Here is a 57671-nt window from a genome sequence, read left to right on the forward strand (position 1 = left end):
TGTGACCGAAGTCACGATTGACGAAGCTTGCGCTTCATTCGTTTTTGTATTCCGTAGAATACGATTTTTGCCTCATCGTTCAGTTTTCAAAGTTCGTCTGCCGCCTTAGCGACTTTAATAGATTAACAGGTTGTTTTGTTTATGTCAACCATGCTTTTAAAAAAACTTTTCAGCCCCAACGAACCGTTTATAAAAGGCGTCTCGCTGGAACATTTATTAATATAACAACAAAATTCGACAAACACAAGCATTATTTTAAAAAAACTTTGCAAAGAGTTTAAATCCTCTTCGCAAAGTCTTTACCTTCTTAACATGGCGCCTACTGTAAACGCGATATTCGCTGGGCGTTCTGCTAGCCGTCTCATCAAATACGTATACCAGTCCAAACCATGCGGAACGTAGATGACGACACGATAACCTTGTCGAACTAACTCTTGTTGTCGTTTTGGTCGCATGCCTTGAAGCATTTGAAATTCAAACCGTGATGGATCAATTTGTTTCATTTGAGTAAAGTCAATGATTTGCTGAATAACTTGTTCATCATGTGTCGCGATTTGCGTGTAGTTGCCTTCTAACAAATTAATCTTCACTAATTGAAGGTACGTCTCATCGACGGTCTTTTTAGGTTGAATATAGGTTTCATCGTCTCCATCGTATGCGCCTTTGACGACACGTACTGTTGCCTGAAGACGTTCTAGATCAAAACGACTGCGGTATACATTTGCCTGTAATGCAATTCCGACGTTCGGATATCGTTCATGCACGCGTTCAAATATTTGCACAATCGACTCAACCATCGTTGCTTCTTCCATGTTGACTGTCACACGCATATTTCTCTGATCAGCAACCTCTGCAATACGACTCAACTGTTGATAGGCGATATCTGGATCAATCCTTAATCCGATTGAAGTAAGTTTTAAAGATACTTGTGCATCTAGATCATATGCTTTGATTTGTCCGATGACTTTGATGCATTCATTCGCAATATCTACTGCGTCTTGTTCAGTCTCGATGAATTCGCCTAAACAATCTACTGTCGCCGCTCGTCCATCTTGATTGAACTGTTTGACTGTGTCGAGTGTCTCTTCCGCGCCCTGCCCTCCGACGAACAATGTTCCACCAAGTGGTAACCCGACTTTTCTGGCGAATTGAATAAGTAACTTATTCTCGGCCAAGTACTCGAATACAGGTCCAGTAATCTTCTGTAACATCTGAATCACCCTCTCTCTTCTCCCTTACCCTCTCCCTAACAAAAAAACGTCTTTCTTCTATATAGAAGAAAGACGCAGTTTGAATTAGTGCAACCAGATGAAGTAACCGAGGAATCCAAGTGATAATACGTACATGATTGGGTGTACGTCCTTTGCTCGTCCTTTTGCGATCATCGTGACCGGGTAGAAGAGGAAACCGAATGCAATCCCTGTTGCGATCGAATACGTTAATGGCATCATGATGACGGTCAAGAAAGCCGGAACCGCATACTCGAATTTTTTCCAATCGATTTGCAGCAATGAAGCTGCCATCAATACACCGACGATGATCAATGCGGGTGCTGTGACCGGCGCAGTGATGATCGCGAGTAACGGTGAGAAGAATAAAGCGAGACCGAAGAACAATGCTGTAACGATGGCTGTCATCCCTGAACGACCGCCTGCTGCGACTCCAGCACTGGATTCAACGTATGAAACCGTCGTCGATGTTCCGAGAATCGAACCGGCTACGGTTGCTGTTGAGTCAGCGATTAATGCGCGACCTGCGCGTGGTACTTTATTTTCTTTAATTAGACCCGCTTGGTTTGCTACCGCAACCAACGTGCCCGCTGTATCAAAGAAATCAACGAAGAAGAAAGTCAGGATGACAATCATCATTTGGACCGTGAAGATTTCATTAAAGTGAAGAAATGCCTGTCCGAAGGTCGGTGCAATACTTGGTGGTGCTGAAACGATTTCACCAAAACTAGTCGGAACTGGAATTAATCCGAAAATCATTCCGGCAATGGCTGTTATAATCATTCCGAAGAAAATCGCGCCTTTGACACCGCGTGTCATCAAGACAGCTGATACGACAAGACCGAATACTGCGAGAAGTGTTGTTCCCTTGCTTAGGTCACCGAGCGAAACAAGTGTTGCTTCGTTGGCAACAACTAAACCACCTGTTTTCAAGCCGATAAAGGCGATGAACAAACCGATACCTGCTGCGACTGCCATTTTCAACGGCTCTGGAATCGCATTGATGATCACTTCACGAATGCCTGAAGCCGTTAATACCATGAAGACGAGACCTGAGACGAGAACGCCCGAAAGTGCAGTTTGCCATGGAATACCCATGCCAATGACGACACTATATGCGAAGAAGGCGTTTAAACCCATACCCGGTGCAAGCGCAATTGGATAATTCGCAAATACTCCCATTGTGATGGAACCGATGATTGCGACGAGCGCTGTAGCACCGAATACCGCTCCCGCATCCATGCCTGCCTCTGCTAATGTGTTCGGGTTGACGAATAAGATGTACGCCATCGCGAAGAACGTCGTCATGCCGGCGATGAACTCTGTACGCATGTTCGTACCAAGCCCATTGAAATCAAAGAAACGCGCAATCGCATTTTCTTTTGCTTTCGGTTGGTGTGGCTGTTTCAATTGTGTGCTCATGATTGCCTTCCTTCCAAATAAGCCGTCTCCTTGAAAACGAAAAACGGCCCTTACCTAAGCGGTAAAAGCCGTTTCAATAAGCGCACGATGTTGCATGTGCGCCGTAGTAGGAACCTTTACGGTGTTCCTGTAGAGACTTCCGGGCCCTATCCCCAGAATTATACGGCATTATTTATGTTTTTTTAGTGGTATGAAAAATAAGAACAGACACATCGTAGCACGGTCAAATTCATGGGTCAACCATAAAAACGAAATTTAACCACTTATTTTATCCGAACGTTCGGTTTTGTAAGCGTTATTTTTGAGTTGTCTTTAATTTGCAGTAAAAAAGGAGATAGCTGATCGCCATCTCCCTCTTAGTTTGGTCCATTACAGTCGTTTATGATCGTCACGGTCTACGTCCGTTCTCGTATCCGTACCTTCATCAATATCTGCTTCCTCGCGTCGTACCGTTTCAGATACAGTTTCTGTATCTCGCACTTTACGTTTTCCAACAACAATTTCTTCAGAGACTACATCTTCTTTTGATACTACTACCTTTTCTTCTGAAAGCGGTACGTGAATGGAGTCGTTCTCATCTACAAAAGCATCTGTTCCCGACGCATTATGATCCACTTTACGTCGTTCCACATAAACTTCTTCCCTCTCTACCGGCACCTCGATCGATTGTTGATCTTCGACTACGTGTTTACTGACGTTTACCTCCCCTGTTTGCACTCTTTCTTTATCTACATTTAACCGTTCTTCATGCAGGCGAAGGCGTTCTTCTTCTGTATCACTGTTCGTTTCAGTAACGCCAGACCGATCGACCCCTGGAGTATCGTCATAGTCTTGGCTTCGGTCTGCACTTAAAGTGTTGTCGTAGCCTTGGTCTCGATCTGTGCGGGAAAGAGAGCCGTTATCAGAGAGATGGTCGTTGTGAGCCCGATTTGCTTCGACTCCCGTGCGATCATATTGATTATCGTTTACTCCAGAAGTTTGGTTGTAGCTTTGACTATGCTTTTCGTAAGAATCGCCATAGTCGCTGTCTACATATAAAACCAGCTTGCCGCTTTCTACCTGACGACGGTATTCTTCTGATTCATCATGCGATAAGCCCATTCCGCGGAATGCTTCCGTAGAAGAGTCGTCTGAAAAGGCAGCCATGAATTTCCCCATAAATCCTTGGTGCTCTTGTTCACCGGCAGTATCTACATTGACGTTTGTCTGATTCTCTACCATGGAGAAGGAATGTTTATCTTGAGCCACGACATACATATCTCTTTCGTCATATCCCTGCGCTTTCAATTCGTTTACTTTACTCAGTACTTCCGCTTGGGTATTAAATACTTGGATAAATGTATCTTCTTTTCTCGTCATGATCTCTTCCTCCTTTTTAATAAATGCCACAAAAAATAATAATTAGCTCTTGAAAATCAATCTTATATGCCAACAGTTTGAATTTCCCCTACTTTTTTTCTGATTAAACCTGATTTTTTTGTACATCTTTTTTAATTATTGAAGGCTTTTTGGAATGTATTGATCCTGTTTACTAGAGCATGTTCATTATTAAAATTTTTCCTGTTTAAAACGTTTTAGTCATGCTACGCAACAAGAAAAGACCCTTACCTAAGAAGTAAAAGCCGTTTCAATAAAGGTACGATGTTGTATGTGCGCCATAGTAGAAATCATTACGGTGTTCCTGTAAAGTCTTTCAAACCCTGTCCCCGGAATTATACGATAATATTTTTTATTGATATGAAAAACAAACACAGCCACATCATAGCATGGTCAAATTTATGACTAAACCATAATCTAGTCGATCGACTTCAGCTCATGCCCAATCTATTATGAGAGCGTGCATCCTATCCGTTTAATGATTTATTATATATTCCAGTAAAAACTAACAAAATATCTCGATACATCTTAATTGAATCTCTCGAATAAATTGATTTTGTCTAATGTCATCCAACAGTTCGATGCGATTGGTTACGAAAAAAGCTCACTTCCATTCACAAATAATGTGAACAAAAGAGAGCTTCATTTTGAAATCGAATTGTTGAAGGTGAAACAGACTTCATTTCACCTATCCCCTTTAACACATTGATAGGACAGGCTTCATGAGACGAATTTTCTCAGCAAGTCTAGTTCTTATTCCCACTCAATCGTTGAAGGTGGTTTCGACGTCACATCGTATAGGACGCGGTTGACGTTCTGGACTTCGTTGACGATTCGAACCGAGATCTTCTCAAGCACGTCCCATGGGATACGTGCCCAGTCTGAAGTCATCCCGTCAATTGACGTAACAGCGCGGATTCCGACAGCATAGTCGTATGTCCGCTCATCGCCCATGACACCAACCGAACGGATTGGAGGAAGGACTGTGAAGTACTGCCAGATTTCGCGCTCGAGTCCTGCTTTTTTAATCTCATCCCGAAGAATGAAATCAGATTCACGAACGATTTCGAGTTTTTCATCTGTGATTTCACCAAGGACACGAATTCCGAGACCTGGTCCTGGGAACGGCTGACGCCACACGATTTCATCAGAAAGACCGAGTTCTTTCCCGAGTTCACGGACTTCATCCTTGAACAACGTGTTGATCGGTTCGATCAATTTAAACTGCATGTCTTCTGGCAATCCACCGACGTTGTGGTGTGATTTGATTGTTTGTGCCGTATCCGTACCACTCTCGATGATATCCGTGTAGAGCGTACCTTGGGCAAGGAAGTCCATATCCGTTAGTTTTGAAGCTTCTTCATCAAAGACGTAGACGAATTCGTTGCCGATGATTTTACGTTTCTGCTCTGGATCTGAGATACCACGGAGTTTATCGAGGAAACGGTCCTGGGCATCAATCTTGATGACGTTCATGTGGAAGTGATCCGCGAATGTCTTCATGACGCTCTCCGCTTCACCTTTACGCAGTAAACCGTGATCGACGAACATACATGTCAATTGATCACCGATTGCTTTGTGAATCAAGGCTGCGACGACAGACGAGTCGACACCACCTGAAAGGGCACAAAGAACTTTTTTATCGCCGACTTGTTCTTGGATCTTCGCTACTTCGATTTCGATGAAGTTCTCCATTGACCAGTCGCCTGCACATTTACAGACTTCAAAGAGGAAGTTCTTGAGCAATTCTTTTCCGAAGACCGTATGGTTTACTTCTGGGTGATACTGCACACCATACATTTTCAACTCTTCGTTCTTGATCGAAGCGATTGGACATGACACGTTCGTCCCATCAACGACGAATCCGTTTGGCACAGATGTGACGAGGTCACTGTGACTCATCCAGACCGTTTGTTCTAGCGGTAAGTTCGCATACATCGGTGACGGGTCTTGTAACGTCAATGTGGCTTTTCCATATTCACGATGTCCCGCACGTTCCACTGTTCCGCCGAAATGTTGTGACATGAGCTGCATGCCGTAACAGATTCCGAAGATTGGAATACCGAGGTCGAAGATTTCCGGGTCACACCGGTACGCATCCTCTGCGTAGACGCTACGTGGACCACCTGAGAAGATGATACCAGCAGGTGCGATTTCTTTTACTTCAGCTGCAGTGATTTTATGCGAATGCAATTCACTGTAGACACCAAGGTCCCGAATACGACGTGTGATCAATTGATTGTACTGTCCTCCAAAATCGAGGACGAGAATCATTTCCTGGTCCAAATGTGCTTCCAAATCTGTTCCCGCCTTTCTGATTTCATGCGTACCCTATGAAAAAAGCCCGCTCTTCGCCCATGGATAAAATGGAAAAAGAGCAGGCCGCTTCACAAAAAAATGTATACGAAGGGTCTGCTCCTTCATAGTCAGGTCGTTTAAGGTGACCCGGTAGAGACTCTCGCGCCATATTCGCGAGTATATACAAAGGAGATTGCATGTGTGTGATTTACGTTGTTCCCATTGTACCTGTATCGTTTCGTAAATATCAACCCTCTACATGACGAATGATATTTTCGAAATATTCACGTTTTTTATCGGCCGATAATGATTCTCCACCATAAACCATCCGCTCGTAAGCATCCGTCAACGGTCGCATCGCGTACGTCTCGTAGTACCCATCAACTTCGTGAGCAAGTTCCGCAAGCGTCCGACCATCTTGATAATGGAATCCTTTTTTATCAAGACGCCGCAAGAGATACCGATACATCCGTCGGAATCCTTCCGGTCGTTCAATCTGTCTCCGGAAGAAGAGAATCGCAAGCGTCCGAATAATCGGTTTTCGGAATAAGTAGAGGAACAAGAGAGCAAGTGCCGTCAGGAAGATTGGCCAAAATGGAATTGACTTCTGCTCCGTCTGTCCGGCGCTAGTCGTCTGTTCTTCATCGAGAAGATTTTCTTGAGGACGATTTGGCGTCGTTGTCTCCGTATTATCTTCTGTCTCACGTTGCGGATTTGCTTGTTCCGTCTCGTTGTTCGTTTCCCGATCGATCGTGTATTGTCCTGCTCCATCGAAACTGACTGTCGGTTCAAGCGGTACCCAGCCCGGTCCTTCAATGTAAACTTCGACCCACGAATGGGCATTTTTATTGCGTACTGTATAACTCGTCACGGCAGCTCCGATGACGTCGGATTCGCCCCCCGTGAATCCTTTCACCCAACGTGCGGGTAACCCAGCTGCCCGAAGTAACACAGTGGCTGATGTCGAGAAGTTATCACAGTATCCGAGTTTCGTCTCGAACAGGAACTGATCGACGTAATCCTGATTTTCTTTCGGTACAGCAACATCTTCTGTATTGTATTCAAAGTTTTCTTCTTCGAAATAATTTTCAATCGCCCGTGCTTTGTCCCATGGTGTTTTTTTGTTTTCAACGATTTGATTCGCTAAATCACGGACACGTTGCGGTAAACCTTCCGGCAGTTGGAGATACCGTTCTGTTTCTCTATCCGATAAATTGACCGGTTCATCTGTCTGGAGCTGTTCTTCCGTAAAGAGTGGGTACGAATAGTCGATTCGATAGTTCCGTTGACGATCCGCCTCGTCGAGATACGAAATTTTTTGATTCTCGGGGTCAACCAACACATTTTGTCGTTGTTGATTCACTTCGACCCGTACATTGTCACCATTATATGGCACGAATGGTAATTCACGCGCCATTTCAAATGTTGCTGTCTCTTCGCGGGTCTTGACCTCTGTACCGAAGGTCGAGAAAAAACCACGTCCATCGATTTCAGGGTTTGACTCCGACAAGATCCAACCTTTTCCGGTATAAATATCTTTTGTTTCAACGCGCCAGTAGCGGTTTCCTTCACTTTCGACTTGGAAGACTTCTCGGTCGTCCATCTGGAATGGTCCTCCAAGTTGCTCATCGTTGTTACCGTACCCGACCTTTTGAATCGCATTTGTCGGCTCTCCTTCCCCTTCAAGACCCGACGTCAAATCGTACCAACTGTCTTGCCATGTCGCATTGATGACAGGACTTTGGACAGCAGCGACGATGACAGCTCCCATGATGAATAATGCGCTCAGTGGGCGTACGTAAGAAGCACGCGGTCGTTCATTGACCTCCGTCGCATACAGCAATACCAAAGACAAGATGATCGGATAAAGAATGAACGTCTCTCCCGAGTAATCCGTCCAGGTATCGCAATAGGCGATGAACCCGATGACTCCGAAGGCAAGTCCGAAGACGAACCCACGATTCGGGAACGTCCGGCGCGCGAGATAAGCGATCAAGAAACTGATCAAACCAATCGACAGCGCAAAGGCTGGTCGTCCCGGTAATTCACCATTGATGACACTTCGAATATCCGAGCTGATTTCCGTAAAAATTCCCCACGGTGCAGAACCCGGTGTCAAAATCAAGTAGAACGACAATAGTAGCCCCGCGAGACTGCCAAGTAAGAAGTAACGTCGCGCGAGATGCGATAACAGTAAAGGCAGGAACAGCATCGGTAAGAAGGACCAAAGATGCTCGAATGTCGTCAGTTCGAGAAGTGGTGGCATGAAACAAGTCAAAAGGGCTGCTGCGATGGCGTTCCAGATTAATCGTCGTATCATCGCACTCCCCTCCGTTCTGGTGTATAGACATGAACGGTGGCTTCTTGATTAATCTTCGAAATCCATAGTTCATTGTTTGATTCAAGATCCGGTGTGATGAAGAGGACATTCCCGCTCAATCGAAGCGCCTTAGACGAGTACTCCCATGACTCGATGAACGTTCGCGTCCGACTCGGTTGCGCCGTCATCAGGTAATGCGTCAGTTTCGCTCCTTCAAGTGGTAACGACAATGATTGAACGGCATGCCCGACGAGATGGATCCGATAGCTCAGTCGTCGTTTGTTCAACTGATCCGTCGTTTCTGCGAGCATCGAGATGACACGTTCGAAGGCTTCACCCGCCTCCGTTCCCTCATCAAAGACGATCGTTGTCTCCCGTTCTTGCTCTCGTTCGAACGTCTTCGTCATCAACCCTTGGCGTTTCGCTGTCGCTTTCCAGTCAATCTGATTCATCCGATCCCCACTGACGTATTCCCGGACCCCGACGACGGTAAAGGACGACTGGCGAAGATCAAGTGACACCGGTGAGATCCCCCCATCGCCACGGTCTTCCTCATGGGGAAGCTGAACGGCAAGGCGCGCTGGTTCAATCGCAAGATACGTCTCGACCGGAAACATCCGCTTCCGCTTGAATAACCCGAATGGATCCGTGATTTCGACGATACAGCCTGGAATCTGATACACTCCTCGACGAATCGATGGTATCGTGTAATCGATTTGCTCCGTCTTCCGGTAATGGGCTCGGAGTGGACGGCTGATATCGAGTTTTTCTTCACTGAGTTCGTTCGGAATCACCTCCGTCACTTCGACGGCTCCGACGAGAAACGGAAAACGTCGACGAACCCGTAAGGAAACCGGGATATCGGTTCCAGCAACGAGCATCTTGTTCGATACTTCGCGCGTCGCAAGTGCCTGCGTGACGGGCCAAACGAGAAAGAGCGTCCAGTAGACGGTCAGACCAGCCATGACGTAAAACAGCAAGGAAGCGACATTTCCGCCATCAACGCGCGCATATGCCCATAAGGCTGCCGTCGTCAAAAGTAATACAGCGTAACGCCAACCAATTTGCCACTTCGTCATAGGGACTCCACGTCTTGTTGGATCGGTACAGCAACCTCTTTTTTGATCTGTTCTAAAATCCGTTCCGACGATTGACCGTGATAACGCGCATCCGCTGTCAAAATCAGGCGGTGTGACAGGACTGGAATCAAGAGATGTTTAACATCATCCGGCAAAACGAAACTGCGTCCTTCCATGTACGCCCACGCTTGCGCGACCTTCATCAAGGCAATCGAAGAACGAGGACTCGCACCGAGGTAGAGTGATCCATTCGTCCGTGTCGCTTGGACGAGATGGACGATATATTTTTTGACGGGCTGTGAGACATGGACGTTCTTGACGTCTTCTTTCATCTGGAGCAATTGCTCGCGACCAATTACAGCTTCGAGTGTTTCGATTGGTTCATCCCGTTCAAAACGCGTGAGCAACTTCATTTCTTGCTGGAAATCAGGATAACCCATTTTGACTTTGACGAGAAAACGGTCGAGTTGTGCTTCTGGTAACGGATATGTTCCTTCATGTTCAATCGGGTTTTGTGTCGCCATGACGAAAAAGGGATTCGGAAGCGTATGAATCTCACCATCGACGGTGACGTTCGCTTCCGCCATTCCCTCGAGTAAGGCAGATTGAGTTTTTGGTGATGTTCGGTTGATCTCATCGGCTAAGACGATGTTTCCCATTAAAGGACCCGGTCTATATTCGAACTGGCTTGTTTTCTGATTATACATCGATACACCCGTCAAATCTGACGGAAGTAGGTCTGGCGTGAACTGAACACGTTTGAAGGTCAACCCGATCGATCGGCTGAACGCACGGACGAGCATCGTCTTCCCGACTCCCGGTACGTCTTCTAATAGAACGTGACCGCCCGCTAGTAATGCTGCCAATGATTGTGTGATGACATCTTCCTTACCGATGATGACTTTCTCTACGTTGTCGATAATCGCTTGAATCTCCTTAGTGTATGTTCGCATTGTCAGGCCCCTTGCTCTCATAGTAGTTGAATTTTCTGACTTTTTATATCATCTCATATTCCGCTATACTTTTAAAGAAATACGAGCAGTTTCAAGCACATGAAAAAGGGGGAACGCCGTAGCGTTTCCCCTTATTTGTTTCAGGAACGAACACATGCCGTGATCCGTTCTTGAACCGTGCAGTTGCACGTAAAACACGAATACATCCGTGTCAATGGACAACGTTCGTCAAGTCCGGTGATCCTCTTCTTTCAGAAGCGACATGCGATCGTTCCCTCTACATTGGTAATCATTCATGTGCATCACCATCCTTTCATATATTGAATATTACCGAATATGTTATAAACGAAACGTCGAATTTTAATTATTTTTTCCGATACCGCGCATAGGTCGTCGCGAGTGCGACCGCAAGGACCAGCCCTTTGATGATATTCAACGAATAGTATGGAACAGACAACATGACAAGACCATTTTCAAGAATCCCGACGAGACAAGCCCCGACGAGTGTGCCAAGTGCATTCGGTTTTCCTTGCCCTGCGAACGACGAGCCGATGAAGGCAGCTGCGACCGCTGGCATCAAGTAACCGGACCCGGCGTTGATTTGCGACGATCCGACTTGTGACGCAAGCAAAATCCCACCGATTGCAGCAAGTAAGCCAGCAATCAGATATGCGAGTGCCCGGTAGCGGTTGACACGAATTCCCGTCAGTCGTGCGGCTTCTGGATTCCCACCGATGATATAGAGAAAACGACCGTGTCGCGTATGACTTAAAAAGACATGTGTCATCGCGACAACGACGAGCATGATGACGATGATCCAAGGTGCCTGGCTGATTTTCGCGAACGCCTCCGGAATCGTGCCGACTGTTGGTGTACCGTCTAAGCGCGGCATTCCGGCACTGATTGAACCACCACCAGTATACGTCATCGCGGCACCTTCGACGATGAACATCGTCGCAAGCGTCGCAAACAAATCCGGAATCTTAAACCAGACGATAAGTAAGATGTTCAACAAGGCGACACTTAAAGACAGAAGGAGTGCTAGACCAATCGAGACACCGAGTGGCAGACTGTACCAGACGAAGAATGAGACGACGAAGGAGCTTGCAAGTGTTGCAGTTGATCCTACGGATAAGTCAAATCCATTGATCGTCAATGAAACCGTCAAACCAATCGCGATGATCGTCACGATGGAGATACTTCGTAAAATATTGATCAAATTCGTCCCTTGTAGGAATGTTGGAGCCGTCGTCGCAAAAAACAGGACGAGGGCAAGGATCGCGAGGACGATCCCCCAGTCGTTCAAGAATCCAAGGACCGGACGTAAACCTTTCCCCCGATTCGTTTGTTTTGATACTACCTCATTCATCGTTGCCCTCCTCCTGTCGCATACCACAACAAGGTTTCTTCTGATGTGTCCGCCGTCTTCGTTTCATGGACAATCCGTCCATCGAACATGACGTAGATTCGGTCCGTGACGGCCAAAAGTTCATCCCATTCACTCGTCGCGTAAAGGATCCCTTTTTGTTGTTGCGCGAGTCCGTCAATCAGACGATAAATATCTTGTTTAGCTCCGACATCGACACCTTTCGTCGGTTCGTCCAAGACGAGGACAGAGACATCGGTCAGTAACCATTTTCCGATGGCGACTTTTTGTTGATTCCCACCGGATAGTTGACCTACTTCCTGTTTCACGTCTGCCACTTTGATGCCCAGCTCCTTGACCCATTTCGATGCCTGTTCGACTTCTTTACGACGATCCATCAGTCCCCAGCGGTTGACGAAATCATGAGCTGCCGCTGCCGTCAGGTTTTCTGCGACAGAATCGGCAACAAGAATTCCTTCTTTTCGCCGTTCTTCCGGAACGAGACCAATTCCCGCTTGAATCGCAGCTTGTGGATTGCGAAGGCGATGGGCTTTTCCACCTATACGAACCTCCCCTTCCTGAAACGGGCGATCACCGAATAATGCTTTGCATAATTCCGTTTTACCGGCACCGACAAGACCTGCGATACCAACGACTTCCCCTGCTTGAACCGTCATGGAGATGTCGTGGACGTCCGCATTCGTGGCACTCTCGACCGTCAGTACGTTCGTCGCATTGATCCGTGACGTTTTCGCGACAGACGTAAGCTTACGCCCGAGCATCTGCTCAACGACAGCTTCCTTCGTGATGTCTGTCAAAAGATGTCGCGAGACGAGGTGACCGTCGCGCATGACCGAGATGGAGTCGCAAATGTCATACAATTCTTGTAGGCGGTGGGAAATGAAAATGATCCCAAGTCCCCGTTCCGCTAAACGACGCACGACTGAAAAGAGATGGCTTGTTTCCGCCTGACTGAGAGGTGCCGTCGGTTCATCCAAAATTAAAAAACGACGTTCCTGAACGAGGGCGCGTGCAATCAATACGAGTTGCTTTTCAGCAAGACGTAATTCTTCGACACGTGTCTTGACGGAAATATCCGCCTGTAATGTCGCTAACGCTTCTTTCGCACGCTGTATGTAACGGCGTTGGGATACCAAACCCGTCATTGTTCCGTCCGTCAACAGATCGAGACAGATATTCTCAGCAACCGTCAAATACGGGACAAGCGCCACATCAACCTCTTGTTGGACGAGATCGATCCCGATTCGTTTTGCATCACGCGGAGATTGAATTGACAGTTCTTTCCCGTCAAGACGGATGATTCCTTCATCCGCTGTTTCCGCTCCGGATAAGACTTTCATCAGCGTCGACTTACCGGCACCATTCGCACCGACAAGCGCATGAATTTCACCAGACTTCACCTCAAAGGAGACTTGCTTGAGTGCCTGGACTCCCGGAAACGCAAGTGAAATCCCGGTCATTTCCAGGTGATGATTGATAGACGTCATTGTTTTTTATGGACGTCACGCAACCGGTCCATCCACGGCTCATTGAATTTATCCGACGTACTCCAATCTTTGATGATCGTATCGAGATTATACATCGTTGTGTCCTGCTTCAATGCCTTCTGCTCAACGAGTTTCGCATCGAGATCAAAGCTATCTGGTGTCTTCTCTCCGGCGATTTTCTTAGCCAGTAGTCGCATGTCCGTTTGTCCAATCAGGAATGGATCCACCGCACTCGTCGAAACCCAGTTGCTGCCTTTCTCACGCATCAGGTTGATGTCCTGATTTGAGACATCGATCGAGATCAATGGGATTTCTTGACGTTTATTATCCTTGAGCGATTTGTAAGCGCCTTTTGCGACTTCGTCCCATGCTCCCCAAACGGCATCAACGCTTCCTTTCGGGTATTTCGCGAGAATGGCATTCATCTTTGTCGCGATATCCCCTTGGACATCTTGGAAGTTCGTCGGTCCAACCGTCTCAAGCGTTTTGATTTTGCCGTCTGCTTCGTACGTCTTATAGATTTCCTGACGACGATCGAGCGGGGCAAAACCTGGTCCGAACCAGAGTTTGATGACACGGACCGGCTTTTTGTCCGTCACCTTCGTCACTTCATCGAGTGATAGCTTCGCAAGTTGATGATCGTTTTGGAACGTTTCCGTCACGTCTTGTAGAGATGCCCCTTTTTTCTTCGTGACCGTATCGAACGTCACGACCTTCAGTCCTTTATCGACTGCTGGTTTGATCATGTCATAGGCATAGTCTTCCTTACCGTGCGAAATGATGAGCCCATCATAATCTTGCTGAATCGCCTGCGCGACCAGTTCCTTGAACTTGACATCGTTACCTTCCGAAATGAACGTGCTGACTTTAAAGCCGAGCGCTTCTCCTTCACTTCGTGCGCCATCAAGGAATTGCTTCGTATGGTCGTCCGATGCGAGGTTACGGATGACGGCGATCTTGACGTCCGATTGAACTCCTTTTGGTACATCCTTGACGACTTTCGTCGTCGCTTCTCCATTCGCACAAGCCGCTAGTAATAAGGCCGGTGCTAGGACGGCGTAAGCTAATTTTTTCATGAATTGTCTCCTTATCCGAGGGGTTGAAGCCCCATTAATTTTTCAATCGTTTCTTCATTCGGTTGCGTGATAATACCAAGTTCGGTGATGATGCCCGTGATCAATGTGTGTGGTGTGACATCAAAAGCTGGGTTGAAGACAGCAACTCCTTCTGGTGCTGTCGCAACACCTTGGACAGTCGTCACTTCCTGCGGATCACGTTCTTCAATTTCGATCGCGTCTCCGGAAACAAGTGAGAAATCAAACGTCGAGAGCGGTGCTGCGACGTAAAACGGGATACCGAAAGCTTGAGCGAGTAATGCTAGTTGGAACGTTCCGATCTTATTCGCCGTATCTCCGTTGCGTGTAATCCGGTCCGCCCCGACGATGATTGCATCGATCTGTTTTTCTTTCAGCGTATGGGCGACCATGTTATCTGTAATTAGCGTGACATCGATGCCGGCACGTTGTAGCTCCCATGTCGTCAGTCGTGCTCCCTGCAGTAATGGTCGCGTCTCACTCGCAAAAACAGATAATTCAATGCCGCGTTCTTTTGCGATATAGAATGGCGCAAGTGCTGTTCCATAAGCAGCGGTCGCAATCGATCCAGCATTACAGATCGTTAGGATCCGGTTACCTGACTGGAACAATTCAAGTGCATGAATCCCGATTTGACGTGACGTCTGCGCATCCTGATCGTATAAGGCAATCGTCCGCTGCTCTAGCCGTTCGCGGATCTCTTCTACCGACGTCCCGTCTTGAATGATTGGATTCAATTGATCAAGGACATTTCGTAAGTTAACAGCCGTCGGTCGTGTCGCGAGTAACGTCGCTGATGTCTCAAGCAAGGCTTGCTTATAGATCGACAGTTCTGCTTCAAACCGGTACGCCTCTTGAACGAGTACGAATCCGCCAAATAAACTGATCGCAGGCGCCCCTCGGACGCGCAGTTGTTTAATCGCTTCGACCGCTTGTGCAAGATCGGTAATGACTTCATAGTGTTCTTCCTGCGGTAGACGTGTCTGATCGAGAATCGTCAAGACACGATCTTCATAACGAATACTTTGAACGAATGTACTCATCGGCTAAGTTCCTCCGTTACGTCGAAGTTTCGTAAATCATCAAATGTCCGGCATTCGGTCCGACGTTTGATTAACGCCGATCCTAAACGTAAAGCATGTTGTTTTCGTTCTAGTCGTTCCGTCATAGAACTAATCGTTTCTAAATCAGCGACTGGTGCGAGTCCGATCGTCCGACGAATCAGTTCGCAACCGGCAAAGCCAAGGGCATCCTGCAAGATCGTGCTCAGTACATCGTCGACGAGTCCCGATGTCCGGAATGGTTCGACGGCTTCGCGTTCCCATAAGGCGCGGAACGTCGAAGCGAACGTCAGCCAGAACGTATCGATATCGCGAATCCGGGCATCACGAAGTGCTGAATAATCCGGGTATGCTGCAAAGAATAAGTGGGCGATGAACTGTCCGACATCAAATCCGAATGGACCATAAAAGGCGAATTCTGGATCGATGACTTTCGTTTCCGTTGCCGAAGCAAAGATGCTTCCTGTATGTAGATCGCCGTGTAGCAACGCATCTCCTTTCGTGATGAAAAGCGCTTCGAGTTTTGCGACTTCGCGTTTCAACTCATCGTCCGCCCATAGACGTGCCACCTCTTCTTCAAGCCCGGCTTCAATCTCGTTCGTCTCCGCGTCATGGAACGGATCCGTGAAGATTAATTTTTCCGTGATGTCGCACAAGTCCGGATTGTAGTACGTTCGGGCGACACGTTTTTTTTCAACCGGACCAAGCGCAAAGTCCGATGTATGGAATAAAGTCCGAGCGAGATAAGAACCAATATGTTCCGCAAGCAACGGATACTGTTCACCTGCGAGTAAACCGCTTCGAACGATTGTCAGATGTGAAAGATCTTCCATGACCGTATACGCCTCGTCGTGACTAGCATGAAAAACACGCGGTACGAACGGCACGGCATGCCGGGCGAATTCACGGAGTGCGGATTGCTCGATCCACGCCCGCTCGAGTGATAGTGGCCAGCTTTCACCGACGACTTTCGCGTACGGAAGTGCTTGTTTTAGAATCAATCGATGTTCACCTTCTCGAATTCGAAAGACAAGATTGAGATTGCCGTCGCCAATCTCTTCTGCTTCGACGGCTCCGTCGCCGATCAGTCCTAGTGAGCGGACCCGTTCGATCGCGTCCTGTTCTGTAAATGCTTTGTATGTCATCTCAGTTCCCCCTGTGTGATACACGAAAAAGCGCCTCTTTTCGTCATCGAAAAGAGGCGCAGGAAAGTCACTGCGTCCTCTTATCTCTCAGACGAAACGTCTGTTGGATGTAGCACCGTGCCAAGTGGTCGGTTGCTGCGGCGTCATCGGGCCAATTCCCTCTGCCAACTCGCGATAAGAGTCGTATGTAGTTGTCGTGTGTGATATTGATTTGAATCTTACGCAATCCTCTTCCCTGCTGTCAAATCGAAATCAAGCAGAAACGGATATCGTTTTTGCTCCATATATAGAAAGAGTATTTTCAAAAAAATAAATTTTCTAAAAATAGTTTGACAAGTCGTGACTCTCATGTAAAAATTGCAATTAGATTTCACAATTTCATCCAATTCTTATCAAGAGCAGACGGAGGGACAAGCCCTACGATGTCGCAGCAACCGACCTTTTGGCACGGTGCTAATTCTTGCAGCTACTAAGCTGACAGATAAGAGTCCACGTTCGAATCATTCATGGTCTCTTGTCGCTGACAAGAGACCATTTTTTTATTGAAGGAGGAAAGACATGGCTTACATCACAGCTACTTATCAATTGACCGCCCGCGATCGACTGGAGCAACGCGCCGAACAACTCGCGCTTGGTCTGACGGTTGGTTCCTGGACGGAGCTGAATCATCTTGAGCAACAACAACTCGCCTCATTCAAAGGAGAAGTCGTACATACGGAAGAACGCGACGGTAAAGGCTATATCACGATTCGTTACCCGGAACACAATGTATCGCGCGACTTTTCTGCGATCTTGACGACCGTCTTCGGGAAACTCTCACTCGACGGTGAAATCAAATTAACAGAACTGCTACTACCCGATACATTCACGTCGGATTTTCCAGGTGCGAAGTTCGGGATCGAAGGGGTTCGTTCCTTGATTGGTGTCGAAGATCGTCCACTGTTAATGAGCATCTTCAAAGGGGTCATCGGACGCGATTTATCGTTCCTTCGTGATCAACTCGAAGGACAACTTGCTGGTGGAATCGATCTCGTCAAGGACGATGAGATCTTATATGACAATCCGTTGACACCGACGATTGATCGGGCACGGATCGGACGTGAGGTTATCGATGCTCATTTCCACCGGACCGGTAAACGTGCGTTGTATGCGATCACACTTAGTGGTCCCGTCTTTACGCTCAAGGATCAAGCCAAACGATTGATTGACGCTGGAACAACTGCTTTCTTGTTGAATACCTTCACATACGGACTCGACGTCTTACGTGAATTGGCAAGTGATCCGGAGATCAACGTTCCCATTTTCAATCATCCGGCTTACAGCGGTGCATTGATTGCCAGCCCGAACCACGGTGTTGCAGCGCCTGTCTTACTTGGCACATTACCGCGCGTTGCTGGTGCAGACTTAACACTATTCCCGTCACCTTACGGCAATGTCGCTCTTCCGAAGGACGTCGCCCGCGGCATCGCGGTCGAAGCGACTCGCTTCGGTCAGACGAAAGCGATTTTCCCTGTCCCTTCAGCCGGTATTCACCCAGGACTCGTTGCTCAACTCGTACGCGACTTCGGGATCGATTCCGTCATCAACGCTGGTGGTGGCGTACATGGTCATCCGCAAGGTGCTGCGGCTGGTGTTATCGCTTTTCGTCAAGCACTTGATGCGGCACTCGCAAATGAATCCCTATCGAATGCTGCGTCACGACATGAAGAATTACGAGTCGCGCTCGACGCTTGGGGGATCAAGTCATGACCTTACGAATTCTTTGTGACTTCGACGGTACCGTAACGATGCAGGATAACATCATTGCACTCATGGAGGTATTTGCGCCAGTGAATGACTTCGAACCGTTGAAACGTGGCGTGCTCGACCGGACGTTGTCGATCCAAAGTGGTGTCGGGCAGATGTTCGCGCTTCTGCCGTCCGACGGTAAAGCGGACTATCTTGATTTCTTGATGGAGCGCGCTGTCATTCGCGAAGGATTTTCGGAGTTGCTTCAGTACAGTCGTCGTCAAGGAATCCATTTTTCGATTGTTAGCGGTGGAATGGACTTTTTCGTCGAACCGATCTTAGCACCGTTCCTCGAGCAAGAGCAGATTTACTGTAACATTGCCGATTTCAGTGGTCCATTTGTCCACATCGATTGGCCACACGCCTGCGATGCCCATTGCACGAATGGATGCGGCTGTTGTAAAACATCCGTTGCCCGTACATTATGCAAAGACGATGACGTCATCATCGTCATCGGTGACTCAGTGACGGACTTCGAACTCGCAAAACAAGCGGATCGTGTCTATGCCCGTGATTATCTGATCACGTTGTGTGAAGAAAATGATATCGCCTATACACCTTTTGAGACGTTCCACGATATCGTTCATGATTTAGCACGATCGGAGGTGACGATATGACATTCATGCGACGGTATGAAGAACTACGCGCCATCAAACAAGAACTTGCAGCGCGCGATTGGTTCCCTGGTACGAGTGGTAACCTCGCCATTCGGACGTCCGGTATTCCGATTGAATTTCTTGTGACGGCAAGTGGGAAAGATAAGCGGCAAACGACTCCTGACGACTTCGTTCATGTCGATGCGACCGGTCAATTGATCGGCGAGCAATCCGGGCGCCCTTCTGCTGAGACATTGCTCCATGTCGAAGTGTTCAACCGAACGAACGCCGGATGTTCCCTGCATGTCCATACGATTGCGAACAATGTGATTTCGGAGTTATATGGCGATCAGGGAAGTATCACCTTCTCCGGTCAAGAAATCATCAAGGCACTCGGTCACTGGGAAGAAGATGCGACGGTCATGGTGCCGATCATTCCGAATCACGCGGACATCCCGACACTCGCTGCTGCTTTTGCGCCATATGTCACAGCGGACAGCGGTGCCGTCCTGATTCGCAATCACGGAATCACGGTCTGGGCACCGACCGCCTTTGAAGCAAAGAAACACCTCGAAGCCTTCGAGTTTTTGTTCAACTATACGTTGACGTTGCAATCATGCCGTCAATCTATCTATTAAAAGGAGGAATCATCTCATGGCAACAGTCTTATTCCAAGAAACAAACACACGGTATACGGATCAAACGGAAGTCGCTGACTTCCTCGCATCGCGCGGCGTTCTTTACGAACAATGGGACGTCTCAAAACTACCAGCACCTCTCGTCGAGAACTTCACACTGACGGATGCCGACAAACAAACGATTCTCGATACGTTCGCTCCAGAAATCAAAGACGTATCAGAACGTCGTGGATATCAGACAGCTGATATCATTTCACTTTCGGATACGACACCGAACCTTGACGAGTTGCTCGTCAACTTCCAGAAAGAACATCATCACACGGATGATGAAGTCCGTTTCATCGTAAGCGGTCACGGCGTCTTCGCGATCAAAGACGAAGAAGTCGGCTACTATAACATCGAACTCAATCCTGGTGATTTGATTTCTGTTCCTGTCAATACACGCCACTACTTTACGCTCCAAGAGGATCGGAAAGTCGTCGCTGTTCGAATTTTCGTCACGACGGATGGCTGGGTTCCAATTTACGAGAACGAGACATCCACGGTCTCTTAAGAACGACAAAAGCGTTGATTTCTTCTATATAAGGAGAATCGGCGCTTTTTCTTATCTCACAAACATATCACTACATCGACACGTAACAGATATAATGAGGGAAAAGCGATTGGGGAGTGAGCAACATGCATATTCGTCCTGTAACGGAACATGATTTACCCGCTGTTCTATCCATTTATAATGAAGGCATCGAAGACCGAATCGCAACGCTTGAGACGGATCGAAAAGATTTATCGTTCATGACCCAGTGGTATGCAGAGCGTACGCATCGCTACGCTGGATATGTCGCAGAAGATGAGACAGGTGTCCTCGGCTTCATTTCTCTTGATCCGTATAACCCGCGTCCTGTCTATGCGACAGTTGGTGAGATTTCCGTCTACATTACTCGAACACATCGCGGACAAGGGATCGGGACACAGTTGTTAGAAACTGCCGAACAACATGCGCGCGATCATCAGATGCATAAGCTGATTCTCTTTACCTTCCCGTTCAATAAAATCGGACAAAAGCTCTACATCCGTTCCGGATTCCGGATTGTTGGGACATTTAAGGAGCAAGGTCGCTTGAACGGCGAATACGTCGACGTCATGGCGATGGAGAAACGCTTACGATAGGATTCATTGAATGCCAGACGGGGAATAATCAATCCGAGTCATTGAGAGAGGATGAACCTAATGGATATTCAACAAATTCGTAATGCGACGCTTGTCGTCACGTATGCCAATCAAGTTTTACTGATTGATCCGTTTCTCGGCGAAAAAGGCAGTTTACCTCCTTTCGGTCAAACGCCGAATGCCGTCGCCAATCCACTCGTCGACTTACCGGTCGATGTTAAGACACTGCTCGATCCTGACGCTGTCTTCGTCACGCATCTGCACGCGGATCATTTCGATGATGCTGCAAAACAATTTCTACCCAAGCATTTGCCATTCTATGCGCAGCAAGAAGAAGACGCACGGCAAATCCGAGAAGCCGGCTTCACGAACGTCTCTTCCTTCGATTCCGGTGTGACGATCGGTGATATCCAGGTCCATCGAACAGGTGGACAGCATGGTGTCGGTGAAATCGGTGAACGAATGGGACATGTCTCCGGACTCGTCCTCACGCATCCGGACGAACCGACGCTTTATATCGCAGGTGATACGATCTGGTGTGACGAGGTCGCGCATGCGATTGAACAACATACACCAGATATCATCGTCGTCAACAGTGGGGCTGCCCAGTTCCTGACGGGAGAACCGATCACGATGTCGCAGCGTGATCTCCTTGCCGTACACGAAGCAGCAGCGGAAGCAACGATCATCGTCTCGCACCTCGAGTCCGTCAATCACTGTCTCCTGCGGCGCGACATGATTGCTGACTTTTTAGCTGCTTTCCACCTCTCTGCCCATTTCCTCATTCCGGAAGATGGCGAAACGATGTCATTTTAAGAACAAATCAAAAGTCTCTTTTCGAAATTCATCGAAAAGAGACTTTTTTCATGGAATGACCAATCCTAATAATCGAGCGAAGGCGACTGCTTGTTCTTCCGTAATGACTGCGCCCGGTAAAAATCGCGGATCGATTGTGATACCAGAGAGTTCCGTCTGCCGGAGATCAAGACCTTTTAATGGTGTTTCAATCCATTGGCTATCAGTAAGCCGGACCGCTTCGAGTTTCCAATGGGTCGGTTTCACTTCGAAGAACTGTGCTTCTTTCATCGTCGTTTCACTCCAATGCTGATGACGGACAGTACTACGAATGAACTGGGCATAGTCTGCGAGTCCTTCTTCGATCGTCAGATGATCAATCGTACAATCTTCAAACTGAACACCCGTCATCCGGCATCCGACGAAAGACACGCGGTGAAAACGGGTTTCTTGGAAGTGACATCCTGTTAAGTCACATTGCTCGAAACGAATATCTTCGAACGAACCGCGGTCAAAGGTGAGGTTCGCGAACGAGACATTTTGAAAACATACTTGATAGGCATCGATACGCTCCGTCAGTTCGACAGGCATCGACTCCTTTTCATAACGTGCTCCTTTCAGATATGGATCGTCGATTTCGACTTGATCGAACGTCTCTGCTTGAAGCGTTTTCGGTAATTCTGGTAAACGGATAACGATCTCTTTCATAAAAATTCCCCCTTTTTCTCTCCTTTAGTGTATCAAACTCCTTTTGCATAAGGGTCAATCGTTCGAATTCCCTCTTTTTTCAACAGTTTTTTATTTTGAGACACTTTGAGACCATGCTATAGTCAAAGAAAATCAAAATAAGAACATATGTTCTTTTATGTAAAGGAGTGATTCAAATGTTTCCTTCCGTCGTTTTACCACAGAATAAACGTATTTTTTGTGTTGACAGTGTTTCTTTCTACGCCAGCTGTGAATGCCAGTATCGCAATCTCCCTCCCTTAACGACACGTCTTGCGGTCGTCTCCGATTTAAAACGAAGCGGATCCGTCATTCTCGCCGCTACTCCCGCCTTAAAAGCGCTTGGAATCAAGACAGCCGGTCGACTGTACGAAATCGAGCAATTACCCTACGCCATTCGTCGTACGATTCAACTCGTCGAACCGCGCATGCTCGCTTATATGAAAACGTCGATTCGTGTTTTAGATGTCCTGCATCAATTTGCCCCACCTGAAGCGATTCGTGTCTATTCGATTGACGAAAGTTTCATTGACATGACTGGAACCGATCGCCTGTTTGGTTCCGATCTGCAAGCTGCCAAAAAGATTCAAGAAGCGATTCTGAAGCAGACCGGCATTCACGTCCGCATCGGGATTGGTCCAAATAACGTCATCGCGAAACTGACGCTTGACTTAATCGGGAAAAAAGAAGGCATCGCACAATGTGGATACGCTGATGTCGCACGACGTCTCCATGATTTTCCGATTCGGAAGATGTGGGGAGTCGGACACCGCATGGAACAACATCTGCAGATGATGGGGATTGAAACGATTGGTGACCTTGCCATGCGCCCAGTCGAAGAGTTACATGAACGCTTCGGTGTCATCGGCGCCGAACTATGGCACCACGCTTGGGGTCTTGACGCGTCACCGACACTGCTTGCCCCTCGCCATTTGTTCGAGAAAGCCCCTCAACGGACGATTGGACACGGTGTGACCTTGATGCAGGACTATTATCAATTCGAACGTATCCGGAATGTGCTCAACGAACTCGTGCAGGATGTTGCGGCACGTTGCCGCTTTTCGAATCAAGTTGGTTGGACTGTTCATATCGGTGTCCGCTATTCTCGAAACGTCGTCCGAAGTGGCTTCTCGCGTCAAGTCCGGTTGCCTTATCCGACATCCGATGAGCGAATCATTCTGCGTCATGTCTTACAATTATTCGAACCGAATTGGCTTGACGGGGAACCCGTTCGTTTTTTATCTGTCACAGTGGGACATCTAACTGCCGATCAAGGCACCTTACAGTTATCCTTGTTCGAGGATAATACGCGACTCTGGAAGCGGCGGCGGTTATTAAAAGCAATGGACATCGTTAACCTCCGCTACGGGAAAGGAACGATTCGTCTCGCTGTCTCGTTTCTCGATACGAGCGTCGCCAAACGGCGGCTTCGTTTCGTTGGCGGTCATCCAGGAGGTGATCTTCATGACAGCGTATCGTGATCGAGGGAATTTAAAGTGGATCCCTTTTCTCATGCCGGAGCACTTGCAATTGCTCCGGGAGTATTATGTCCAAATGCATCAGCTCGACTTGCCTGAAATCGATGAACAACTGCAAGAATCGTGGCACTTTCTACTTCAAGAGGCTTTAATAGAAGGAAACGAACTCGAAATCACGTATTATAAGGAAAGTAGCTACGTGACGGTCGTCGGTTTTGTTGAACGGCTAGAGCCTGAACGTTCTGTTCTCTTTCTGCGTGGTCGTGTTGCAGTAGAAATCTCCTTCACACGAATCGTTCGGATCGAAAACGGGTAAGCTTTCATACAGATAGCCGCTTCAAATCGTGCCCGGAAAGAAGGAATAGTTATGTTGGATTGGTTCACTTCCCTCCCCGTCGTCGTGCAAGCATTACTTGCCGGTATGATGACTTGGGGATTAACCGCACTTGGTGCGGCACTCGTTTTCGTCTTTACAACGATTGAAAAACGCGTCATGAACATGATGCTTGGTTTTGCAGCCGGTGTCATGATCGCCGCTTCATTCTGGTCTTTGCTCGCCCCAGCGATCGAATTCACGGAGCAGGACGGTGGCATCGCGTGGATTCCTGCTGCAATTGGATTCCTTGCGGGTGGATTTTTCGTCCGTCTCCTTGACTTCGTCACACCGCATTTGCACTTATCCGCACCACTTGAAACAGCTGAAGGTCCTTCAACAGGACTTAAGAAAACGACGTTGCTGTTTCTTGCGATCACATTGCATAACATTCCGGAAGGTCTTGCGATCGGTGTCGCTTTTGGTGCCGCTGCCTTGAATATGGACGGAGCGACCGTCGCCGGGGCTTTGACACTCGCACTCGGGATTGGCATTCAAAACATGCCCGAAGGTGCTGCGTTATCGATTCCGTTACGCGGTGAAGGGATGTCGCGCCGGCGTGCCTTTCATTACGGTCAATTGTCAGCAATCGTTGAACCGATTGCCGCGATGGTCGGTGCGGCGGCTGTCTTCTTCGTTCAACCACTTCTACCATATGCGTTATCGTTTGCTGCTGGTGCGATGATTTTCGTCGTCGTCGAAGAATTGATTCCGGAATCACAAGCAGAGAACGGATCCGATTTAGCGACACTTGGTCTAATGGTCGGTTTCACGGTCATGATGATTCTCGATGTCGCTTTAGGTTGAGCTCAAAAGCAACGAGCAGTGGATTGAATCCTCCACTGCTAGTTTATCTATTCCCATTCGAATCATTATTCAATTTGAAGTTGTCCTGACCTTGTGTGATAAGCGGAGGATTTTATTCAAGATGCCGTCCTACACACAAACTTCGTCTTGAAGTTTGCGTTGCTGTCCTAAGTATTTCGTCTCTCTTGCTTTCTATGATCGAAGTGCGTCTTCACGGATCAGATTGGTCACGTTCCCTCAGACCTGCGCCCGATATTCCGATTGGTTCTATCTCACAAGAATAAAACATGATATGTTTTTACATAGCACATCATTATAGAAGGAGATTACCATGCATATCATTGAACTCTTGAAAGCTCTTTTACTCGGTTTCGTCGAAGGAATGACGGAATTCGCACCTGTCTCTTCAACAGGTCATATGATCATCGTTGATGACATGTGGTTACAAACAACCGAATTTCTCGGTAAATACTCAGCGAACACCTTTAAGGTCGTCATCCAGCTCGGATCAATCCTTGCGGTCATCGTCGTCTTTTGGAAACGTCTCTTCAGTTTGATTGGTCTGTATAAAATTGAAGGAGAACACGATGCGACGGGTACACACAAGTTAAAACTACGTCACGTTTTGATCGGTCTATTACCTGCTGCTATCCTCGGATTATTATTCGAAGACTTCATCGATGAGAACCTCTTCTCGATTGAAACAGTCATCATCGGTCTTGCGGTCGGTGCCCTCTTGATGATTGCAGCCGACAAACTCGGACCAAAGGAACCGAAAACGACATCGCTTGATCAGATTACATATCGCCAAGCAGCATTCGTCGGTCTGTTCCAATGTATTTCCCTTTGGCCTGGCTTCTCCCGTTCTGGTTCAACGATTTCAGGAGGGGTCTTCCTCGGCATGAATCACCGGACGGCAGCTGACTTCACGTTCATCATGGCCGTACCGATCATGTTCGGTGCCAGTTTCCTCTCACTCGTTAAGAACTGGGATAACATTCATGCGAGTGATTTCGGTTTCTATGCCGTCGGATTTATCGCATCGTTCGTGTTTGCCCTCTTATCGATTCGCTTCTTCTTGAAGCTGATCAACAAGATCAAACTCGTCCCGTTCGCGATCTACCGTCTTGTCTTAGCAGCTGTTCTTGCTGTCATCGTCTACATGTAAATTCTAACCGTTAGCTATTTTAGCTGACGGTTTTTTATTTTTTTTGAAACTAATTCATTCGGTTAAGGGTATATAGGGATGAGACATACTTAAAGGAGTGAACGCCATATGGCACGCAGAAGTCGGAGTCGATCAAAACTCCCATTAATCATCGGAGTCGTTGTCGTCGTCGTGATTGCGTTTTTAGCAATCGGCCAATACAACAGCCTCGTCAATGTAGAAGAAGATGTATCGAATAAATGGTCGCAAGTCGATAACCAGATCAAGCGTCGTGCGGATTTAATTCCGAACCTCGTCGAAACGGTCAAAGGTGTCGCGGGTCAAGAAGAAAAAGTATACGGCAAAGTCGCTGAAGCTCAAGCTGGTCTTGCGCGCGCCGCGTCAACCGAACAACGGATTGAAGCCGATCAACAAGTCACGTCTTCGCTTCGTGGATTGATTGCTTTGCAAACCACTTATCCGGAACTAAAATCAAGCGAACGATTCCAATCATTGATGGATACGCTGGAAGGAACAGAAAATCGTCTCGGGATCGCCCGCAAGGATTACAACGATGCCGTGACGCTTTATAACAAAAAACGTCGGAGCTTCCCAACAGCACTCTATGCCTCTGCATTCGGATTTGAGAAAAAGACGTATTACGAAATTTCAGACAGCGACCGAGAAAATCCGACTGTCGACTTTAACAGTGATTCGAAATGATTCGGCGGTGGACGCGACTTCTGTTGAGCGCGTTCCTCGTCTTCTTCCTCTTCGTTCCGACGGCTAGTGCCGTTTCAGAACGAACGGGAGCAGCCTTTTTCATTCAAGATGATGCTCAGTTGCTCACACCGTCGGAAGAAGCCGAACTCGCGCAACTCGGTCAGGAACTCGAACAGTACACGACGGCGCAAGTCGTGCTGAAGACGGTTCCCGATCTAAAAGGACAGGACTTAAGTTCTTACGCCAATGAAACATTCCGGCGACAAGGAATCGGTCAAAAAGGAAAAGACAATGGTGTACTCGTCGTCGTCGCTCCGAACGAAAAGAATCGCCAATTTCGGATCGAGGTCGGTTATAAACTCGAAGGGGTTCTGACCGATATCACGGCCGGTCGTATCCTCGATCAATACGCGGTTCCTTATAAAGAGAATGGTGAGTATGGAAAAGCAGCAAGCGAAACATACAAAGCTGTCGTCAGTGTCATTTCAAAAGATCAGTCGCTTGAGTCGCAAGACCCTCCGAAATCTCAAAACGATGGTGGGCTTCCGCTGTGGACGAAGATTCTGATCGGTGCCGGATTACTGATCTTATTGTTCCTCGACATGAAGTTCACCGGCGGTATGTTCTTCTTTGCGATTTTGAACATTTTTTCCGCGATCATGCGCGGTGGCGGTGGTGGAAACGGCGGTAGTCGTGGTGGTGGCGGAAGTTCCGGCGGCGGTGGTGCCGAACGTTAGAAAAGGAGTCGGTTTTCATGAGGATTATCTTAGGGTATTACATCCTCCTGACACTCATCGGATTTGGCTCGATGTGGCAGGATAAACGTCGAGCACGACAACATGCTTACCGGACACCGGAAGCGACACTATTGACGATTGCTTTTCTCGGTGGTGCGCTTGGTTCTTGGATCGGTATGTATACAGTCCGGCACAAGACACGGAAAGCGAAATTTCAATGGTTGGTGCCACTTGCAGCTGTGTTGCATCTCGCTTTCTGGATATTTTACACTTCACAATGAAATCATGTGACCGATAGAGAAGAGAACGTACGGAAATGCATCCGTCGTTCCCTTCTCTTTTTTATATGAGGTCAATGATTATGAAAATAGGTTTAATTTCTTTTTCTCTCAGGGTAAAGAGTTTAACCAATTTAATAAATACATCTTTTGATGTATCGAGAGGTGGACATCTTTTATGTGGCATCCTTGCGCCGAATGTACGACATCAATCCGTTTCGTCGAAGCTGGAGCACTCCATATCCAATCACCAACACCAGAAATCTATTCCTATCAATCGTTCGAACAACTCGAACAGTTACTAACATCGCTCTTGCGTGTAGCGGATTATTCGGTATCCTGTCGCGCCACACAATCGCGTTATGTGACAGCACCCATTCTAGCTTCAGCACTTCTAGAACAACTAAAGCATCGGTCAGCAATTGATTTTATCCAACACGGTGTCATGACGAGCCATTTGCAACCGATTTATGATATTCAACAAAATGTACTCGTTGCGAATGAAGCATTACTGCGAGCAGCAGATGACAACACTCCTATCTCACCAGGTGTCCTATTCTCAACAGCATCGAAGATGGGGCTTCATTCTCGGCTTGATCAACGGGCGCGCGAAGAAGCGATTCGCGCGACACATCATATCGGTGGCACAACAAAAACGTTCATCAACTTTCTCCCTTCGACGATCTATAATCCGGAGTACTGCCTGCGCCATACGTTTGAAATCGTTGATCGTTATCAAGTTGATCCAAGTCGGCTTGTCTTCGAAGTCGTCGAAACGGAAAAAATTGAAGACGTCAACCATTTGAAACACGTCTTCGAACAGTATAAAAAGCAAGGCATTCAAGTGGCACTAGACGATGTCGGCGCTGGTTTCTCAACACTTGATATGTTGTCCTTGCTTCAACCGGATTATATTAAGATCGATCGTTCCTTCATCGATCACTGCGATACGAACTCAGAGAACGAAGCGTTCTTACGAAAAGCCCGTTATCTAACGCGAGAAATGGGGATTCAAATCTTAGCTGAAGGCATCGAACGTCAAGAAGAACTCGATTTTTGCCGCGAACTCGGCTTTGATCTTGGTCAAGGATACCTACTCGGTCGTCCCACTCCTTACGCTCATTTGGCGAAAGCACAATAAAAATACGCACATGGACCGTCTGATTCGGAACATGTGCGTATTTTTAGGTTAAGAAGTCGAAACGGACACTGTCTCGTTCTGTGTGATGGCATCGACTAGTTGTTCTGCTGATACGATTGGACGCAACAGACGGCACAGCTCCTCTTTCGATGTTTGAAAAGCAAGTGCTTCGACAATGTTGAGCGAAACTCCGAAATCAGTGAGTGTCGTTGGCTGCTCTTGTGCAAGAAGGTAGTCACGCAACTCTATATAATCATCATCATGTCCGAGCAGCTTCTCTTGGACGAGTAACCCGTAACCGACCTTACTCCCATGTAAGAACTCATGAGTTTCTGGATAAGGAGATAATGCGTTATGTACCGCGTGTCCGATTGCACCGCGTGTCGCCGCATCACCAAAACCTCCAATGCTTCCGGCTAATGGAATGACGGTCTCGACGAGGTATTGGATTTCAGCTGGATATTCACGAAAACGTTTTTCTGTCACATTCGTCGACAAAATGAGGTCCTTGCATCGCTCAGCTGTCCGGAGTGCCGTCTCGATGACGGGATCGCTTGCTGTAGACCCACTCAAGGCACGTGCTTCATACCATTTTGCTAGCGTATCGACGAGTCCGGCGACAAAATAATCATACGGACTCGTTGCGATGATACGATGATCGAGTAAAAGAGCTTCAATCACGACAGGAAACGTGTCAAATCGAATATACTGTCCCTGTTCGTTATACATGACACTGAGCGGAGTCCACGGGGCACAGTTCGAGACAATCGTCGGAATGACGATGACAGGACGTTGTAATTGAAACGCGACCTGTTTTGCCGTATCGATGACACTCCCACCTCCGAGTGCGAGAATCACATCATACGGAGCACATACTTGTTTGAAGAATGCCACCTGTTGATCCGTACAATGTCCTTCAAATAAAAAGCGGGGAACATCCGGTAAAGCAAAAGCAGCTGCTTCGTAGGCTTGACGTCCATGAATCAAGACTGCCGAACGGTTACCTATTATTTCTTCGAGTTGATCGAGTGCGTGTTCCTCATGTATGTATTGTAAAACAGCTTGTCGAATCACAGAATCGCCTCCTAATATTTGTTATCGCTCAGTATACGCAAAAGAACGCGCTTCGGCAATCATTCGATTTTTATAGGAGGAGCGCGTACACTAGACAAGAAAAGAATTTACTATAAAGGAGTCGATGAATCGATGCAACAGATCACGTTAAATAACGGTATCAGCATGCCCCAACTCGGATATGGTGTTTTTAAAGTACCGGAAGAAGAAGTATATGAAGCGGTCAGCGAAGCGCTTCGCGCCGGGTATCGCTCAATCGATACGGCGATGATTTATGAGAACGAAGAAGGCGTCGGTCGTGCTCTGCGTGACTCGGGTATTCCCCGGGAAGAGATCTTTCTGACGACGAAAGTCTGGAATTCCGATCATGGCTATGAAGAGACACTTGCCGCTTTTGAGACGAGTCTGCAAAAGCTCGGCGTTGATTATGTTGATTTGTATCTGATTCATTGGCCAATGCCTAAAGAAGATCGCTATGTCGAGACATGGCGAGCGCTCGAGCATCTCTATGCAGAAGGGAAGACGCGTGCCATCGGTGTCTCGAACTTCCATATTCCTCACTTGGAACGAATTTTAGCCGAAGGATCGGTTGTTCCTGCCGTCAATCAGATTGAACTCCATCCGTTTCTTAGCCAAGAAGCGATTCGAGACTTTTGCCGCAAGCAAGGTATCGTCGTCGAAGCATGGAGTCCGTTGATGAAAGGACGCGATGCGTTGACGCATCCGGTCATCGTCGATATCGCCGACCGTCATCAGAAAACACCTGCTCAAGTCGTTCTCCGTTGGCACTTGCAACATGACATCGTCGCGATTCCGAAATCCGTCACACCAAGCCGGATTCGCGAAAATCTCGATGTCTTCGACTTCAGCTTGTCAGACACTGATATGCAAGCGATTGATCAATTGAACGCTAATGTGCGTACAGGATCAAATCCGGATGATAAATAAAACGAGACGATTCTCGTTTTATCTCCATACAAAAAGAAGGTACTTTTCAGATTTTATCCGAAAGGTACCTTCTTCGATTATGACCCTGACGTGTGATTCCATTCTATTATTTTAGCGGTCTAAATTATTTCCATGGTCTTGCTTGGCAATGTCATTCGATTGATGTTTGGATTGACGATGTTCTTCACCGTCTTGCGTTGCATCCTGTTCTTTTTCCTCGTATTCTGTTTCTGGACGCCGGAAATCATCATCCCGACGCATCGCAATATTCGGTTCTCGGTTTCCATCGAGCTTTTTCGAATGATCGATTGCTTGCTCGTCTTGCGGCATCTTATCGGTACCTGCGCGATGCAAATCAATCTCCGCGTGCTCTTCCTTTGAATCCTTATCAACGTCAAGCGAATTACCTGAGCCAAGCTGTGCGTTAGAATTAGCGTCTGATGACGTATGCGTTTCTTCTCCACTACCATAACGGACTTTTACATCAGGATGTGTGTTGTCTGTATTTAAATGTGGATCGAACTGGATGTCTTGGACTTCAAGTAACAGAACAAAGCCCCCACCTTCGACTTCCGTTTTTCGTTGTTCGATTTCATTATCTGATAGATCAAGTGACTCGAACAGATCATCGACTTCTTGATCACGACCTTTGTTCCCACGAATCCGGTCCATCCAAGACGGTTTTGTTGTCGCGATTTCTGCGTCCATCTGGCTACGGACGAGTGCGATATTCGACTTCTCCTTGACGATCACGTAAAAGTCTTCTTCCCGATGTCCTTGAATGTGTAGTTCGTCCATTTTTGAGATCAATTCGTCTTCTGAATAGAACGTTCCGATATATTGTTTCGTTTTCATGGATGTTCTCCCCTTATTAACACGATTTGTCATGCGTAGCTTCTATAAGGAGTATTTCCTCTTTTGCATTAAAATATGCCAAAAAATATGCGTTCCGTTAAAACGTCATCTGTTTGACATGTAAACGGTCATTCGCCGACAAGTTTTAAACCGATCGTCGCACTTAAGACAAGACTGATACAGACGAGCCGTTTCCAGTCTTTTGATTCGTTATAAAGCACCATGCTGAGAATCGCTCCGCCCGCTGCTCCAATTCCTGTCCAGACCGCGTACGCTGTTCCCATCGGTAAGCCATTCATTGCAAGCGTCAAGAATAGAAAACTGAGTCCGAACCCTGTTCCCATCAACAGTAGATTCTTCGCATTCTTATTTTGATTAAATGTATTGATCAAGACGACACCAAACATCTCAAAGATTCCGGCAATGACTAAATACACCCAACTCATGCTGATTTCTCCTCTCCACTGACTAATTTTAGACCGATGACGCCAACGAGTAAGACAGCGATCAATGCTAATTTCATCACGGAAGCCGCTTGATCGAACAACACGATGTCCGTCAAGACCGTCCCTGCCGTCCCGAGACCAACGAAGACAGCATAGACCGTTCCGACCGGTAAATGGTTACTTGCTTTAATCAATACGGTGAAGCTAACGATGATACAGATGACTGTCGCTCCCCATTCGAATGGTGTTGCCGCATGTTTTAACCCGATGACCCAACCGACTTCAAAACACGCTGCGATAATGATCCCGATCCAATACTTTGCCATAGTAATTGCCTCCTAATAGATGATTTCAAATGAAAAAGCCCGGGAGCAAGCGAGACGATTCGCTTTACTCCCGGGCTTTTATCCCTCCGTTGCATGGACAAACGTCCATGTTCCTCCCTCGGTCCAGCCGTACGGAACCCTAGAGGATACTGCCTATTTCATTCGATACGTCCACCCTAGCACGCCCTTTTTCCCGTGTCAAACAGGAATTCGTCTTCGATTTGTCTAATAGAATTAAAGTGACTTCATCTGAAAGAGGAGGATGCTGCATGCGTTATAAAATCAATGACCAACTTCGGATTCGTCGTTTTACACCGGAAGATGTAGAAGCGGTCCACGCCTATGCGTCACAACCCATCGTCAGCCAATTTCAGTCGTGGGGACCGAATTCCGAGACCGATACGAAACAATTCCTGCACGATGCACTAGAAAGTGAACTCGAGACACCAAGACGTCGTTATGTCTTTGCCGTGACGTTTCCAAGTGACGTCGTCATCGGTGCCGGTGAACTCGTCATTACAGACGTGGAACATAAAATCGCCGAAATCGGATATGTCCTCTCACCCGATGAATGGGGAAATGGGTACGCGACGTCAATTGCCTCTTTCCTTCTTCAATTCGGTTTTGAAAAACTAGAATTACACCGAATCACAGCGACATGTGATCCACGGAACGTCGCTTCTGAACGTGTCTTACAAAAAGTCGGTATGACAAAGGAAGGACAGCTTCGCGAGACGGTCTATTTAGAAGACCACTGGCGCGACTCTTTAATTTACGGCATGCTCGACTGGGAATGGCAAGTCGATCATGAAGACGATGACTAAAATATGACTTCAAACGGTGTGCTTCGGCATACCGTTTTTTTATGCCCAATCTCCTATTTTTTTGATTTTCATCAATTTTTAAACAAGCGCATGCTACACTATTCCTAATGACAAATTTTAAGAATTGGAGTGAACCTCTTGATGAAAAAATGGACTGCTCATGTTGCTGGACTCGCTGCAACATTGATGTTGAGCTCGGTTCTACCCGCACCTGCTTTCGCTGAATCGCCACCTGCTCAACCGACGGCAGAAGTACAAACAGTCACAGAAACGACAGGAACGGCTTATTTGAAAGAGAATACCGCATTGCTACAAACAGCTGACTCTACCGCTGTCATCCAACAACTACCAGCAGGAATGACATTCAAGACGCTCGATACGGACGGTGATTTCACTCGTGTCAGTTGGCAAGAAGGAATTGCTTATGTCGCAACAAGTGCGTTAACGCAAACAGCGCCTGTCTTCCAAAAACAAGCAACGTTGACTTCGAAAAGTCCACTCTCATTAGTCGCTTCACCTTTTGACTCCACCGTCGTGACGACACTTCCCGCTTATCAGCGAATCGATACATACGGCACTTTTGACACGTTCACACGCCTGAAATGGAAAGAGCAATACGTCTACGTACCTACGACACAACTCGAGCAACTTCCGAAATTGGTTGGAACGCGTTATGCCAAACGAACGACTTCTCTCTTCGTTGAGCCGAAGACGACGAGCGCGAAGACAGCCGTCGTTCAAAATCAAGCATTTGAAACGTTCGGTACGACGGGTACTTTTACACTTGTTGCGACTAAAACGGGTTACGCCTTCGTATTGACGGCTGATTTAGCTGATGCGCCGGTCGAAAATTATCCGGAAACAGGACTGCGTTATGCCAAACGAACGACTTCTCTCTTCGTTGAACCGAAGACGACGAGCGCGAAGACAGCTGTTACTCAAAATCAAGCATTCGAAACGTTCGGTACGATCGGTACTTTTACACGCGTGGCGACTAAGACGGGTCACGCCTTCGTATTGACGGCTGATTTAGCTGATGCGCCGGTCGTGAACCATCCGGAAACAGGGCTACGTTACGTCCAACAGCAGACGACGGTCTATGCTACTGCGACTACGAAAGGGAAAGTCCTTCAATCGCTTCCTGTGAATACTTCGCTTCAAACGTACGGCATCGAGGGTTCATTTACACGAATCAAACGAAACGACGAGTATGCCTATATGCTGACGGCACATCTCGGTACATTGAAATACTATTCGAAGACTGCACGCCTCTATGTTCAGCGTGCTACACCGATCTATTCGGATGCCAAATCTTCAAGTCTTGTCTTAAAGCAACATCAAACGAATACGCTGCTGACGGTGTATGGCACAAGCGGTGCCTATAGCCGGATCATCTTCCGTGGAGTTCATGCTTACGTCAAGACAGCTGATCTCGGTACTGGAAAAGTTTATGCATCAACCGGGACACGATACGCGAAACGCAACTTGTCCGTCTACACATCTGCGTCGACGAAGAGCAAAATCATGTATTCCGTCAAACGAGCTGACAAGCTAACGATTTACGGCACAAGCGGCAGTTACACACGCTTGAAAAAAGGATCGGTCTACGGTTACGTCAAGACGACGGATCTCGTCACGAAAAAACCGGATCTGTATGACGTCACTGGTCAACGCTACGTGACGGAAGACGATGTCATCATTCGTTCGCAGGCAAAACTATCGGGTAAAAAAATCGGTACATTCAAAAAAGGGACCTCGATTTCGATCTACGGAAAAAGCGGTTATTATACACGCGTCAAATATAAAAACACCTTTGGTTTCGTCGATTCGAGTCGCATCGGACTGAACAAGCCGACGGCAAAAGCAAAAAAAGGCACGACATTTTATGTCCATCTGGACCAGACGCCCCTCTTCTCTGCCGACGTGGCTTACAGTCGCCCAGCTGCCTATTTGAAGAAAGGGACGAAATTAATCGGTCTAAAATCAATTGATGATGACTTTTGGCAAGTTCGCCTGGCAAATGGTCAAACCGGTTACGTCCTCAACCCTTATATCAGCACGAGCAAACCCGATATGAAACTGACACAAAAAGCGATCGACCGGGCGAAAATCTATACGGTCAAACAGACGACGTCCTTCTTTGCGAGTCCAACAAGTCCAAAAGGTAGCGGACTCGTTGAACAAGGCAAACGCGTTTATCCGCGTCATCGAGTCGGAAACTTCTATGTCATCCAGTCAGGCTGGACACCTGTTTATCTTCCTGTATCCACTGTGACGATCACGTCCGATAAACGGGTCGTTAAAAAGAATAATACGCGTGGTGAAAAGCTGATCCAAGCAGCAGTCCAACATATCGGCACACCATACACATGGGGTTCGCAAGATGCCGTAAACGGTGGCTTCGACTGTTCCGGACTGATTCACTATGCGACGAACCAAGCTGGAAAATACGGTGGTCGGACGAACGTTCGTGGCTACTGGTATGGTGCGTTCTTCACGAATCGCCGGACGAGCATCTCAAGTGGTAAACGCTCAGATATCGTCTTCTTCCAGAACACCTATACAGACGGTCCATCGCATATTGGAATCATGCTTGATAACGAACACTTCATCCATGCGGGTGGTTCACAGCTGCAAATCAATTCAATCTATGAACCGCGTTGGCAGGAGCATTTCCTCGGCTTTAAATCGATGTAATAAAAAAGACGAATCCGTCGGTTTCGACGGGTTCGTCTCTTCTTATCGCAACACGTCAGAAAGTCATCTCGACGTATTTCGCCACTTGTCGGTCCATCAAGTATAATTCGATCTGTTCACGGTAGGCTTTATAGTGGTCGGATGCGATATGCGCTTCAAGCGCTTCTTCGTCCCGATACACTTCATACAACATGAATTGATGCTCATCCTCGATCGATTGGTGCAAGGAATAACGTAAGCATCCTTCTTCTTTTTGTGAAGCATGATAAACCGTTTGTAAAATCGGGAAGACTTGATCCGCAAGTCCAGCTTTGATTGTAAGTACAGCATTGACGACGATTTCTCCCATGTTACATTATCCCCTTTCGTGATTACCTGTATCTGTACCCATTTTCGCGAAAAGACACACGTTAAAGGAGCTTGAACATGCAAACTCAACTTTTTGAAGCACTCGAACAATTCGAACCGACAATGATCGCGTTACGTCGCGATTTTCATCGACACCCGGAACTCTCTTTCCAGGAAGTCCGCACACCAGAACGGATTGCCGCCTTTTACGCAGAACAGGGCATTCCTCATCAAACAGCCGTCGGAGGTCGTGGTGTCGTCGCGACGATCGAAGGCAAACAGCCTGGTCCGACGATTGCGGTCCGTGCCGATTTTGATGCTTTACCACTTCAAGAAGAGACGACGCTTGCCTTCCGGTCGATCCATCCCGGGGTCATGCATGCTTGTGGACACGATGGTCATACGGCGATCGTGATGGCCCTTGCTGCTACGCTCTATCCGTTACGCGATCAATTGCAAGGAACGATTCGGATCATCCACCAGCATGGAGAAGAGGTCTTCCCCGGTGGAGCAATCCAAATGATCGAAGCCGGCGTCCTCGAAGGGGTCGATGCAATTTTCGCGACACATCTCGAAAATGATTTACCGGTTGGCACGATCGGGTTCCGGGAAGGACATACATTGTGTGCGATCGACGAATTCGAAATCATCGTCCATGGTCAAGGTGGGCATGCCCAGGCACCGCATAAAACAAAAGATGCTCTCGTCGCTGGAGCGCAACTCGTCTGCAACTTACAACATCTCGTTAGTCGACGGGTCGATCCGTTTGAGCCGGCTGTTCTCGCAATCGGTTCTTTCCATGCAGGAACAGCACCAAATATTGTTACGGGTGAGGCACGCATTGTCGGGGAAATCCGAACGTTCAATGAGACACTTCGGCATCAGCTCCGGCAAGAAGTCGATCTTGTCGCTAAGACGACGTGTGCCGGCATCGGTGCTTCGTATTCGATTGACTTCACGACTGGTTACCCGGCGCTCTGGAATCACCCGGATGAGACAAAACTCGTTCAGGAAGCTGCTGCTTTCTTACCGGAAGCATCCGTCCGGGCACTCACACCAATGATGGCGGCGGACGACTTCGCACATTACTTAACATACGTCCCGGGTAGTTATTTCTTTACTGGCTCCGGATATACGGACGGTCGCGTCAACTATCCGCAGCACCATCCACAGTACGAGATCAATGAACAAGCGTTGTTGATCGGTGCGAAGACACTTGGAGCAACCGTTTTACGTGCCTTAAATTCTAAGGATTGACTTTATTTCTTTGTGAATGGTATCATCACAACAATGATAACGAATGACATCAACTTCATATACCCTTATCAAGAGTGGACCGAGAGATCTGGATCGATGACGTCCCAGCAACCTGCGCATAGCAAGGTGCTACGACCAGCAAAGCGAAAGCTTTGGTTGATAAAAAGCGGCGACTCCTTTTGCAACCAAGCGAAGGAGTCGTTTTCGTTTTCTCGCTGTCAGACATACAATGGGGATTTCCCACGGAGAGGAAGAGACAGATGGAAAAAGCAACATTTGCAGGTGGATGTTTTTGGTGCATGGTGACACCATTTGAAGAATTACCAGGAATCGAGGGAATCGTATCAGGTTACATGGGCGGACACGTCGATAACCCGACATACGAGCAAGTCAAAACAGGAACGACGGGACACCTCGAAGTCGTCCAAATCACGTTTGATCCGAGCCTGTTCCCATACGAGCGTTTACTTGAACTCTACTGGCCCCAAACGGATCCGACGGATGCAGAAGGTCAATTCCAAGATCGCGGTACGCAGTACGCACCAGCAATCTTCTATCATACGGATGCGCAGCATGAAGCTGCGATTACTTCTCGTGACGCTCTTGCTGCAAGCAACCGTTTCAAACAGCCAATCGTGACGCGGATCGATGCTGCTTCTGAATTTTATCCAGCGGAAGAGTACCACCAAGACTTCCATAAGAAAAATCCAGAACACTACAAAAAAGATCGTGCTGCTTCTGGTCGTGATGCCTTCATCGAACAGGAATGGAAAGATACGACGACGGTCTGATTCAAAAAAATGTATATAAAAACAGGTCAGTAAACGTTAGTTTGCTGACCTGTTTCATTGTTATGGAAAAAGTAAGTCATGAAACACGTTCTAGTTGATCCTTTGTCTGTTGTTCCGGTGCCACGACTTGATACCGTTTCAAGACGAAGATGCCACACACCATGACAGCGAGACCGATGAGCTGACCAAACGATAAGTCGATTTGCGGCAAACCGAACCAACCGAACGTATCAACGGCGAGGGCAAAGCTCAACTGCGAAATCAACACGACAGAAATCGCGACGGACGGACCAAGCAATTGAATCCCGCGCATGACACAAAAGACGACACCGACACCTACGAGTCCACCGAACCAGTAGAGTGGTGACACGTTTTGAATCTGTCCGATCGTTCCACCACGAAACAGGACATACGTGATGCTTGCTCCGATGAAGCCGACGAAGAAAACCAGCGTCGTCGTCGCCCAAGCGCCAAACGCGTCACTCATCCTAGCATTCAATACCGTCTGTAAACTGATTAGCATCCCTGCCAATACGGCACACACGATGCCTATTACCATGTTCGTTCCTCCTTACTCATAGCTGTTGCCGTTCGCCTTCTCGCGAATCCGCTCCAGATCGACAATGATGATTTTCCCGCGTCGTCGAACGAGAATCTCTTCTTCACATAATTTCGTGATGATCCGATTGAGATGGCGATAACTCGTTCCAAGCCAGTCGGCGACGTCATGCAGGTTCGACGTCCGCATCTCCTGATAAAACAAACTGTCACTAGCTTCGGACGCAATTGATAATAAGTAGCCTGCAAATCGCTCCTCGACCGTATAGAGTACGTGGTGCGACGCTGATTTCGAATCGGCATACCACTTCGCTGTAATTGTTCGTAGTAAAAATTGCAGAAAAACATTCGTCGTATTGTGCTCGCGTAAAATCGCATACGGCACGCTCAACACATCGACATCGGTCACCGCCTCAACTGTATTCAACACTTCTCGTTCATTGATGAACTCGGCGTCACCAATCACTGTCAGTGGTGTTTTGAATCGTAAAATCCGTTGTTTCCCTTCTGACGAAGCAGCAGAAATCTTGACCTTGCCTGCGACGATGAAGTACATCCGGTCGATTGTCGCACCGGTCGTACAGAGGAGTTCTCCTTTTCGGAAGGTTTCTTCACGCAACCAAGCGCGCGTCTCTTCCGTTAAAATCGTATCCAGTCCATATTGTTGGATGACGGTTTCCATGTTCGTTCCCTCCCTTTAGGCAAGTGAGAAAATCGCAACTCCTGCAAGCATGAGACCCACACCAACCCACTGACCACGATTTCCTTGTTTTTTTAAGACACCGAACCATCCTTTTAAATCAATCAGAAAGGCACATAAAATCTGCGCGACGAGTAACAAACACATCGCCCATGTCATCCCGAGTTTTTGGATCGCTGTGAGTTCCGTTACGACGACTAGCACGCCAATCAAACCACCGCTCGCATAAATCCACGGTAACTGACGGAATCCGCCGATTTTCCGATCTCGTACGAAGCTATAAATGACTAAACAACCCATCAGACCAACAAAGTGGACGATCAATACGGATAACCACGGTCCGACGCCTGTCGCAAGGCGCGCATTGAATATACCTTGCAGGGCGATGAACAGACCGCTCATCAAAGCAAACACGACTCCTTGCAAGTCATCTCCTCCTTTAATCTCTACACTAGAGTAGACCTTATTCGTGCCTCACTTGAAAAGGACAAATGTCCCATTTTCAAAAAAACATGAAAAACCCGCTTTCCACAAGCGGGTTTACGGGTCATCATTGTATGTTAATGTCGCAAAACGAGCAGTCGTCCGCTTCAGCTGTTCCTCTGCTTCCTCCATCATGCGCGTAAACAACTCCGCAACCGTTGGCACATCACGAATCAAACCGGCAACCAGTCCAGCGTTGACATATCCTTTCTCTTCATCGCCTTCAAGAGCGCCTGTAATATGATACGACTCATTCGTCTGATCGAGAAAAGCAGTAGGTGTCTCGGCTGTGAGGTGTTCGACGTAAGGACCATCAAGGACACGTCGGACAAATCCAACGGAGCGCCCGATGATGCGTGTATCGGTATCTGTCGCATCCGTTAAGCGCGATTTATAAACTGGATGGACCTTCGCATCTTCCGTCGCGATTAACCGTGTTCCGAGCTGGACGCCGGCAGCACCAAGCAACAGGACAGCTGCTAGTCCACGCCCATCGCCAATCCCACCCGCTGCAAGAACCGGAATCTTGACCCGATCGACAAGCTGCGGAATCAAAGTGAGGGTCGTCAGTTCAAGCGGGGAATTGATACCTGCCGCTTCAACTCCCTCCGCTACGAGTACATCGGCTCCTGCCTGTTCTGCCTTTAACGCCTGTTTGACTGAAGCGACAACCGCGATCGTTTTGATGCCAGCGGCTTGTAGTCGCTCTATGTACGGTGCCGGATTTCCTGCCGACAAGGAGACGACCGGAATCTTTTCTGCAATCGCGAGATCGATCAGTGCTTCCGTATAAGGAGATACACGAATCGCGATGTTCAAGGCAAATGGTTGCTCCGTCAGGGTTCGTGTCTCCTGAATCCGAGACGCTACTTCATCGACCGACAACGTACCGCACCCAAGCGTTCCGAGTCCTCCGGCATTCGACACCGCTGCCGTGAGTGCTGCATGACTAATGTTACCCATCCCTCCTTGGATCAATGGATAACGAATGTTGAATAGCTCACAAATCGGAAACATATCTTTCCTCCGTTCTCGACTCCCACCGCATGATATACTGACAGGGAATGAATAGTAGTTCATCTTATCCTAGAAATGAGGTCGTTCTGTTATGAAGATTCCGTATCAATCGATTCATCCGAACGTAGCATCCGATGTATTCATCGCTCCTGGCGCTTATCTGATTGGAGACGTCACGATCGGTTCCGAGTCTACCATCTGGTTCAACGCTGTATTACGCGGTGACGAAGGACCGATTACAATCGGCAAACGCTGCAGTATCCAAGACAACGCAACGATTCATCTGTACGAAGGCGCACCTGTCGTCATCGAGGATGAAGTGACGGTCGGACATAACGCGATTTTACACGGCTGTAAAATCGGACGTCGTTCGATCGTCGGAATGGGCGCGACCGTTCTTGATCATGCAGACATCGGTGAGGAATGCATCATCGGGGCGAACACGTTGATTCCATCAGGAAAAGTCTTCCCACCCCGTTCGCTGATCATCGGCTCACCGGGTAAAGTCGTGCGTGAACTGACGGAAGCGGACCTCGCGATGATTCAGGAGTCGATTGATTCCTATGTCGATAAAGGTTACGCTTTCCGAAACATTCTCGCAGGATCAGCTGAACAAAACACATCTGAATGACAGGAATGCGGGGCGGATCGCGCGATCCGTCCCGCTCTTTTGTATATCATCGTTCCGCAAACAGCGGGTGTTCTGTTGCATCATACGAAGCGCTACGTTGTGACACATCGTGTGTCTCTTCAAAGATTGATTCAAAGAACCGGCTCGCTGGTTGCGCAAGCAGACGGTAATATTGCTCGAACAACAGTGCCGCATGGTGTCCGCTCCAAGCATCCGGTAATAGTTCTTGCGGGAGTCCCGGATCCGTGAAGAGGAATTTTCGGTACTCATGTACGAGCATCGTCCGTTCGACGAAACACTGCTCATCCGTCATTTCTCCTAGTTGGAGCTGACTCTGATGGACGATGTATTGCCGGCTATAATCCGTGATGAACGTTTCGTAACGTTCCTGCAATTCCTCTAGTGGAAAAGCGCGCTCAACAAGGGATTGGTCTTGCTTTGGACCGTGGTATTCACCGACGAAGAAATCGACATACTCTTCGATTTCGTACGCTTCAATCAATCGTTCCGCCTCTTTTTCAAGCGGATTCGGCGAAATCCAGACCCCGTTCGATAAGTTGCCAAACCCACTCCACGTCAGTTCTTTACGGAGCTCATCGCGAATCTGTCGCTTATCCTCAGGAATCGTGTACATCAGCGTTCGCCACTTCCCGTCCCAGTCGTGCGGTGTTGATTTATAGATCCGGCGCGCTGCTTCTTCCATCCGTTCCACCCCACGCGGCGTCAACGAATAGAAGCTTTTACTCCCCTGCTTCTCGGAGACGAGCCAGCCTTGTTTGACCATCCGGGATACTGCGACCCGAACGGCTTGTTCGTTATGTCCGAACTCTTTGACGAGTCGAATTAAACTCCCGACCCAGATTTGATTGCCGTAATGACGGATATAATCCCCGTAAATCGTAAAGATCATTGATTGGGTGTTCGCACTCATGGTATTCACTCTCTCTTCAGTCGTTCATAGTGTGTATCGTTAGTATACGGGTTATTTCAAACGTCGACCATCCTCATCTTCCTTCAAAGCGTGGTGGTCGTTTTTCAGCGAAGGCTTGTAGCGCTTCCTGACGATCGGCGGTCGGAATGACGACTTCATAAGCTTCCGTCTCGAGCTGCAGTCCTTTCTCGAGTGAGACATCCCGTCCTTGATCAATTGCTCGTTTCGCTTGGCGCAAGGCGATTGGACCGTTCTGTAACATCTGACCGGCAAACTCAAGACAGGTCGTCATCAACGCTTCCCGGGCGACGACGGCTGTCGCGAGTCCGTAACGTTCTGCTGTCATCGCATCGATTTTTTTCGCCGTGAAGATCAGTTCCTTTGCTCGTGTCTCCCCGATCAATCGCGGCAAGCGTTGTGTTCCGCCAGCCCCAGGAATGATTCCGAAGCTAGTCTCTGTCAACCCGACGAGTGCATCCTCGACGAGAAAGCGGAAATCACAGGCGAGAATCCATTCAAATCCACCACCGAGCGCGTGACCATTGACGGCAGCGATCGTCGGTTGTGGTAATTGTGCGATCGAGGTGAAGACGTTGCGAATCGCAAGGACATTACGTCGGACTTCTTCCTCATTTAAATGTACGCGTTCCTTTAAATCGGCGCCGGCACTGAAAGCTTTACCGGTTCCGGTGAACAGGACGACCCGCGCTTCCGAGTCGACTGACAACGCATCGACTTGTTCCTGCAAAGCGACAAGCATCGGATAATCGAGACAGTTCAACCGTTCTGGGCGATCGATCCGGACGATCGCGATATAGCCTTCTCGTTCCAAATGAATCATACGAGTCCCTCCCGATCGACGACGAGTGCGATCCCTTGTCCAACTCCGACACACATCGTGGCAAGACCATATGTCCGGTTCGTCCGGCGCATCTCATGCAATAACGTCGTCAAAATCCGCGCTCCACTTGCGCCGAGCGGATGACCGAAGGCAATCGCTCCGCCGTTGACGTTGACTTTTTCGCTCGGTAGACCGAGTGCTTCAATACAAGCAAGACTTTGAGCCGCAAACGCTTCGTTCAACTCAATCTGATCGAGCTGTTCGACCGTCAATCCTGCCCGTCTAAGAACTTTTTCCGTCGCGTCGATCGGTCCGATGCCCATGATGGCGGGTTCAACGCCTGCTGTCGCACTCGCTCGGTAATACCCAAGCGGTGTCAAGCCGAGTTCGTTTGCTTTTTCTTCACTCATCAATAACAGCGCCGACGCCCCGTCGTTGACGCCAGATGCATTTCCCGCCGTCACGGTACCGTTCGGGAATAAAGGACGAAGCGTCGCGAGTTTCTCACTTGTCGTCTCAGGGCGTGGGTGTTCATCTTGATCAAAGACGCTGACGTTGCCTTTCCGATCCATTTGCGTAACCGCAACTAGTTCTTCCGTGAAGCGCTCTGCCTCGATGGCTCGTTTTGCGCGTTGCTGACTCTCAAACGCAAATTCATCCTGTGCTTCGCGTGAGATGCCGTACTGACGGGCGACGTTCTCAGCTGTCTCCGGCATCGAATCCGTTCCATATTTATCTGCTAAGCGATCATTGACGAATCGCCAGCCAATCGTCGTATCATACATCGTCTGATTGCCACGTGGGTTGGCCTGATCCGGCTTCGCGAGAACGAACGGTGCACGCGTCATGCTTTCCGTTCCTCCAGCGATATAGATGTCCCCTTCACCTAAGGCAATTCCGCGCGCCGCCGCGATGACAGCATCGAGTCCTGATCCACATAAACGATTGATCGTCGTACCGGCTACTTCGACCGGTAGACCAGCTAGTAGTCCCGACATCCGGGCGACGTTGCGATTGTCTTCTCCCGCCTGATTCGCATTGCCAAAAATGACTTCCTCGATCGTCTTCGGATCGACTTGTGGATTACGCTCAAGCAACGCTTCGATGACACGTGCTCCTAAGTCATCTGGACGGACCTGACGCAACGCGCCGTTATAGCGACCGATCGGTGTCCGAACGGCATCGATGATGGCGACCCGTTTCATGATGTCACCTCGCGATTCGTATAATCATAGACACCACGACCTGTCTTACGACCGAGTCGACCCGCTTTGACATACTGTTCGAGCAGTGGTGCCGGACGGTATTTTTCGCCGAGCTTCTCATGCAGATACTTTAAGTTGTGGAGCCGAGTATCAAGTCCGACCAAGTCCCCGAGTTCGAATGGTCCCATCGGGTAGTTTAAGCCGAGTTTGATCGCTTTATCGATCTCTTCCGGTGTCCCGAGTCCTTCTTGTAACATGTAGAACGCTTCGTTTCCGACGAGCGCACTGATCCGCGAAGTGACGAACCCAGGAAACTCACGGATGACGACCGTTTCCTTCTGCATTTGACGCGCTACCTGTTCAAGAGCTGCAACCGTCTCATCCGATGTCTCAAGACCACGAACGAGCTCGATCAGCGGCATCAGATGGACCGGATTGAAGAAATGCATCGCCATGACCCGGTCCGCCCGGTTCGTAAAAGAGGCAATTTCCGTCGGACTCATCGTCGACGTGTTCGTCGCAAAGTAACAGTCCGGACGTGCATTCGCTTCTAACGTTTCAAAGACTTGCTGTTTGATGCTGAGTTGTTCCGGTACCGCCTCAATGACGAGATCCGCTTGTTGTGCAGCTGTTGCTAAATCCGTCGACAAACTTAATCGATCGAACAGTCCCTCGACTTCACTCGCGGACATTTTCCCCCGCGCGATGCCTTTCTCCGCGATGCGTTCGAGTTCTTGATAGGCACTTTCGACATACGCTTCTTTAATATCAACGAGTGTCACCTGAAATCCACGGTGTGCGGCAACGTACGCAATGCCACGTCCCATGACGCCGGATCCGACGACAACGATTTGTTCTACCATCTGATTTCCCCCTTATCCCCTGTGCTGTTAAAAAAGGCTGGACTTCCCGACGGAACTCCAGCCTTCCCTCTTGCTTATAGTCCGAACGGATTGAGTGGACGACTGCCGTAATACGACAAGATACTCTTCGTTTCTGTGTACAGATCAAGTGTTTCGATACAGAGTTCACGACCGAATCCTGATTGTTTATACCCACCAAACGGTGTACCTGGGAAAGCAGAAAACGGACAGTTGACCATGACGATACCGGCTTTGATTTGGTTGGCAACGCGCGTCGCTTTTGCACCGTCTTTTGTCCAAACCGCTGATCCGAGTCCAAACGATGTGTCGTTCGCTAAACGAATCGCTTCTTTTTCATCTTTGAACGGCATGACGACGACGACCGGTCCGAAGATTTCTTCATTGACCGCTTTCATCTCGTGCGTGACGTCCGTGATGATCGTTGGTGCGTACCAGAAGCCTTTTTCGTATCCTTCTGGTGCTGTCGCATGACCACCTGTGACGATTGTCGCTCCGTCTGCTTTCGCTGACTGGACATATCCATCGATGACGTCGACTTGTTGTTGGTCGATGATCGCTCCAACGTGTGTCCCTTTATCAAACGGATTACCGAGGACGAGTTGTTTTGTCTTCGCGACGAACTGTTCCATGAACGCTTCGTAGATCTCTTCGTGGACGTACAGGCGCGAGCGCGCTTCACACGATTGACCACCGTTATAGAAGATTCCGAACAATGAACCATCAACAGCTGCTGTCACGTCTGCATCTTCAAAAACGATGTTCGGCGATTTCCCACCGAGTTCGAGCGTGACTCGTTTTAGTGTTTCCGACGCACGTCCCATGATGTCTTTACCTACTGGCGTCGAGCCCGTGAAGGCGACTTTATCGACGTGAGGATGCTCGACGAGATGGTTGCCGATTTCGCGTCCTGAGCCTGGGATGACGTTGACGACACCTGCTGGAACGCCAGCTTCTAGACAAATCTCACCGAGAATGATCGCTGTCAATGGTGTCAATGTCGCTGGTTTGACGACGACCGAGCAACCGACTGCGATTGCTGGTGCGACTTTCCAAGCTGCCATCATCAACGGATAGTTCCACGGGATGATTTGTGCACAAACACCGACCGCTTCTTTTTCTGTGTAGTTATGGAATTGTCCCGGCACGTTATTGACGACACCGCGGTGACCGACGATCGCACCTGCGTAGAACTCAAAGTCTTCAATCGCTTGCGTGACTTGTCCTTGCGCCGCTGCTAGTGATTTCCCTGTATCGAGAATCTCAAGTTCGACGATTTCGTTGAAGCGGGAACGCATGATGCTCGCAATCTTATTTAAGATTTGCGCGCGGCGTCCGACTGGCCACATCTTCCACTTCCCGTGATCAAACGCATCCCGTGCGGCTTGAACGGCACGATCAGCGTCTTCCTTCGACGCTTTTGCAACTTCTGCAATCACTTCACCTGTTGCCGGATTATATGTTTTAAATGTCTCGCCTGTTGCACCTTCGACTTGTTCGCCGTTAATGAGCAAATGATAGACGGACCGTTTCATTTCAAGTGTTTTTTCATGTACTGTCGACATTGTATTCACTCCTGTTCCTGTTGATTGAAAATCGGTGGGCGTTTTTCGAGAAAAGCTTGCATACCTTCTGTTTGATCGGCTGTTGCGAACAACAGATAGAAGTTCCGGCGTTCGTGCTCCATGCCATCTTGTAACGACAAATCGACGGCTTTGTTTGCTGCGTCCTTGATCAGTCGTAACGCCATGCTCGGCTGGTTCGATAACCGCTCTGCCATCGCAAGCACCGTCGCTTCAACGTCCATCGTCACTCGATTGATGATGCCAAGTCGTTCTGCTTCGTCTGCCTGCATCCGGTCACCCGTGAAGAGCCATTCGAGCGCCCGCGTCCGACCGATGCATTTCGTCAAACGTTGCGTCCCGCCTGCTCCCGGCATGACGCCGAGTCCGACTTCTGGAAAACCGAACTGTGTCGCAGGATCGGCGTAGATTAAATCACAAGCAAGTGCGAGTTCGAAACCGCCGCCAAGGACGAAACCATGGACACCTGCAATGATCGGCTTTTTGATTCGGCTGATCCGGTCCCAGTCCGCGAACGGATCGAGGAGTTCCATCGAGATCGGTGTCGCTTCGAGCATCTCCTCGATATCAGCACCTGCTGAAAACGACTTTCCGTTTCCCGTCAAGACGATGACCGTCACCTGATCGTCACGATCAAATATCTCCATCGCCTCGACGATTTCGCGGACCATCGTCCGGTTCAGCGCATTGTATCGTGCCGTCCGGTCGAGGCGAATTCGACCGATCCGACCAACCATTTCCGTCTTAACGTACTGTTGTGTCGGCATGGACATCTTCACCAATCATCAATGTGACGAGATCCCCCGCAAAGCTCATCAAGTCTTTCCCTGACGCTTTTCCTTCAATAGAACGCATGCCAGCTTGCATCGCTTCCTGACTTTCATAGACCATCTCGCACATTAAGTAGTACTTTCCGTCTCCACCCATTGGTGAACCAACGATTTTTGTGACGTTCATTTCTTTTAGTCCTGGAATTTTTGCTGTTAGCGGACCATGGACTTCAAAGTAATGCTGATCGAATGCTTCCTTGTTTTCCGGGTGTTTGTACAATGCGATTAATTTTGCCATATTGATTACCTTCCTTCACATGAGAGTAGAGACGGGTTTCATCGCCTCGAATGGATTTTTACACGATTTACAGTAGAGAATACTTCGACATGCCGTCGGTCCGAATAAGTTTTCCATCGTCACATACGTTGATCCACAATACGGACAGTCAATCTCCCACTTTCCTTGTTCGAATCGAGGGGGTGCGATGCCGAATGCTTTTAATCCTTGCATCCCTTGTTCTGTGATTCGGTCCGATGTCCACGGTGGATCAAACCGGAACTGGACATCGACCTGTTCGACGTTCGGAATCACCTGCAAGGCAGCTTCGGTATTTTTTTTAATGATTTCAAGCGCCGGACAACCGAGAAACGTCGGGAGAAGCGTGACGTGCACCGTGTAGCCATGCGCCGTCGCTTCCGCGTCCATCGTCTCGACCATGCCAAGATCTAAAATACTGACGCTATCGATTTCTGGATCCTTCACCCCGTTCAGGGCTTCACGGATCGCATGTTGAAGTGTCGTCGTCATGCTTCCCTCTCCTTTCACCACGTCGCCGTTTGGTCAATCAGATAGACTTCTCCGAGTGTCGCGAGTGCATCATTCAAGTCTTCCGTGTGATCGCCGTCCCGCCCGTTGCGTGTCATCTGCATTTCTGGGAGGGTCACGTTCAATTCGACGAGTAACGGTGTGATCGTCTGATACCAACGATCAAGTAAAATCCCTTGCCCTTCAATCAACCGCATCTCTTCGATCAGTTGACCGTGTTCGCCATAATCGAACATGTCGCCGAAGTCGTAGAGGACTTTTTCTAGGGCTGCATCCATCTTCTGGCGAGCTGTCTCCGTCGATTGGTAGAGCTGGGTGAACCACGTTTGCCAGTGCAGCAAATGATAGTACAACTCCATATTGATCTTGACGGCAGCAGCAGCAAGGGGCTCGTAACTGCTCGATTTCAACGCATCAATCCGGATCTTTTTCGCGACCGTGTAGCAATAGTTCCGGACGACAGCGAATGCCCAGTCATATTCGGGTTTTTCCATATAGTAGCCGGGTCCATTGACACGTTCGACAAGAATCGAGTTCTTCCGTTCATGTGCCAAGCGGACGTGGGCTAACGCATCGGCATTCCCTTCACCAAGTTCCTCAAGGAGTTGGTAATACATCGCCGCGTGCCCCATCGAATCTTGCGCGATTGAGGATGAAGCGACGTCCTCTTCGATATGCGGTGCAAGTCCGAGCCATTCCGAACCACGATACGCGTAGAGGAAATCATCATCTGCGAGTTGATAAAGTAAGGAGGCGAGTGCCGTCCGTTCTTGTTCCGTCATTTGGAATCGCCTCCTTGCCACGACATGATTTCTTTTTCATCGAGCATCTGTTGCTCGTAATGCCGCCATTTTTTCTTCAAATAGCCATATCCTTTAGTCGTCCGGTAGTCCTTATTATCAAGGCGTTGGAGCATCTGCTTTTCATCGGGTGACAAACCACGGATATCTTCACGTTTGACGACCCAGATATCGACGACTGGTTCCCGGCGCATGAAGTTTTCTTGTGCCATCAGTAACGCCATCTCTTTATTTGGAGCAAGTAAACTGAATTGATGCGTGAACGCCGCGTTCGGCGTCCGTTTGCTAAAGACTTCGAATTCGTGATAGAACGTCTCGTTCATCGTACCTTCCCCTCTCATGCCTTCGTTTCAGCGAGTGCATCCCGTACCCAAGCATTATTCTCATAAGATGTCCGGCGCAGATCTAGTCGCTCTTTCGAACGCGGTCCTCCACCTTGGATGATCGTCTTGAATTTCGTCCAGTCCGGCTGTGCGTATTCCCATTGCCCTGTTTCTTCATCAAAACGTAACGTCGGGTCTGGAATGACGAGTCCGAGCGAACGAATCCGCGGCACGTACTTTGTAAAGAAGTTTTGCCGGAGCTCTTCATTCGTTTTCGTCCGAATCTTATAAGCGATCGTCACGTCCTGTTTCGATGTCCCGGTCGTCTCTTTCGAGGCTGGTCCAAAGAACATCAACAAGGATTCCCACCACTCATCCAGTGATTCTTGAATCATTGCCCGCTGTTCCGGTGTTCCTTCTGCGAGTGCCATGATGATTGACTCCCCATGTTGTGCGTGGAAGACTTCCTCTGCACAGATCCGTTGCAAGGCACGCGCGTACGGTCCGTACGAAGCGCCGAGCATGTTCGTCTGCGTGATAATTGCCGCCCCATCGACAAGCCAACCAATCATTCCGGCATCGGCCCATGACCGTGTCGGCATGTGGAAGACGTTGTGAAATTTCAATCGTCCCGTAAATAAATCATCCATCAAATCCCCACGTGTCTTGCCATACGGCTTCATCAAATCCTCAACGACACGAAGCAACAATTGCCCGTGTCCCATTTCATCCTGGACCTTCGCCATGATGCCAAGTTTTCGTCGAAGCGATGGTGCTTTTGGAACCCATTCTTTTTCCGGAAGTGCACCCATGATTTCACTGATACCGTGCATCGAAATCAGTTTAATCAGTGTGTCTCGGTAAAAAGCAGGCATCCAGTCATCGGCTTCGATCTTTTCACCTTGCTCGATTCGTTCCTTGAAGCGTGCTAATTTTTCGTCTTCCGTCAGTTGGACGGGTTCGAACAGTTGTGTTGCATCATACATGCTAGTTCCTCCTTTGAATCAGACGAGTGATGTCGAGCGTCGATCAACGACCCGGACGGCTTTACCTTCCGATCGTGGTAACCCTTGATGCGGGTGACAGACGAGATCAATGGAAATGAGACATTCCGACTTGATGGCGTCACATATCGAACGCATTTGTCGTTCTGAGATATTTTCGAATTCGATATGTAGCTCAACGACATCGAGTCCGGCTTTACGTACGAGATGGATTTGATAATGTGGCGTCACGTCCGGTTGTTGGAGCAAGACCCGCTCGATTTCTGACGGAAAGACGTTGACCCCTCGGATAATCAGCATGTCGTCCGTCCGCCCTTTGACACGTGACATTCGTGTCGTCGTCCGACCACAAGCGCACACTTTACGCGTGATCGAAGCTAAGTCGCCTGTCCGGTATCGAATGATTGGAAACGCTTTCTTTTTCAAGCTTGTAAAAACGAGTTCCCCGACCATGCCATCTGGTAACGGTTCCCCCGTAACGGGATCGACGACTTCCGTAATGAATAAGTCATCCATGATATGCAGACCTGCTTGCTCTTGACACTCCATTGCGACACCCGGTCCCATGATTTCGCTGAGTCCATAGATATCGAGTGCCTGCAGATCAAAGGTCTGTTCGAGTGTCTGCCGCATCTCCTCAGACCAGGGCTCGGCCCCAAAGATGCCATAACGCATACTTGTTTTCCGTGGATCGATACCACGTTCAATCATGCGTTCTGCCAAGCGTAAAATATACGAAGGCGTACCACAGATTCCGTCCGGTCGGAAATCCTCGATCAATGTGATTTGGCGATCCGTGTTGCCACCGGAAATCGGTAAGATCGTCATGCCTAGTTTTTCTGCTCCTGCATGAAGCCCGAGACCACCTGTGAACAATCCGTAACCATACGCATTGTGCAGCAAATCAGCTGGTGATCCACCGGCTAAGACTAAACTGCGTGCCACGGCACCGGCCCAGTCATCTAAATCTTCTTGCGTATATCCGACGACGGTCGGTTTACCGCTCGTTCCAGACGAGGCATGAATCCGGGTGACCTCTTCTCGTACGACGGCAAATAGTCCGAACGGATAATGATCGCGTAAATCTTGTTTACGTGTGAAGGGAAACTTTCGTAGATCCTCGATCGTTTGAAAATCGTTCGCCGTCATCTGTAAGGTCTGCAGACGTTCTTGATAGAACGGGACGCGCGTGATGTGTTCCATCGTTTGACGTAATCGCTCCATCTGTAGCTGCTCCCGCGTTTGAGCATCCATCGTTTCGTGATGTTGATCGTACATATCTGCACCTCCTCATCATGTATACAATAATAAAACGGTCGTTTGTTTTTAGTTATATGTTTAACGTACGATACGTTCACAATGTTGTCAATCTTGTTTTGTTAAATGCTCCCAAACGATTCTCACTTTATCACTTCAACGCACCTTATCGATAAAATAATCAACATTAAACAAGAGATTTCATGATATATAGTCTTTTTTTGGAAAATATTTTTGAAATGATTTGCTCATTTTGTAACGGGTTGATAAAATATCGTGTGACAAGTGTTATACTATTTTTGGTAAGACCACTTGGTTGAATAAAGATGCTGTGTTGTGAAAGGGGATCACGATGAAACTAGGGTTAGCTGTCGGGGATACAGCAGAGATTCAAGCGGTCGTCTCGGAAGATATGTTTGCACGATTCGAAGGTCAGCTCGTTCATCCAGCATACTCCACCGTTTCGATGGTTTATCACATGGAATGGGCAGCACGTCAACTGATCTTGCCTTACCTAGAAGCTGGTGAAGAAGGTGTTGGGGGTGCAGTTTCACTGAAGCATCTTGGTATGGCAGCGGAAGGAGCACGATTGATCATAACCGCGACAGTAACGTCGATGACCTCACGTCGCGTTGACGCGAGCATTGAAGTCCGAGACGGACAAACGATCATCGGTACAGGGGAAGTCACACAATTCATTTTAGAAAAAAGCCGGATTCAAGAAAAATTACAAAATAATGTTCCGACAAAATGAAAGCGCTTACTTATATTTGATAGAGGAGGACTCTACTATGAACATGTTAAACCCATCTACGAATCCAACGCTCTCGATCATGGAAAAAATCGCTGGTCACGAACAAGTCGTCTTTTGCAACGACCCTGTCTCGGGGTTACAAGCCATCATCGCCATTCATGATACGACGCTCGGTCCTGCTCTCGGTGGATGCCGCATGGCGCCTTATGCTTCTGTTGATGAAGCACTTGACGATGTGCTGCGTTTGTCGCGCGGTATGACGTATAAATGCGCTGCCGCTGATGTTGATTTTGGTGGTGGTAAAGCCGTCATCATCGGTAATCCAGCGACGGATAAATCACCAGAGCTTTTCCGTGCCTTCGGTCGCTTCGTCGATTCGCTCGGTGGTCGGTTCTACACGGGAACGGACATGGGCACGACGATGGATGATTTCGTTCATGCTAGCCGAGAAACATCACGGATCGTCGGCATTCCGGAAGCATTTGGTGGTAGTGGTGATTCATCGATTCCAACGGCTGAAGGTGTCGTCTATGGATTACGGGCGACGATCGAGACGTTATTCGGTTCAGATGAATTAAGTCGGGCAACCTACGCGATCCAAGGACTCGGAAAAGTCGGCTTTAAGGTCGCCGAACAACTGTTGCTCGCCGGGGCGACGATTTATGTCTCTGACGTCAATGAAGCGGCACTAGCAGCAATCGTAACCCAAGCTGAAATGGCGCCTGGCACGGTTCGCGTCGTCTCGCCTCATGAAATTCATCTGACGGATGCTGATATTTTTGTCCCGTGTGCATACGGTGGTGTCATTCACGCTCAAAACATCGCGCTCTTACCGTGCAAAGCCATCTGTGGTTCGGCGAACAACCAACTCGCGGAAGAACAACTTGCTCACGTCTTGATGGATCGTGGCATCTTATATGCCCCAGACTATATCGTCAATGGTGGTGGGCTGATCCAAGTGGCAGACGAACTGTATGGAGCAAATCACGAACGGGTTCTCCTAAAAACGCGTCACATCTATGACGCAGTTCTCGAAGTCTTCAAAGAGTCGCAAGCAGAGAACATCACGACGGTCGAAGCGGCGAACCGGATGTGTGAAAAACGGATGCAGATTCGGGCGAAACACAACAACATCTTTACGAACACGACAAAACCAAAATGGGATATCCGTAACCACTGAAGGAGGGACTGACATGGAGCAACATTTTCCGATTCAACGCATTATCGATGAAGAAGGTCGTATCATCGACGCCTCAAAAGAACACGATCTGACAAAAGAGCTTGCCCTCATCCTATATGAACAGATGCACCGGATCCGGACGTTCGACCGGAAGGCGATCAACTTACAACGCCAAGGGCGCCTCGGCACTTATGCACCGTTCGAAGGACAAGAGGCAGCGCAAGTCGGTAGTGCACTCGCGTTGTCCGATCAAGACTGGTTGTTCCCGACGTATCGGGATCACGGCGCAACGTTGACGTTCGGTGCCGACATGGTGCGGACACTCCTCTACTGGAACGGTCGTGTTGAAGGTTGCGTCCCGTCTGAGAAACACATCTTTCCTCCTGCTGTGCCGATTGCAACGCAAATTCCGCATGCCGTCGGTGCCGCATGGGCGGAAAAACGAAAAGGCACGACGAACGTCGCGGTCGCCTACTTTGGTGACGGAGCGACGTCTGAAGGGGATTTCCATGAAGGAATGAACTTTGCAAGCGTCTTCCAAGCACCAGTCATCCTGTTTAACCAAAACAATCAGTTCGCGATCTCTGTTCCGATCGAAAAACAGATGCATTCTGAGACGATCGCGCAAAAAGCGATTGCCTACGGGATGCCAAGTGTTCGGATTGATGGAAACGATGCTTTTGCCGTCTATTTTACGATGCAAGCAGCTGTTGAACGTGCCCGTTCTGGTGGTGGACCAACATTGATCGAAGCCGTCACGTGGCGGTTTGGTGCCCATACGACAGCAGATGATCCAACAAAATACCGGGATCAAGCACGCTCGCGCGACCGAGTTGATCCGCTCGATCGACTCGAACACTTCTTAAAACACCGAGGCTATTTTGACGAAACATGGATGCAACAGCTGCAGGAACGGCATCAAACAGAAGTCGAAGCGGCAGTAGTTGCGATGGAGCAATTCAAGGCGCCAGACATCAATGACTTGTTCGATCATACGTACGCAACTTTACCGGTTGATGTCCAGCAACAAAAAGAAGCGTATTTGCTAGCAAGGGGGAAATGAGATGGCAACACCAATCAATCGTCAAACAGAAATGACACTCGTTCAAGCTGTCACGGATGCCCTGCGGACAAAATTGTCGGAGGATGAGACGACACTCGTTCTTGGAGAAGATGTCGGAAAAAACGGTGGCGTCTTCCGAGCGACGGACGGCTTACAAGAAGAGTTCGGTGAAGACCGGATCGTTGATACACCGCTCAGTGAAGCCGGCATCGTCGGTACATCGATCGGTCTTGCCATCAATGGCTTTAAACCGATCGTAGAGATTCAATTTCTCGGCTTCATCTACCCTGCCTATGAACAAATCATGACCCATGTCTCTCGTATCCGGATGCGAACGATGGGACGCTATAGTGTGCCGATGGTCATTCGTGCGCCTTATGGTGCCGGCATCCGGGCACCGGAAATCCATTCCGATAGTACGGAGGCGCTCTTTACATCAATGCCCGGTCTCAAGGTCGTCTGTCCGGCGACACCGTACGACGCAAAAGGGTTATTGATTGCTGCGATTGAAGATCCAGATCCCGTGTTGTTCCTCGAGTCGATGCGTAGTTACCGTTCATTCAAGGAAGTCGTACCGAGCGAGTCCTATACCGTCGAGATCGGAAAAGCGCGCTGCGTCAGTGAAGGGACGGACGTGACGTTGATCGCTTGGGGGGCAATGGTCCAAGTGGCTCACAAGGCAGCGATGGCTGCACAGGAACGCGGTATTTCTTGCGAAGTCCTCGACTTACGGACGCTCTATCCGCTTGACCGGGACACAATCGCTGCTTCCGTTCAAAAGACCGGTCGTGCCGTCATCGTGCATGAAGCCGCAGCGATGGGTGGTCTCGGGAATGATCTCGTCACGTTGATCAACGATACGGCGTTTCTTTATTTACGGGCACCAATTGCCCGTGTGACAGGTTTTGATGTTCCGGTTCCACTGTTCGCCCTCGAAGACCATTACATTCCGACGCCGGAACGAGTCCTTGCGACGATTCAGCGTACGGTCGAGTTTTAAGGAGCTGAGTCCCATGATCGAAGTCAAGTTACATGATGTCGGGGAAGGTATGACGGAAGGTGAAATCGCGCATTATCTCGTTCAAGTCGGAGACCACGTCACGACCGATCAACCGGTCGTTGAGGTTGCGACCGATAAGATGGTCGCTGAACTACCGGCTCCTGTCTCCGGAATCGTCAAGAAAATCATCATTCCGGTCGGTCAGACGGTGCAAGTCGGTACGACGTTGTTGCACATCGAAGCAAGTAACGCTTCTGAAGTGCCGGTCGCGGTAAAACCTGAAGTGTCGCGCGTATCTGAACCAGCGCCTGTCGCTGTCGCGGCCCCACCTGCTCAAGCATCTCCATCAAAACGTGTCCTTGCGACACCGTATACGCGAAAACTTGCTCGTGACCACGGGATTGATATCGAAGCTGTGACGGCTTCGGATCCATCAGGTCGAGTTTCAGAGGACGATGTGCTTCGCTTCGTCCAGGCTACTACTGCTCCACAAGAGACAGCTACACCGATTATTGAAGAGGTCACATACCAAGAAACATCACCGGAAACGATTCCGTTCCGCGGCATTCGTAAGCAAATCGCGAAAAAGATGACTCAGTCGCTGTACACGATTCCGCACGTCACCCACTTTGAGGAAGTTGACATGACGCGCTTGCTCGCACTACGCGCAGAATGGAAAACCGCTGGACGAAATATCAACATCAATGCTTTCTTCATCAAAGCCTTGATCGTTGCCTTAAAAGACTATCCCGTCTTCCATGCCAAACTCGATGAAGCGAATGAATGTATTCGATTAGAGCAGGATTTCCACTTTGGCATGGCAACCGAGACACCAGACGGGTTAATGGTGCCAGTCATCCGTCATGCCGATCGGCTCTCACTGACGGAATTGCATGATCAACTGATCTCGTTGCAACAACGTGCTCAAAACGGTGCCTTACGTGCAGCGGACTTAAAGCCAAGTACCTTTACGATGAGCAATGTTGGTCCACTGGGCAGTACGGGGGCTACACCAATCATCAACTATCCGGAAACGGCATTGATTGCCTTCC

The 57671-nt window shown here is 48.5% G+C and carries 59 protein-coding genes and 6 riboswitches (1 of these 65 running past the window's edge); of the genes, 25 read left to right on the forward strand and 34 right to left on the reverse strand.

Going from position 1 to position 57671, the window contains the following annotated elements:
- Positions 1-299: 299 nt before the first annotated feature.
- From ASG02_RS11880 to mtnK, 12 genes are all read right to left on the reverse strand, one after another.
- Positions 300-1211, reverse strand: coding sequence for a proline dehydrogenase family protein (locus tag ASG02_RS11880; RefSeq protein WP_056063692.1), 912 nt, complete (start codon positions 1209-1211; stop codon positions 300-302).
- Positions 1212-1295: 84 nt separating this feature from the next.
- Entirely contained in the window at positions 1296-2600 is a 1305-nt protein-coding gene (locus ASG02_RS11885; RefSeq protein WP_035411623.1) for an NCS2 family permease, read from the reverse strand.
- Positions 2601-2735: 135 nt separating this feature from the next.
- Positions 2736-2837, reverse strand: a riboswitch (purine riboswitch).
- Between the two features lie 183 nt (positions 2838-3020).
- Positions 3021-4010 carry a DUF2382 domain-containing protein gene (locus ASG02_RS11890; protein WP_056063694.1) on the reverse strand — a complete coding sequence of 330 codons (990 nt, stop codon included), beginning with the start codon at positions 4008-4010 and terminating at the stop codon, positions 3021-3023.
- A gap of 279 nt (positions 4011-4289) precedes the next feature.
- Positions 4290-4391: riboswitch (purine riboswitch) on the reverse strand.
- A gap of 390 nt (positions 4392-4781) precedes the next feature.
- Positions 4782-6302, reverse strand: a complete 1521-nt coding sequence (guaA, locus tag ASG02_RS11895) for a glutamine-hydrolyzing GMP synthase (protein WP_056064096.1) — start codon at positions 6300-6302, stop codon at positions 4782-4784.
- Positions 6303-6431: 129 nt separating this feature from the next.
- Positions 6432-6533: riboswitch (purine riboswitch) on the reverse strand.
- Between the two features lie 40 nt (positions 6534-6573).
- The gene (locus ASG02_RS11900; RefSeq protein WP_056063697.1) at positions 6574-8646 is read right to left on the reverse strand and encodes a transglutaminase domain-containing protein; all 2073 of its coding nucleotides are present in this window, start codon (positions 8644-8646) and stop codon (positions 6574-6576) included.
- Complete coding sequence (locus ASG02_RS11905) at positions 8643-9725, reverse strand: DUF58 domain-containing protein (protein WP_035410944.1); 1083 nt, start codon at positions 9723-9725, stop codon at positions 8643-8645. The genes ASG02_RS11900 and ASG02_RS11905 overlap by 4 nt, the downstream gene beginning before the upstream one ends.
- Positions 9722-10678 carry a MoxR family ATPase gene (locus tag ASG02_RS11910; RefSeq protein WP_035410946.1) on the reverse strand — a complete coding sequence of 319 codons (957 nt, stop codon included), beginning with the start codon at positions 10676-10678 and terminating at the stop codon, positions 9722-9724. Before ASG02_RS11910 ends, ASG02_RS11905 begins: the two co-directional genes overlap by 4 nt.
- Positions 10679-11042: 364 nt before the next feature.
- The gene (locus ASG02_RS11915; protein ID WP_056063700.1) at positions 11043-12047 is read right to left on the reverse strand and encodes an ABC transporter permease; all 1005 of its coding nucleotides are present in this window, start codon (positions 12045-12047) and stop codon (positions 11043-11045) included.
- A complete protein-coding gene (locus ASG02_RS11920) occupies positions 12044-13552 on the reverse strand; it encodes a sugar ABC transporter ATP-binding protein (RefSeq protein WP_056063703.1) in 1509 nt (502 codons plus the stop codon). The genes ASG02_RS11915 and ASG02_RS11920 overlap by 4 nt, the downstream gene beginning before the upstream one ends.
- On the reverse strand, positions 13549-14628 hold the full coding sequence (locus tag ASG02_RS11925) for a sugar ABC transporter substrate-binding protein (protein ID WP_056063708.1): 1080 nt from the start codon (positions 14626-14628) through the stop codon (positions 13549-13551). The genes ASG02_RS11920 and ASG02_RS11925 overlap by 4 nt, the downstream gene beginning before the upstream one ends.
- A gap of 11 nt (positions 14629-14639) precedes the next feature.
- Positions 14640-15689, reverse strand: a complete 1050-nt coding sequence (mtnA, locus tag ASG02_RS11930) for an S-methyl-5-thioribose-1-phosphate isomerase (RefSeq protein WP_056063711.1) — start codon at positions 15687-15689, stop codon at positions 14640-14642.
- The gene (gene mtnK, locus ASG02_RS11935; protein ID WP_056063714.1) at positions 15686-16852 is read right to left on the reverse strand and encodes an S-methyl-5-thioribose kinase; all 1167 of its coding nucleotides are present in this window, start codon (positions 16850-16852) and stop codon (positions 15686-15688) included. The genes mtnA and mtnK overlap by 4 nt, the downstream gene beginning before the upstream one ends.
- A gap of 77 nt (positions 16853-16929) precedes the next feature.
- A riboswitch (SAM riboswitch) is annotated at positions 16930-17033 on the reverse strand.
- Positions 17034-17238: 205 nt separating this feature from the next.
- Positions 17239-17340, forward strand: a riboswitch (SAM riboswitch).
- Positions 17341-17410: 70 nt separating this feature from the next.
- Here mtnK and ASG02_RS11940 point away from each other — a divergent pair.
- The 6 genes from ASG02_RS11940 to ASG02_RS11965 all read left to right on the forward strand — a co-directional run bounded on the left by ASG02_RS11940 (position 17411) and on the right by ASG02_RS11965 (position 21857).
- Positions 17411-18601: a 2,3-diketo-5-methylthiopentyl-1-phosphate enolase gene (locus tag ASG02_RS11940; protein ID WP_056063718.1), complete on the forward strand. Its 1191-nt coding sequence runs from the start codon at positions 17411-17413 to the stop codon at positions 18599-18601.
- A complete protein-coding gene (locus ASG02_RS11945) occupies positions 18598-19257 on the forward strand; it encodes a 2-hydroxy-3-keto-5-methylthiopentenyl-1-phosphate phosphatase (RefSeq protein ID WP_035410962.1) in 660 nt (219 codons plus the stop codon). Before ASG02_RS11940 ends, ASG02_RS11945 begins: the two co-directional genes overlap by 4 nt.
- Positions 19254-19874 carry a methylthioribulose 1-phosphate dehydratase gene (locus tag ASG02_RS11950; protein ID WP_056063721.1) on the forward strand — a complete coding sequence of 207 codons (621 nt, stop codon included), beginning with the start codon at positions 19254-19256 and terminating at the stop codon, positions 19872-19874. The genes ASG02_RS11945 and ASG02_RS11950 overlap by 4 nt, the downstream gene beginning before the upstream one ends.
- A 16-nt stretch (positions 19875-19890) precedes the next feature.
- Entirely contained in the window at positions 19891-20427 is a 537-nt protein-coding gene (locus ASG02_RS11955; protein WP_035410968.1) for an acireductone dioxygenase, read from the forward strand.
- A 125-nt stretch (positions 20428-20552) separates the two neighbouring features.
- Complete coding sequence (locus ASG02_RS11960) at positions 20553-21041, forward strand: arsinothricin resistance N-acetyltransferase ArsN1 family A (RefSeq protein WP_056063724.1); 489 nt, start codon at positions 20553-20555, stop codon at positions 21039-21041.
- A gap of 60 nt (positions 21042-21101) precedes the next feature.
- Positions 21102-21857, forward strand: a complete 756-nt coding sequence (locus tag ASG02_RS11965; RefSeq protein ID WP_056063727.1) for an MBL fold metallo-hydrolase — start codon at positions 21102-21104, stop codon at positions 21855-21857.
- Positions 21858-21905: 48 nt separating this feature from the next.
- Here the strand turns inward: ASG02_RS11965 and ASG02_RS11970 are convergent, their stop codons facing one another.
- On the reverse strand, positions 21906-22544 hold the full coding sequence (locus ASG02_RS11970) for a pentapeptide repeat-containing protein (protein ID WP_056063730.1): 639 nt from the start codon (positions 22542-22544) through the stop codon (positions 21906-21908).
- Between the two features lie 176 nt (positions 22545-22720).
- Between ASG02_RS11970 and ASG02_RS11975 the strand changes: the two genes are divergently transcribed.
- From ASG02_RS11975 to ASG02_RS12010, 8 genes are all read left to right on the forward strand, one after another.
- Positions 22721-24043 (forward strand): DNA polymerase, encoded by a 1323-nt coding sequence (locus ASG02_RS11975; RefSeq protein WP_056063733.1) that lies wholly within the window; start codon positions 22721-22723, stop codon positions 24041-24043.
- Entirely contained in the window at positions 24027-24356 is a 330-nt protein-coding gene (locus ASG02_RS11980) for a YolD-like family protein (protein ID WP_056063735.1), read from the forward strand. Before ASG02_RS11975 ends, ASG02_RS11980 begins: the two co-directional genes overlap by 17 nt.
- Before the next feature lie 51 nt (positions 24357-24407).
- A complete protein-coding gene (locus ASG02_RS11985) occupies positions 24408-25220 on the forward strand; it encodes a ZIP family metal transporter (protein ID WP_023467025.1) in 813 nt (270 codons plus the stop codon).
- A gap of 331 nt (positions 25221-25551) precedes the next feature.
- Positions 25552-26388, forward strand: coding sequence for an undecaprenyl-diphosphate phosphatase (locus tag ASG02_RS11990; protein ID WP_035410984.1), 837 nt, complete (start codon positions 25552-25554; stop codon positions 26386-26388).
- 108 nt (positions 26389-26496) lie between these two features.
- A complete protein-coding gene (locus ASG02_RS11995) occupies positions 26497-27090 on the forward strand; it encodes a LemA family protein (protein ID WP_056063738.1) in 594 nt (197 codons plus the stop codon).
- Positions 27087-27827, forward strand: coding sequence for a YgcG family protein (locus ASG02_RS12000; protein WP_056063740.1), 741 nt, complete (start codon positions 27087-27089; stop codon positions 27825-27827). The genes ASG02_RS11995 and ASG02_RS12000 overlap by 4 nt, the downstream gene beginning before the upstream one ends.
- Before the next feature lie 17 nt (positions 27828-27844).
- Positions 27845-28108 carry a DUF1294 domain-containing protein gene (locus ASG02_RS12005; RefSeq protein WP_035410989.1) on the forward strand — a complete coding sequence of 88 codons (264 nt, stop codon included), beginning with the start codon at positions 27845-27847 and terminating at the stop codon, positions 28106-28108.
- Positions 28109-28283: 175 nt separating this feature from the next.
- Positions 28284-29246: an EAL domain-containing protein gene (locus ASG02_RS12010; RefSeq protein WP_056063743.1), complete on the forward strand. Its 963-nt coding sequence runs from the start codon at positions 28284-28286 to the stop codon at positions 29244-29246.
- 48 nt (positions 29247-29294) lie between these two features.
- On the opposite strand, the gene ASG02_RS12015 is transcribed toward ASG02_RS12010, so the two are convergent.
- Entirely contained in the window at positions 29295-30320 is a 1026-nt protein-coding gene (locus ASG02_RS12015) for an iron-containing alcohol dehydrogenase family protein (RefSeq protein ID WP_056063746.1), read from the reverse strand.
- A 132-nt stretch (positions 30321-30452) separates the two neighbouring features.
- Here ASG02_RS12015 and ASG02_RS12020 point away from each other — a divergent pair, with 132 nt between their 5' ends.
- Complete coding sequence (locus ASG02_RS12020) at positions 30453-31268, forward strand: aldo/keto reductase (RefSeq protein WP_056063749.1); 816 nt, start codon at positions 30453-30455, stop codon at positions 31266-31268.
- Between the two features lie 111 nt (positions 31269-31379).
- Here the strand turns inward: ASG02_RS12020 and ASG02_RS12025 are convergent, their stop codons facing one another.
- The 3 genes from ASG02_RS12025 to ASG02_RS12035 form a co-directional block, all read right to left on the reverse strand.
- Positions 31380-32123: a general stress protein gene (locus ASG02_RS12025; RefSeq protein WP_056063752.1), complete on the reverse strand. Its 744-nt coding sequence runs from the start codon at positions 32121-32123 to the stop codon at positions 31380-31382.
- A 128-nt stretch (positions 32124-32251) separates the two neighbouring features.
- On the reverse strand, positions 32252-32569 hold the full coding sequence (locus ASG02_RS12030) for a multidrug efflux SMR transporter (RefSeq protein ID WP_056063756.1): 318 nt from the start codon (positions 32567-32569) through the stop codon (positions 32252-32254).
- Positions 32566-32895: a multidrug efflux SMR transporter gene (locus ASG02_RS12035; protein ID WP_035411006.1), complete on the reverse strand. Its 330-nt coding sequence runs from the start codon at positions 32893-32895 to the stop codon at positions 32566-32568. Before ASG02_RS12035 ends, ASG02_RS12030 begins: the two co-directional genes overlap by 4 nt.
- Positions 32896-33164: 269 nt before the next feature.
- On the opposite strand from ASG02_RS12035, the gene ASG02_RS12040 reads away from it, so the two are divergent.
- Together ASG02_RS12040 and ASG02_RS12045 are read left to right on the forward strand one after the other, a co-directional pair.
- Positions 33165-33719 carry a GNAT family N-acetyltransferase gene (locus ASG02_RS12040; protein ID WP_035411009.1) on the forward strand — a complete coding sequence of 185 codons (555 nt, stop codon included), beginning with the start codon at positions 33165-33167 and terminating at the stop codon, positions 33717-33719.
- 141 nt (positions 33720-33860) lie between these two features.
- A complete protein-coding gene (locus ASG02_RS12045) occupies positions 33861-36416 on the forward strand; it encodes a C40 family peptidase (protein WP_235514035.1) in 2556 nt (851 codons plus the stop codon).
- Positions 36417-36471: 55 nt separating this feature from the next.
- Here ASG02_RS12045 and ASG02_RS12050 read toward each other — a convergent pair whose 3' ends face one another.
- The gene (locus ASG02_RS12050; RefSeq protein WP_035411012.1) at positions 36472-36765 is read right to left on the reverse strand and encodes a putative quinol monooxygenase; all 294 of its coding nucleotides are present in this window, start codon (positions 36763-36765) and stop codon (positions 36472-36474) included.
- 77 nt (positions 36766-36842) lie between these two features.
- Here ASG02_RS12050 and ASG02_RS12055 point away from each other — a divergent pair, with 77 nt between their 5' ends.
- On the forward strand, positions 36843-38021 hold the full coding sequence (locus ASG02_RS12055; RefSeq protein ID WP_056063759.1) for a M20 family metallopeptidase: 1179 nt from the start codon (positions 36843-36845) through the stop codon (positions 38019-38021).
- Between the two features lie 62 nt (positions 38022-38083).
- A riboswitch (SAM riboswitch) is annotated at positions 38084-38187 on the forward strand.
- A gap of 94 nt (positions 38188-38281) precedes the next feature.
- Entirely contained in the window at positions 38282-38812 is a 531-nt protein-coding gene (gene msrA, locus ASG02_RS12060) for a peptide-methionine (S)-S-oxide reductase MsrA (protein WP_056063762.1), read from the forward strand.
- 76 nt (positions 38813-38888) lie between these two features.
- Here the strand turns inward: msrA and ASG02_RS12065 are convergent, their stop codons facing one another.
- The 4 genes from ASG02_RS12065 to ASG02_RS12080 all read right to left on the reverse strand — a co-directional run bounded on the left by ASG02_RS12065 (position 38889) and on the right by ASG02_RS12080 (position 41570).
- Complete coding sequence (locus ASG02_RS12065; RefSeq protein ID WP_056063765.1) at positions 38889-39371, reverse strand: DMT family transporter; 483 nt, start codon at positions 39369-39371, stop codon at positions 38889-38891.
- 12 nt (positions 39372-39383) lie between these two features.
- Positions 39384-40052, reverse strand: a complete 669-nt coding sequence (locus ASG02_RS12070; protein ID WP_035399014.1) for a Crp/Fnr family transcriptional regulator — start codon at positions 40050-40052, stop codon at positions 39384-39386.
- A gap of 15 nt (positions 40053-40067) precedes the next feature.
- The gene (locus ASG02_RS12075) at positions 40068-40496 is read right to left on the reverse strand and encodes a DMT family transporter (RefSeq protein ID WP_035411027.1); all 429 of its coding nucleotides are present in this window, start codon (positions 40494-40496) and stop codon (positions 40068-40070) included.
- 114 nt (positions 40497-40610) lie between these two features.
- A complete protein-coding gene (locus ASG02_RS12080) occupies positions 40611-41570 on the reverse strand; it encodes a nitronate monooxygenase family protein (protein WP_056063768.1) in 960 nt (319 codons plus the stop codon).
- Between the two features lie 91 nt (positions 41571-41661).
- Here ASG02_RS12080 and ASG02_RS12085 point away from each other — a divergent pair, with 91 nt between their 5' ends.
- A complete protein-coding gene (locus ASG02_RS12085; protein WP_056063771.1) occupies positions 41662-42201 on the forward strand; it encodes a gamma carbonic anhydrase family protein in 540 nt (179 codons plus the stop codon).
- A gap of 46 nt (positions 42202-42247) precedes the next feature.
- On the opposite strand, the gene paaX is transcribed toward ASG02_RS12085, so the two are convergent.
- The 12 genes from paaX to ASG02_RS12145 all read right to left on the reverse strand — a co-directional run bounded on the left by paaX (position 42248) and on the right by ASG02_RS12145 (position 52643).
- Positions 42248-43132 carry a phenylacetic acid degradation operon negative regulatory protein PaaX gene (paaX, locus tag ASG02_RS12090; RefSeq protein ID WP_053452558.1) on the reverse strand — a complete coding sequence of 295 codons (885 nt, stop codon included), beginning with the start codon at positions 43130-43132 and terminating at the stop codon, positions 42248-42250.
- A gap of 73 nt (positions 43133-43205) precedes the next feature.
- A complete protein-coding gene (locus tag ASG02_RS12095; protein ID WP_056063774.1) occupies positions 43206-43973 on the reverse strand; it encodes an enoyl-CoA hydratase-related protein in 768 nt (255 codons plus the stop codon).
- Positions 43970-45178 carry an acetyl-CoA C-acyltransferase gene (locus tag ASG02_RS12100; protein WP_056063780.1) on the reverse strand — a complete coding sequence of 403 codons (1209 nt, stop codon included), beginning with the start codon at positions 45176-45178 and terminating at the stop codon, positions 43970-43972. The genes ASG02_RS12095 and ASG02_RS12100 overlap by 4 nt, the downstream gene beginning before the upstream one ends.
- On the reverse strand, positions 45175-46041 hold the full coding sequence (locus tag ASG02_RS12105; RefSeq protein ID WP_056063783.1) for a 3-hydroxyacyl-CoA dehydrogenase: 867 nt from the start codon (positions 46039-46041) through the stop codon (positions 45175-45177). Before ASG02_RS12105 ends, ASG02_RS12100 begins: the two co-directional genes overlap by 4 nt.
- Positions 46042-46115: 74 nt before the next feature.
- Positions 46116-47624, reverse strand: coding sequence for an aldehyde dehydrogenase (locus tag ASG02_RS12110; protein WP_056063787.1), 1509 nt, complete (start codon positions 47622-47624; stop codon positions 46116-46118).
- Positions 47625-47629: 5 nt separating this feature from the next.
- On the reverse strand, positions 47630-48409 hold the full coding sequence (locus ASG02_RS12115) for an enoyl-CoA hydratase/isomerase family protein (protein ID WP_056063790.1): 780 nt from the start codon (positions 48407-48409) through the stop codon (positions 47630-47632).
- Positions 48387-48710 (reverse strand): EthD family reductase, encoded by a 324-nt coding sequence (locus ASG02_RS12120; protein WP_056063793.1) that lies wholly within the window; start codon positions 48708-48710, stop codon positions 48387-48389. Before ASG02_RS12120 ends, ASG02_RS12115 begins: the two co-directional genes overlap by 23 nt.
- A gap of 15 nt (positions 48711-48725) precedes the next feature.
- On the reverse strand, positions 48726-49220 hold the full coding sequence (gene paaD, locus ASG02_RS12125; protein ID WP_056063796.1) for a 1,2-phenylacetyl-CoA epoxidase subunit PaaD: 495 nt from the start codon (positions 49218-49220) through the stop codon (positions 48726-48728).
- A gap of 14 nt (positions 49221-49234) precedes the next feature.
- On the reverse strand, positions 49235-50020 hold the full coding sequence (paaC, locus tag ASG02_RS12130) for a 1,2-phenylacetyl-CoA epoxidase subunit PaaC (protein ID WP_056063799.1): 786 nt from the start codon (positions 50018-50020) through the stop codon (positions 49235-49237).
- A complete protein-coding gene (gene paaB, locus ASG02_RS12135) occupies positions 50017-50361 on the reverse strand; it encodes a 1,2-phenylacetyl-CoA epoxidase subunit PaaB (RefSeq protein ID WP_023466991.1) in 345 nt (114 codons plus the stop codon). Before paaB ends, paaC begins: the two co-directional genes overlap by 4 nt.
- A 14-nt stretch (positions 50362-50375) precedes the next feature.
- A complete protein-coding gene (gene paaA / locus ASG02_RS12140; protein ID WP_035411059.1) occupies positions 50376-51347 on the reverse strand; it encodes a 1,2-phenylacetyl-CoA epoxidase subunit PaaA in 972 nt (323 codons plus the stop codon).
- A gap of 18 nt (positions 51348-51365) precedes the next feature.
- Positions 51366-52643, reverse strand: a complete 1278-nt coding sequence (locus ASG02_RS12145) for a phenylacetate--CoA ligase family protein (protein ID WP_056063801.1) — start codon at positions 52641-52643, stop codon at positions 51366-51368.
- Positions 52644-52974: 331 nt separating this feature from the next.
- On the opposite strand from ASG02_RS12145, the gene ASG02_RS12150 reads away from it, so the two are divergent.
- The 5 genes in view from ASG02_RS12150 to ASG02_RS12170 are tightly spaced (at most 37 nt apart) and all read left to right on the forward strand, a layout consistent with a single transcriptional unit that may run on beyond the window.
- Positions 52975-53376 (forward strand): thioesterase family protein, encoded by a 402-nt coding sequence (locus ASG02_RS12150; protein ID WP_035411062.1) that lies wholly within the window; start codon positions 52975-52977, stop codon positions 53374-53376.
- 37 nt (positions 53377-53413) lie between these two features.
- The gene (locus ASG02_RS12155; RefSeq protein ID WP_035411065.1) at positions 53414-54556 is read left to right on the forward strand and encodes a Glu/Leu/Phe/Val dehydrogenase; all 1143 of its coding nucleotides are present in this window, start codon (positions 53414-53416) and stop codon (positions 54554-54556) included.
- A 13-nt stretch (positions 54557-54569) separates the two neighbouring features.
- Positions 54570-55619, forward strand: a complete 1050-nt coding sequence (gene pdhA / locus ASG02_RS12160) for a pyruvate dehydrogenase (acetyl-transferring) E1 component subunit alpha (RefSeq protein ID WP_056063804.1) — start codon at positions 54570-54572, stop codon at positions 55617-55619.
- Position 55620: 1 nt separating this feature from the next.
- Positions 55621-56619, forward strand: coding sequence for an alpha-ketoacid dehydrogenase subunit beta (locus ASG02_RS12165; RefSeq protein WP_056063806.1), 999 nt, complete (start codon positions 55621-55623; stop codon positions 56617-56619).
- Between the two features lie 13 nt (positions 56620-56632).
- A protein-coding gene (locus ASG02_RS12170; protein WP_056063809.1) for a dihydrolipoamide acetyltransferase family protein crosses the window boundary here: on the forward strand, positions 56633-57671 show its 5' portion. 179 nt of this gene lie beyond the right edge of the window; only the first 1039 of its 1218 coding nucleotides appear in the window; its start codon is at positions 56633-56635; its stop codon lies beyond the right edge, outside the window.

It is taken from the genome of Exiguobacterium sp. Leaf196 (assembly GCF_001423965.1).
Taxonomy (GTDB): domain Bacteria; phylum Bacillota; class Bacilli; order Exiguobacteriales; family Exiguobacteriaceae; genus Exiguobacterium_A.

Bases quoted from the DNA above. Each gene is read 5' to 3' on its own strand.
- ASG02_RS11880 (WP_056063692.1), bottom strand. From the start codon at position 1,211: ATGTTACAGAAGATTACTGGACCTGTATTCGAGTACTTGGCCGAGAAT.
- ASG02_RS11890 (WP_056063694.1), bottom strand. From the start codon at position 4,010: ATGACGAGAAAAGAAGATACATTTATCCAAGTATTTAATACCCAAGCG.
- guaA (WP_056064096.1), bottom strand. From the start codon at position 6,302: ATGATTCTCGTCCTCGATTTTGGAGGACAGTACAATCAATTGATCACA.
- ASG02_RS11900 (WP_056063697.1), bottom strand. From the start codon at position 8,646: ATGATACGACGATTAATCTGGAACGCCATCGCAGCAGCCCTTTTGACT.
- ASG02_RS11905 (WP_035410944.1), bottom strand. From the start codon at position 9,725: ATGACGAAGTGGCAAATTGGTTGGCGTTACGCTGTATTACTTTTGACG.
- ASG02_RS11910 (WP_035410946.1), bottom strand. From the start codon at position 10,678: ATGCGAACATACACTAAGGAGATTCAAGCGATTATCGACAACGTAGAG.
- ASG02_RS11915 (WP_056063700.1), bottom strand. From the start codon at position 12,047: ATGAATGAGGTAGTATCAAAACAAACGAATCGGGGGAAAGGTTTACGT.
- ASG02_RS11920 (WP_056063703.1), bottom strand. From the start codon at position 13,552: ATGACGTCTATCAATCATCACCTGGAAATGACCGGGATTTCACTTGCG.
- ASG02_RS11925 (WP_056063708.1), bottom strand. From the start codon at position 14,628: ATGAAAAAATTAGCTTACGCCGTCCTAGCACCGGCCTTATTACTAGCG.
- mtnA (WP_056063711.1), bottom strand. From the start codon at position 15,689: ATGAGTACATTCGTTCAAAGTATTCGTTATGAAGATCGTGTCTTGACG.
- mtnK (WP_056063714.1), bottom strand. From the start codon at position 16,852: ATGACATACAAAGCATTTACAGAACAGGACGCGATCGAACGGGTCCGC.
- ASG02_RS11940 (WP_056063718.1), top strand. From the start codon at position 17,411: ATGGCTTACATCACAGCTACTTATCAATTGACCGCCCGCGATCGACTG.
- ASG02_RS11945 (WP_035410962.1), top strand. From the start codon at position 18,598: ATGACCTTACGAATTCTTTGTGACTTCGACGGTACCGTAACGATGCAG.
- ASG02_RS11950 (WP_056063721.1), top strand. From the start codon at position 19,254: ATGACATTCATGCGACGGTATGAAGAACTACGCGCCATCAAACAAGAA.
- ASG02_RS11955 (WP_035410968.1), top strand. From the start codon at position 19,891: ATGGCAACAGTCTTATTCCAAGAAACAAACACACGGTATACGGATCAA.
- ASG02_RS11960 (WP_056063724.1), top strand. From the start codon at position 20,553: ATGCATATTCGTCCTGTAACGGAACATGATTTACCCGCTGTTCTATCC.
- ASG02_RS11965 (WP_056063727.1), top strand. From the start codon at position 21,102: ATGGATATTCAACAAATTCGTAATGCGACGCTTGTCGTCACGTATGCC.
- ASG02_RS11970 (WP_056063730.1), bottom strand. From the start codon at position 22,544: ATGAAAGAGATCGTTATCCGTTTACCAGAATTACCGAAAACGCTTCAA.
- ASG02_RS11975 (WP_056063733.1), top strand. From the start codon at position 22,721: ATGTTTCCTTCCGTCGTTTTACCACAGAATAAACGTATTTTTTGTGTT.
- ASG02_RS11980 (WP_056063735.1), top strand. From the start codon at position 24,027: ATGACAGCGTATCGTGATCGAGGGAATTTAAAGTGGATCCCTTTTCTC.
- ASG02_RS11985 (WP_023467025.1), top strand. From the start codon at position 24,408: ATGTTGGATTGGTTCACTTCCCTCCCCGTCGTCGTGCAAGCATTACTT.
- ASG02_RS11990 (WP_035410984.1), top strand. From the start codon at position 25,552: ATGCATATCATTGAACTCTTGAAAGCTCTTTTACTCGGTTTCGTCGAA.
- ASG02_RS11995 (WP_056063738.1), top strand. From the start codon at position 26,497: ATGGCACGCAGAAGTCGGAGTCGATCAAAACTCCCATTAATCATCGGA.
- ASG02_RS12000 (WP_056063740.1), top strand. From the start codon at position 27,087: ATGATTCGGCGGTGGACGCGACTTCTGTTGAGCGCGTTCCTCGTCTTC.
- ASG02_RS12005 (WP_035410989.1), top strand. From the start codon at position 27,845: ATGAGGATTATCTTAGGGTATTACATCCTCCTGACACTCATCGGATTT.
- ASG02_RS12010 (WP_056063743.1), top strand. From the start codon at position 28,284: ATGTGGCATCCTTGCGCCGAATGTACGACATCAATCCGTTTCGTCGAA.
- ASG02_RS12020 (WP_056063749.1), top strand. From the start codon at position 30,453: ATGCAACAGATCACGTTAAATAACGGTATCAGCATGCCCCAACTCGGA.
- ASG02_RS12025 (WP_056063752.1), bottom strand. From the start codon at position 32,123: ATGAAAACGAAACAATATATCGGAACGTTCTATTCAGAAGACGAATTG.
- ASG02_RS12030 (WP_056063756.1), bottom strand. From the start codon at position 32,569: ATGAGTTGGGTGTATTTAGTCATTGCCGGAATCTTTGAGATGTTTGGT.
- ASG02_RS12035 (WP_035411006.1), bottom strand. From the start codon at position 32,895: ATGGCAAAGTATTGGATCGGGATCATTATCGCAGCGTGTTTTGAAGTC.
- ASG02_RS12040 (WP_035411009.1), top strand. From the start codon at position 33,165: ATGCGTTATAAAATCAATGACCAACTTCGGATTCGTCGTTTTACACCG.
- ASG02_RS12045 (WP_235514035.1), top strand. From the start codon at position 33,861: ATGAAAAAATGGACTGCTCATGTTGCTGGACTCGCTGCAACATTGATG.
- ASG02_RS12050 (WP_035411012.1), bottom strand. From the start codon at position 36,765: ATGGGAGAAATCGTCGTCAATGCTGTACTTACAATCAAAGCTGGACTT.
- ASG02_RS12055 (WP_056063759.1), top strand. From the start codon at position 36,843: ATGCAAACTCAACTTTTTGAAGCACTCGAACAATTCGAACCGACAATG.
- msrA (WP_056063762.1), top strand. From the start codon at position 38,282: ATGGAAAAAGCAACATTTGCAGGTGGATGTTTTTGGTGCATGGTGACA.
- ASG02_RS12065 (WP_056063765.1), bottom strand. From the start codon at position 39,371: ATGGTAATAGGCATCGTGTGTGCCGTATTGGCAGGGATGCTAATCAGT.
- ASG02_RS12070 (WP_035399014.1), bottom strand. From the start codon at position 40,052: ATGGAAACCGTCATCCAACAATATGGACTGGATACGATTTTAACGGAA.
- ASG02_RS12080 (WP_056063768.1), bottom strand. From the start codon at position 41,570: ATGTTTCCGATTTGTGAGCTATTCAACATTCGTTATCCATTGATCCAA.
- ASG02_RS12085 (WP_056063771.1), top strand. From the start codon at position 41,662: ATGAAGATTCCGTATCAATCGATTCATCCGAACGTAGCATCCGATGTA.
- paaX (WP_053452558.1), bottom strand. From the start codon at position 43,132: ATGAGTGCGAACACCCAATCAATGATCTTTACGATTTACGGGGATTAT.
- ASG02_RS12095 (WP_056063774.1), bottom strand. From the start codon at position 43,973: ATGATTCATTTGGAACGAGAAGGCTATATCGCGATCGTCCGGATCGAT.
- ASG02_RS12100 (WP_056063780.1), bottom strand. From the start codon at position 45,178: ATGAAACGGGTCGCCATCATCGATGCCGTTCGGACACCGATCGGTCGC.
- ASG02_RS12105 (WP_056063783.1), bottom strand. From the start codon at position 46,041: ATGGTAGAACAAATCGTTGTCGTCGGATCCGGCGTCATGGGACGTGGC.
- ASG02_RS12110 (WP_056063787.1), bottom strand. From the start codon at position 47,624: ATGTCGACAGTACATGAAAAAACACTTGAAATGAAACGGTCCGTCTAT.
- ASG02_RS12115 (WP_056063790.1), bottom strand. From the start codon at position 48,409: ATGCCGACACAACAGTACGTTAAGACGGAAATGGTTGGTCGGATCGGT.
- ASG02_RS12120 (WP_056063793.1), bottom strand. From the start codon at position 48,710: ATGGCAAAATTAATCGCATTGTACAAACACCCGGAAAACAAGGAAGCA.
- paaD (WP_056063796.1), bottom strand. From the start codon at position 49,220: ATGACGACGACACTTCAACATGCGATCCGTGAAGCCCTGAACGGGGTG.
- paaC (WP_056063799.1), bottom strand. From the start codon at position 50,020: ATGACGGAACAAGAACGGACGGCACTCGCCTCCTTACTTTATCAACTC.
- paaB (WP_023466991.1), bottom strand. From the start codon at position 50,361: ATGAACGAGACGTTCTATCACGAATTCGAAGTCTTTAGCAAACGGACG.
- paaA (WP_035411059.1), bottom strand. From the start codon at position 51,347: ATGTATGATGCAACACAACTGTTCGAACCCGTCCAACTGACGGAAGAC.
- ASG02_RS12145 (WP_056063801.1), bottom strand. From the start codon at position 52,643: ATGTACGATCAACATCACGAAACGATGGATGCTCAAACGCGGGAGCAG.
- ASG02_RS12150 (WP_035411062.1), top strand. From the start codon at position 52,975: ATGAAACTAGGGTTAGCTGTCGGGGATACAGCAGAGATTCAAGCGGTC.
- ASG02_RS12155 (WP_035411065.1), top strand. From the start codon at position 53,414: ATGAACATGTTAAACCCATCTACGAATCCAACGCTCTCGATCATGGAA.
- pdhA (WP_056063804.1), top strand. From the start codon at position 54,570: ATGGAGCAACATTTTCCGATTCAACGCATTATCGATGAAGAAGGTCGT.
- ASG02_RS12165 (WP_056063806.1), top strand. From the start codon at position 55,621: ATGGCAACACCAATCAATCGTCAAACAGAAATGACACTCGTTCAAGCT.